This window comes from Methylobacterium sp. UNCCL125 (assembly GCF_900116795.1).
Lineage (GTDB): Bacteria > Pseudomonadota > Alphaproteobacteria > Rhizobiales > Beijerinckiaceae > Methylobacterium > Methylobacterium fujisawaense.
Map to the genome: position 1 here is coordinate 1 of NZ_FPBW01000029.1, position 57,270 is coordinate 57,270.

At 69.4% G+C, this 57,270-nt stretch carries 50 protein-coding genes and 2 tRNA genes (1 of these 52 only partly in view); 31 read left to right on the forward strand and 21 right to left on the reverse strand.

Annotated features, from left to right (window positions below):
* From BM396_RS25100 to greA, 16 genes are all read left to right on the forward strand, one after another.
* Window positions 1-438, forward strand: a 438-nt coding sequence (locus BM396_RS25100) for an EF-Tu C-terminal domain-related protein (protein WP_244538878.1), incomplete at its 5' end; no start/stop codon positions are given.
* Between the two features lie 203 nt (window positions 439-641).
* Window positions 642-1,532 carry a DUF1444 domain-containing protein gene (locus BM396_RS25105; protein ID WP_043385643.1) on the forward strand — a complete coding sequence of 297 codons (891 nt, stop codon included), beginning with the start codon at window positions 642-644 and terminating at the stop codon, window positions 1,530-1,532.
* A gap of 64 nt (window positions 1,533-1,596) precedes the next feature.
* Window positions 1,597-1,673, forward strand: a tRNA-Trp gene (locus tag BM396_RS25110).
* Window positions 1,674-1,855: 182 nt separating this feature from the next.
* A complete protein-coding gene (gene secE / locus BM396_RS25115; protein ID WP_043348282.1) occupies window positions 1,856-2,152 on the forward strand; it encodes a preprotein translocase subunit SecE in 297 nt (98 codons plus the stop codon).
* Between the two features lie 73 nt (window positions 2,153-2,225).
* Window positions 2,226-2,759, forward strand: coding sequence for a transcription termination/antitermination protein NusG (gene nusG, locus BM396_RS25120; RefSeq protein ID WP_012320778.1), 534 nt, complete (start codon window positions 2,226-2,228; stop codon window positions 2,757-2,759).
* Window positions 2,760-2,976: 217 nt separating this feature from the next.
* Window positions 2,977-3,426 (forward strand): 50S ribosomal protein L11, encoded by a 450-nt coding sequence (gene rplK, locus BM396_RS25125; RefSeq protein WP_043385646.1) that lies wholly within the window; start codon window positions 2,977-2,979, stop codon window positions 3,424-3,426.
* 11 nt (window positions 3,427-3,437) lie between these two features.
* A complete protein-coding gene (rplA, locus tag BM396_RS25130; protein ID WP_043348287.1) occupies window positions 3,438-4,136 on the forward strand; it encodes a 50S ribosomal protein L1 in 699 nt (232 codons plus the stop codon).
* 478 nt (window positions 4,137-4,614) lie between these two features.
* The gene (locus tag BM396_RS25135) at window positions 4,615-6,258 is read left to right on the forward strand and encodes a B12-binding domain-containing radical SAM protein (protein ID WP_043348289.1); all 1,644 of its coding nucleotides are present in this window, start codon (window positions 4,615-4,617) and stop codon (window positions 6,256-6,258) included.
* A 515-nt stretch (window positions 6,259-6,773) separates the two neighbouring features.
* Window positions 6,774-7,292, forward strand: coding sequence for a 50S ribosomal protein L10 (gene rplJ, locus BM396_RS25140; RefSeq protein WP_043348291.1), 519 nt, complete (start codon window positions 6,774-6,776; stop codon window positions 7,290-7,292).
* 48 nt (window positions 7,293-7,340) lie between these two features.
* Entirely contained in the window at window positions 7,341-7,718 is a 378-nt protein-coding gene (gene rplL / locus BM396_RS25145) for a 50S ribosomal protein L7/L12 (RefSeq protein WP_012320773.1), read from the forward strand.
* A 246-nt stretch (window positions 7,719-7,964) separates the two neighbouring features.
* The gene (rpoB, locus tag BM396_RS25150; protein WP_043385649.1) at window positions 7,965-12,089 is read left to right on the forward strand and encodes a DNA-directed RNA polymerase subunit beta; all 4,125 of its coding nucleotides are present in this window, start codon (window positions 7,965-7,967) and stop codon (window positions 12,087-12,089) included.
* Between the two features lie 176 nt (window positions 12,090-12,265).
* Window positions 12,266-16,474: a DNA-directed RNA polymerase subunit beta' gene (rpoC, locus tag BM396_RS25155; protein ID WP_043385733.1), complete on the forward strand. Its 4,209-nt coding sequence runs from the start codon at window positions 12,266-12,268 to the stop codon at window positions 16,472-16,474.
* 266 nt (window positions 16,475-16,740) lie between these two features.
* Window positions 16,741-17,838: a cell wall hydrolase gene (locus BM396_RS25160; RefSeq protein ID WP_043348328.1), complete on the forward strand. Its 1,098-nt coding sequence runs from the start codon at window positions 16,741-16,743 to the stop codon at window positions 17,836-17,838.
* A gap of 212 nt (window positions 17,839-18,050) precedes the next feature.
* Window positions 18,051-18,635, forward strand: a complete 585-nt coding sequence (locus tag BM396_RS25165) for a hypothetical protein (RefSeq protein ID WP_043348296.1) — start codon at window positions 18,051-18,053, stop codon at window positions 18,633-18,635.
* 66 nt (window positions 18,636-18,701) lie between these two features.
* A complete protein-coding gene (locus BM396_RS25170; protein WP_043348299.1) occupies window positions 18,702-19,706 on the forward strand; it encodes an acrylyl-CoA reductase (NADPH) in 1,005 nt (334 codons plus the stop codon).
* Window positions 19,707-19,804: 98 nt separating this feature from the next.
* Window positions 19,805-20,278, forward strand: coding sequence for a transcription elongation factor GreA (gene greA, locus BM396_RS25175; protein ID WP_043385652.1), 474 nt, complete (start codon window positions 19,805-19,807; stop codon window positions 20,276-20,278).
* 6 nt (window positions 20,279-20,284) lie between these two features.
* Here greA and BM396_RS25180 read toward each other — a convergent pair whose 3' ends face one another.
* Window positions 20,285-21,181: a LysR family transcriptional regulator gene (locus BM396_RS25180; protein WP_335632174.1), complete on the reverse strand. Its 897-nt coding sequence runs from the start codon at window positions 21,179-21,181 to the stop codon at window positions 20,285-20,287.
* A gap of 107 nt (window positions 21,182-21,288) precedes the next feature.
* Here BM396_RS25180 and wrbA point away from each other — a divergent pair, with 107 nt between their 5' ends.
* Complete coding sequence (gene wrbA, locus BM396_RS25185) at window positions 21,289-21,891, forward strand: NAD(P)H:quinone oxidoreductase (RefSeq protein WP_043348306.1); 603 nt, start codon at window positions 21,289-21,291, stop codon at window positions 21,889-21,891.
* A gap of 133 nt (window positions 21,892-22,024) precedes the next feature.
* On the opposite strand, the gene BM396_RS25190 is transcribed toward wrbA, so the two are convergent.
* Complete coding sequence (locus BM396_RS25190) at window positions 22,025-23,023, reverse strand: L-threonylcarbamoyladenylate synthase (RefSeq protein ID WP_043385736.1); 999 nt, start codon at window positions 23,021-23,023, stop codon at window positions 22,025-22,027.
* A gap of 137 nt (window positions 23,024-23,160) precedes the next feature.
* On the opposite strand from BM396_RS25190, the gene BM396_RS25195 reads away from it, so the two are divergent.
* The 5 genes from BM396_RS25195 to BM396_RS25215 all read left to right on the forward strand — a co-directional run bounded on the left by BM396_RS25195 (window position 23,161) and on the right by BM396_RS25215 (window position 29,059).
* The gene (locus tag BM396_RS25195) at window positions 23,161-24,900 is read left to right on the forward strand and encodes an acyl-CoA dehydrogenase family protein (protein WP_043385660.1); all 1,740 of its coding nucleotides are present in this window, start codon (window positions 23,161-23,163) and stop codon (window positions 24,898-24,900) included.
* A gap of 10 nt (window positions 24,901-24,910) precedes the next feature.
* Window positions 24,911-25,690 (forward strand): enoyl-CoA hydratase-related protein, encoded by a 780-nt coding sequence (locus BM396_RS25200; protein WP_043348311.1) that lies wholly within the window; start codon window positions 24,911-24,913, stop codon window positions 25,688-25,690.
* A 32-nt stretch (window positions 25,691-25,722) separates the two neighbouring features.
* Window positions 25,723-26,529, forward strand: coding sequence for an SDR family NAD(P)-dependent oxidoreductase (locus tag BM396_RS25205; RefSeq protein WP_043348313.1), 807 nt, complete (start codon window positions 25,723-25,725; stop codon window positions 26,527-26,529).
* Between the two features lie 243 nt (window positions 26,530-26,772).
* Complete coding sequence (locus BM396_RS25210; RefSeq protein ID WP_043348316.1) at window positions 26,773-28,458, forward strand: B12-binding domain-containing radical SAM protein; 1,686 nt, start codon at window positions 26,773-26,775, stop codon at window positions 28,456-28,458.
* Window positions 28,459-28,738: 280 nt separating this feature from the next.
* Complete coding sequence (locus BM396_RS25215) at window positions 28,739-29,059, forward strand: DMT family transporter (RefSeq protein WP_043385663.1); 321 nt, start codon at window positions 28,739-28,741, stop codon at window positions 29,057-29,059.
* 3 nt (window positions 29,060-29,062) lie between these two features.
* On the opposite strand, the gene BM396_RS25220 is transcribed toward BM396_RS25215, so the two are convergent.
* The 5 genes from BM396_RS25220 to BM396_RS25240 form a co-directional block, all read right to left on the reverse strand.
* A complete protein-coding gene (locus tag BM396_RS25220; protein WP_043385666.1) occupies window positions 29,063-30,748 on the reverse strand; it encodes a methyl-accepting chemotaxis protein in 1,686 nt (561 codons plus the stop codon).
* A 97-nt stretch (window positions 30,749-30,845) separates the two neighbouring features.
* Window positions 30,846-31,850 carry a magnesium transporter CorA family protein gene (locus BM396_RS25225; RefSeq protein ID WP_043348324.1) on the reverse strand — a complete coding sequence of 335 codons (1,005 nt, stop codon included), beginning with the start codon at window positions 31,848-31,850 and terminating at the stop codon, window positions 30,846-30,848.
* A 501-nt stretch (window positions 31,851-32,351) separates the two neighbouring features.
* Entirely contained in the window at window positions 32,352-32,624 is a 273-nt protein-coding gene (locus BM396_RS25230) for a hypothetical protein (RefSeq protein ID WP_043348336.1), read from the reverse strand.
* A 53-nt stretch (window positions 32,625-32,677) separates the two neighbouring features.
* Window positions 32,678-33,931 (reverse strand): class I SAM-dependent RNA methyltransferase, encoded by a 1,254-nt coding sequence (locus BM396_RS25235; protein ID WP_043385669.1) that lies wholly within the window; start codon window positions 33,929-33,931, stop codon window positions 32,678-32,680.
* On the reverse strand, window positions 33,928-34,707 hold the full coding sequence (locus tag BM396_RS25240) for a TlyA family RNA methyltransferase (RefSeq protein ID WP_051976174.1): 780 nt from the start codon (window positions 34,705-34,707) through the stop codon (window positions 33,928-33,930). Before BM396_RS25240 ends, BM396_RS25235 begins: the two co-directional genes overlap by 4 nt.
* Window positions 34,708-34,816: 109 nt before the next feature.
* Here BM396_RS25240 and BM396_RS25245 point away from each other — a divergent pair, with 109 nt between their 5' ends.
* Window positions 34,817-35,356 carry a superoxide dismutase family protein gene (locus BM396_RS25245; RefSeq protein ID WP_043385672.1) on the forward strand — a complete coding sequence of 180 codons (540 nt, stop codon included), beginning with the start codon at window positions 34,817-34,819 and terminating at the stop codon, window positions 35,354-35,356.
* On the opposite strand, the gene BM396_RS25250 is transcribed toward BM396_RS25245, so the two are convergent.
* The 4 genes from BM396_RS25250 to BM396_RS25260 all read right to left on the reverse strand — a co-directional run bounded on the left by BM396_RS25250 (window position 35,349) and on the right by BM396_RS25260 (window position 36,736).
* Window positions 35,349-35,801, reverse strand: coding sequence for an acyl-CoA thioesterase (locus BM396_RS25250; RefSeq protein WP_051976177.1), 453 nt, complete (start codon window positions 35,799-35,801; stop codon window positions 35,349-35,351). The genes BM396_RS25245 and BM396_RS25250 overlap by 8 nt on opposite strands.
* Window positions 35,802-35,827: 26 nt before the next feature.
* Window positions 35,828-35,965 (reverse strand): hypothetical protein, encoded by a 138-nt coding sequence (locus BM396_RS32935; RefSeq protein WP_164706365.1) that lies wholly within the window; start codon window positions 35,963-35,965, stop codon window positions 35,828-35,830.
* 149 nt (window positions 35,966-36,114) lie between these two features.
* Window positions 36,115-36,384 (reverse strand): hypothetical protein, encoded by a 270-nt coding sequence (locus tag BM396_RS25255; RefSeq protein WP_043385676.1) that lies wholly within the window; start codon window positions 36,382-36,384, stop codon window positions 36,115-36,117.
* A gap of 166 nt (window positions 36,385-36,550) precedes the next feature.
* The gene (locus BM396_RS25260; protein WP_043385745.1) at window positions 36,551-36,736 is read right to left on the reverse strand and encodes a YegP family protein; all 186 of its coding nucleotides are present in this window, start codon (window positions 36,734-36,736) and stop codon (window positions 36,551-36,553) included.
* Between the two features lie 303 nt (window positions 36,737-37,039).
* Between BM396_RS25260 and BM396_RS25265 the strand changes: the two genes are divergently transcribed.
* On the forward strand, window positions 37,040-38,938 hold the full coding sequence (locus tag BM396_RS25265; protein ID WP_051976175.1) for a tetratricopeptide repeat protein: 1,899 nt from the start codon (window positions 37,040-37,042) through the stop codon (window positions 38,936-38,938).
* A gap of 136 nt (window positions 38,939-39,074) precedes the next feature.
* Window positions 39,075-41,213, forward strand: coding sequence for a molybdopterin-containing oxidoreductase family protein (locus BM396_RS25270; protein ID WP_043350130.1), 2,139 nt, complete (start codon window positions 39,075-39,077; stop codon window positions 41,211-41,213).
* A gap of 319 nt (window positions 41,214-41,532) precedes the next feature.
* Here BM396_RS25270 and BM396_RS25275 read toward each other — a convergent pair whose 3' ends face one another.
* The 3 genes from BM396_RS25275 to BM396_RS25285 form a co-directional block, all read right to left on the reverse strand.
* Window positions 41,533-43,083, reverse strand: a complete 1,551-nt coding sequence (locus BM396_RS25275) for a DEAD/DEAH box helicase (RefSeq protein ID WP_043385679.1) — start codon at window positions 43,081-43,083, stop codon at window positions 41,533-41,535.
* Between the two features lie 513 nt (window positions 43,084-43,596).
* A tRNA-Leu gene (locus tag BM396_RS25280) sits at window positions 43,597-43,681 on the reverse strand.
* 121 nt (window positions 43,682-43,802) lie between these two features.
* A complete protein-coding gene (locus BM396_RS25285) occupies window positions 43,803-44,108 on the reverse strand; it encodes a FliM/FliN family flagellar motor switch protein (protein WP_043351350.1) in 306 nt (101 codons plus the stop codon).
* 88 nt (window positions 44,109-44,196) lie between these two features.
* Between BM396_RS25285 and lipB the strand changes: the two genes are divergently transcribed.
* Window positions 44,197-44,928, forward strand: coding sequence for a lipoyl(octanoyl) transferase LipB (gene lipB / locus BM396_RS25290; RefSeq protein WP_043351352.1), 732 nt, complete (start codon window positions 44,197-44,199; stop codon window positions 44,926-44,928).
* A gap of 34 nt (window positions 44,929-44,962) precedes the next feature.
* On the opposite strand, the gene BM396_RS25295 is transcribed toward lipB, so the two are convergent.
* The gene (locus BM396_RS25295; protein WP_043385682.1) at window positions 44,963-47,089 is read right to left on the reverse strand and encodes a carbohydrate porin; all 2,127 of its coding nucleotides are present in this window, start codon (window positions 47,087-47,089) and stop codon (window positions 44,963-44,965) included.
* A gap of 353 nt (window positions 47,090-47,442) precedes the next feature.
* On the opposite strand from BM396_RS25295, the gene BM396_RS25300 reads away from it, so the two are divergent.
* Genes BM396_RS25300 through BM396_RS25315 form a run of 4 tightly spaced genes read left to right on the forward strand, consistent with a single transcriptional unit; the run spans window position 47,443 to window position 50,667 of the window.
* Entirely contained in the window at window positions 47,443-48,006 is a 564-nt protein-coding gene (locus BM396_RS25300; protein ID WP_199807256.1) for an iron transporter, read from the forward strand.
* A gap of 17 nt (window positions 48,007-48,023) precedes the next feature.
* Window positions 48,024-48,359 carry a cupredoxin domain-containing protein gene (locus BM396_RS25305; RefSeq protein WP_043351359.1) on the forward strand — a complete coding sequence of 112 codons (336 nt, stop codon included), beginning with the start codon at window positions 48,024-48,026 and terminating at the stop codon, window positions 48,357-48,359.
* Window positions 48,356-49,789, forward strand: coding sequence for a 4Fe-4S binding protein (locus BM396_RS25310; protein WP_043385688.1), 1,434 nt, complete (start codon window positions 48,356-48,358; stop codon window positions 49,787-49,789). Before BM396_RS25305 ends, BM396_RS25310 begins: the two co-directional genes overlap by 4 nt.
* Window positions 49,790-49,842: 53 nt before the next feature.
* Window positions 49,843-50,667, forward strand: a complete 825-nt coding sequence (locus BM396_RS25315; RefSeq protein WP_043351362.1) for an FTR1 family iron permease — start codon at window positions 49,843-49,845, stop codon at window positions 50,665-50,667.
* A gap of 208 nt (window positions 50,668-50,875) precedes the next feature.
* Here the strand turns inward: BM396_RS25315 and BM396_RS25320 are convergent, their stop codons facing one another.
* Window positions 50,876-51,352, reverse strand: a complete 477-nt coding sequence (locus BM396_RS25320; RefSeq protein WP_043385691.1) for a hypothetical protein — start codon at window positions 51,350-51,352, stop codon at window positions 50,876-50,878.
* Between the two features lie 145 nt (window positions 51,353-51,497).
* The gene (gene sseA / locus BM396_RS25325; protein ID WP_043385694.1) at window positions 51,498-52,343 is read right to left on the reverse strand and encodes a 3-mercaptopyruvate sulfurtransferase; all 846 of its coding nucleotides are present in this window, start codon (window positions 52,341-52,343) and stop codon (window positions 51,498-51,500) included.
* A gap of 403 nt (window positions 52,344-52,746) precedes the next feature.
* Between sseA and BM396_RS25330 the strand changes: the two genes are divergently transcribed.
* A complete protein-coding gene (locus BM396_RS25330; protein ID WP_020095642.1) occupies window positions 52,747-52,980 on the forward strand; it encodes a GcrA family cell cycle regulator in 234 nt (77 codons plus the stop codon).
* A 25-nt stretch (window positions 52,981-53,005) separates the two neighbouring features.
* Here BM396_RS25330 and BM396_RS25335 read toward each other — a convergent pair whose 3' ends face one another.
* The 4 genes in view from BM396_RS25335 to BM396_RS25350 are tightly spaced (at most 57 nt apart) and all read right to left on the reverse strand, a layout consistent with a single transcriptional unit that may run on beyond the window.
* Window positions 53,006-53,983, reverse strand: coding sequence for a type II secretion system F family protein (locus tag BM396_RS25335; protein ID WP_043385697.1), 978 nt, complete (start codon window positions 53,981-53,983; stop codon window positions 53,006-53,008).
* 31 nt (window positions 53,984-54,014) lie between these two features.
* Window positions 54,015-55,013, reverse strand: a complete 999-nt coding sequence (locus tag BM396_RS25340; protein ID WP_043385699.1) for a type II secretion system F family protein — start codon at window positions 55,011-55,013, stop codon at window positions 54,015-54,017.
* Between the two features lie 4 nt (window positions 55,014-55,017).
* Window positions 55,018-56,460, reverse strand: a complete 1,443-nt coding sequence (locus tag BM396_RS25345; RefSeq protein WP_043385702.1) for a TadA family conjugal transfer-associated ATPase — start codon at window positions 56,458-56,460, stop codon at window positions 55,018-55,020.
* A 57-nt stretch (window positions 56,461-56,517) separates the two neighbouring features.
* Window positions 56,518-57,270: the 3' portion of a CpaE/TadZ family protein gene (locus BM396_RS25350; protein WP_043349286.1), read on the reverse strand. It continues 492 nt past the right edge of the window; the window shows 753 of its 1,245 coding nt (coding positions 493-1,245); the start codon falls outside the window, past its right edge — the gene reads right to left on this strand; the stop codon is at window positions 56,518-56,520.

Below are 57,270 nucleotides of genomic sequence, written 5' to 3' on the forward strand. Positions count from 1 at the left end.
GACACGCAGACCACGACGGTCACGGGCGTGGAGATGTTCCGCAAGCTGCTCGACCAGGGCCAGGCGGGCGACAACGTCGGCGTGCTGCTGCGCGGCACGAAGCGCGAGGACGTGGAGCGCGGCCAGGTCGTGTGCAAGCCGGGTTCGGTGAAGCCGCACGCCAAGTTCAAGGCCGAGGCCTACATCCTGACCAAGGAAGAGGGCGGCCGCCACACGCCGTTCTTCACCAACTACCGGCCGCAGTTCTACTTCCGGACCACCGACGTGACCGGGATCGTGACGCTGCCCGAGGGCACCGAGATGGTGATGCCGGGCGACAACGTGACCATGGACGTGGCGCTGATCGTGCCGGTGGCCATGGAGGAGAAGCTGCGCTTCGCCATCCGCGAGGGCGGCCGCACCGTCGGTGCCGGCGTCGTCGCCGCCATCAACGATTGAGCTCGAGCAGGGCCGGCGCGTCGCGACAGACGATGCGCCGGTCCCGCGCCGTCAGCCGGCGGATGGTCCGTGGTCATCTCTAGACCACGGGGGTGCGTCAGGGCTCTGGCCATCGACTTCGATGTGACTCGCGCCGGCCTCCGTCTTGACGGGGTGCCGGCGTTGTTTTGTCTTGTCTCCGCCTTGTCTTGGGGGAGACTCGGATGTTCGGAGATTCCGCGCGGTGGGCCGCGCGATTGCTGGCCCTGATCTGTGCCGGCTCCGTGTTCCTGCCGGTCGGCGCGCGGGCAGACGACCTGAGCGACGGCCGCTTTCGCGACGCGGTGATCAAGCAGATCCGGATCCGTCGACCGGACGTGGCGATCGACCTCAATGCCGATCCGGCGCAGCTCGGCATCGGCACCCAGACGCTCGATCTCACCAATCTCCACCAGCATGTCCGCGGTCTCACCGAGGCCGAGCGCCGGCGGGAGGTCGACGAATTCCTCGGCCTCGCCTTCGCCAAGGCCGGCCCTGCGCCGGAGCCGGCGGATTTCGCGGCGATCAAGGGCCGCCTGCGCGTGCAGCTGGTGCCGGATGAGATCCTTCAGCAGAACCCGCAGCTCGCGCATCGCCGGTTCTCCGAGACGCTGAACGTCGTCTACCTGCTCGACGAGCCCAGGCGCTGCCAGTACGTCACCCGCGAGATGATCGCCGGCTGGCATGTCGATCCTGCCGTGGTGGAAGCCACGGCGGTGCGGAACCTCGCGGGGGCCTCCAAGGATGTGCCGTTCCAGCTCGTCGTCGCGGACCGCACGCCCGTCGCCGCCCTCGCCAGGGAGGACGGCAATTACGCCCTCGCGCGTTTGCTCGTGCCGGACTGGCTCGAGGAGATCCGCAAGGCGCTGAAGGCCGACGGCATCACGCTGACCGGGCCGACCCGCAATCTGCTCATGGCGTGGCCCGCCGACAGCCCTGCGCGGCGCGAGCTGGCCGCAGAGGCCACCACGCAGATGCGCGCCGGACCCTACGGCCGCAGCGACGAGCTGTTCCACTTCGGCCGGGGCGGGCTACGGCCCCTGACCGCCGCCGAGCGGGCGGATCACGGCCGGTGATGCGCGGCGATCGGCGGCGAACCTCTTGCAAGCCGCGCCGCGATGAGGCATTGGGCGGTGCGCTAGGAGTGTAGCTCAACTGGTCAGAGCGCCGGTCTCCAAAACCGGAGGTTGCGGGTTCGAGTCCCTCCACTCCTGCCAGACATTCAGCCCGATCCCGCGCGGTGGCCCGGTCGACAAGCCGGGGGAGTTGCGCTAGAGCGGGCGCAATCCGAGATCTGAAGCGACCGTCGGTGCGGGCCCATCCGGGTCCTCGGCGCCGACATTCGCATTCCCGGATGCGGTCTCTGCCTCGGGGCCGAACACGCACAGATACTGGCGCCATGGCATCGAACGAAGCGACCAAGAAGGTGGACCTGGTGCGCGGCGCAGCCCGCGGTCCCGCGAATCCGCCGCCGGCCCGGCCGGCGACGCCGAACCGGGCGCCGCAGAAGCGTGCCACGCCGGGCGAGTTCATCGCGCAGGTTCGCGACGAGGCCCGCAAGGTCACGTGGCCGACCCGCCGGGAGACCACGATCACGACGATCATGGTCTTCGTGATGGTCGTGGCCGCGAGCCTGTTCTTCACGGTCGTGGATCAGGCCCTGCGCTTCCTGGTCGGCCTGATTTTGGGCGTCTGAGTCGGAGGCGTACGAGGGCGGCTCGCCGCCGATCGGGGGAGACCCCGCGGACTTGTCGGAGTTGAACGGAACCGTGTCGAAGCGCTGGTACATCGTCCACGCCTACTCGAACTTCGAGAACAAGGTCGCCCAGTCCATCAAGGATCAGGCGGCTCAGCGCGGGCTGACCGAGCTGTTCGACGAGGTGATGGTCCCGACCGAGAAGGTCGTGGAGGTCCGCCGCGGCCGGAAGGTCGATGCCGAGCGTAAGTTCTTCCCCGGCTACGTGCTGGTGAAGTGCGACCTCACCGACGAGGTCTACCACCTCATCAAGAACACCCCGAAGGTCACGGGCTTCCTCGGCGCCGATAAGTCGAAGCCGGTTCCGATCCCCGACGCCGAGGCCGAGCGGATCAAGGGCCAGGTCGCCGAGGGTGTCGACCGGCCGAAGCCCTCGATCTCTTTCGAGATCGGCGAGACCGTCCGGGTCGCCGACGGTCCGTTCGCCAGCTTCAACGGCACCGTCGAGGAGATCGACGACGCCCGCTCCCGCCTCAAGGTGGCCGTGTCGATCTTCGGCCGCGCGACGCCGGTGGAGCTCGAATACGCCCAGGTCGAGAAGGCCTGAGCCTCCTGATTTCGGCGGCCCTGAGGCCGCCGCGTCCTTCCGGCCGTCGCTGTGCGGCGGCCGCGAACTTGCCCCATCCTCCTGAGGCTGGGGCATCATCCGCGGGAGATCCGCCCGGCCTCGCCTCCGGGATCCACGGCTCGCACCGCGACCTGCAACCGTCCGACCCGCCGCGCTTCAGGCCGCGTGGGGGCGGATTCTCATTGGGAGCAGTCCCATGGCGAAGAAGATCACGGGCTACGTGAAGCTTCAGGTCCCGGCCGGCGCCGCCAACCCGTCGCCGCCGATCGGTCCCGCGCTCGGTCAGCGCGGCCTCAACATCATGGAATTCTGCAAGGCCTTCAATGCGAAGACCGCGCAGATGGAGAAGGGCACCCCGATTCCGGTGATCATCACCGCGTATCAGGATCGCTCCTTCACCTTCGAGATGAAGCAGCCCCCGGTCACCTTCTTCCTGAAGAAGGCCGTCGGCCTGAAGATCGGCAAGAAGCCGGCCTCCGGCTCGAAGACTCCGGGCAAGGGCCCGACCGTCGGCAAGATCTCCGAGGCGCAGCTGCGCGAGATCGCCGAGAAGAAGATGCCCGACCTCAACTGCGACTCGATCGAGTCGGCCGTTGCCATGATCCGCGGCTCCGCCCGGGCCATGGGCCTCGAAGTGACGGCCTGAGGGAGGATAGCATGGCTAAGGAAGGCAAGCGCATCCGCGCCGCCCGCGAGGGCATCGAGGTCACCAAGCTCTATCCCCTCGACGAGGCGATCAAGCTGGTGAAGGAGCGGGCGACCGCGAAGTTCGACGAGACCGTCGAGGTCTCCATGAACCTCGGCGTCGATCCCCGCCACGCCGACCAGATGGTCCGCGGCGTCTGCAACCTGCCGAACGGCTCCGGCCGGACGGTGCGCGTGGCGGTCTTCGCTCGCGGCGCCAAGGCGGACGACGCCAAGGCCGCCGGTGCCGACATCGTCGGCGCCGAGGACCTGCTGGAGATCGTGCAGAGCGGCAAGATCGAGTTCGATCGCTGCATCGCGACCCCGGACATGATGCCGCTGGTCGGCCGTCTCGGTAAGGTGCTGGGCCCGCGCGGCCTGATGCCGAACCCGAAGGTCGGCACCGTCACCATGGACGTGAAGGGCGCCGTCGCCGGCGCCAAGGGCGGCTCGGTGGAGTTCCGCGTCGAGAAGGCCGGCATCGTCCATGCCGGCGTCGGCAAGGTCTCGTTCGATGCCGACAAGCTCGTCGAGAACATCAAGGCCTTCGCGGACGCCGTCGCCAAGGCGAAGCCCGCGGGCGCCAAGGGCACCTACGTCCAGCGCATCGCCGTCACCTCGACGATGGGCCCGGGCGTGAAGGTCGAGCCGAACACGGTTCTGACCGCCTGAGGCAAGGCATAGCGTCTACGCTGAAGAGCGCCCGGCCGGAAACGGCCGGGCGTTTTCCGTTGCCGGCATGCGGACGGAGCCGCCGTCCCGCCGCGACAGTCGGGCGAGCCGCCGGAACGGCACGCTCGACGCGGGCTCGGCGACCGATCTGGCGCATCGCGTGGGTACCTTGCCGGGAAACGCCCCGGATTACGGCGTGACCATGCTAGTCCCGTCCGAGGCCCGTCGGCGGATCTGATCGGCGGGGCCGAATCGCGGCGATTCTCGTGCTGGATCCCGGGTCGCATATCGCTGACGCGCCCTGTGCCCGGGAAGGGCCGGTGAGAAATAAACCCGTACCCCTTTTCCGGACGGGTGAAGCGGATCCTGATCCGGGACCCGGCACGCGACAGGCCGCGACAGCGGCGCCGTTCTCCTTCACGCCATTCTTAACGGCAGAGGGGGCGCCAACGCGCGCGGCTGTGCTAGATAGGCCGACATGCGATGCACCCTGACGGTCACCTCCAAGCGACGCATCCTGTGCGTCTTTCCCGCCTACACGCCGTCCTTCGGGACGTTCTCCCACGCCTACCCGCTGATGGGCGGGGTGAAGGCGTTCATGCCGCCGCAGGGGCTGCTGCTGATCGCGGCCTACATGCCGGAGGCGTGGGAATGCAGATTCATCGATGAGAATATCCGCCGCGCGAGCCCGGCCGAGTTCGCCTGGGCCGACGCGGTGTTCGTTTCCGGCATGCACATCCAGGAACCGCAGATCCACGACATCCGCGACCGTGCCAGGGCCGCCGGCAAGGTCACGGTTCTGGGCGGTCCCTCGGTCTCCGGCGCGCCGGAGAAATACGGCGACTTCGACTATCTCCATGTCGGCGAGATCGGCGACGCCACCGACCAGCTCGTCGCACGCCTCGACGCCGATGTCGCGCCCCCGCCCGCCCAGGTGGTGCTGGAGACGAAGGACCGGCTCGCGCTCGCCGACTTCCCGGCCCCGGCCTACGACCACGCACCGCTCAAGCGCTATCTGATCGGCTCGCTGCAATTCTCCTCGGGCTGCCCCTATCGCTGCGAGTTCTGCGACATCCCGCAGCTCTATGGCCGCCAGCCGCGGCTCAAGAGCCCCGAGCAGATGTGCGCCGAGCTCGACGCCATCATCAGCCAGCCCGGCCATCCGGCCGTCGTGTACTTCGTCGACGACAATTTCATCGCCAACCGCAAGGCGACCCGCGAGATGCTGCCGCACCTCGTGGCGTGGCAGAAGAAGAACAACTACCCGCTTCAGTTCGCCTGCGAGGCGACGCTGAACATGGCCAAGCAGCCCGAGATCCTCGAGCTGATGCGGCAGGCGAACTTCATGACGGTGTTCGTCGGCATCGAGACCCCGGAGGCCGAGGCCCTCAAGGGCATCGACAAGACCCACAACGCCGCCGTCCCGATGTACGAGGCGATCGAGACCCTCAATTCCTACGGGCTGGAGGTGACCTCGGGCATTATCCTGGGCCTCGATTCCGACACCGACAAATCCGAGCAGAACCTGATCGACTTCATCGACCGCTCGGCCATTCCCGTGCTGACCATCAACCTGCTTCAGGCCCTGCCCAAGACCCCACTCTGGGACCGGCTGGAACGCGAGGGCCGGCTCGTCCATGATGCGGCATTGGAATCGAACGTGCTGTTCAAGCGCCCGCACGACACCGTGGTGGGCAGCTGGCGCCGGGCCATCGCGCACGCCTATACGCCGGAGAAGATCTTCGAGCGCTTCAAGCACCAATGCGCGGTGACCTACCCGAACCGCATCACCACGCCGACCGCCGGCAAGCTGACCTTCACCAATCTCCGCCGGGGCCTGATCCTGGGGTTCAACATCATCACCCGGGTCGGGATCTTTTCCGATTACCGCAAGCCGTTCTGGAGTGCGGCCGGCTACGCGCTGAAGCGCGGGCAGATCGAGGCGGTGTTCAACATGGGCTTCGTGGCCCACCACCTGATCCGCTTCACCCGCGAGGCCCTGCGCGGCGAGCACAACGCCTCCTTCTACGCCGCCAAGGCCGCGGAGGCGAAGGCGGCCCGCGACCGGAGCTGGTGGGAATCGGCCCGGCGCAGGCTGGCGCCGGAACGCGAGGCCGCGTGAGGCGGGTTGCCGGCCAGGCCCGGACATTCCGCAGCAAGTCCTTGCCTGCGGCGGAAAAGTCGCGCTTCAGCCCTTGGCAGGCGGCTTGCTAGGCTCTATACACCGCGCCTCACGCATTTCATCCTCACGGAAGGAGACGGCCGATCGGCCGGTTTCCGCTCGAAATGTCGCCCGGGCAACCGGGTGGCAAAGGCCGGACGGATCCCAGGGGCGACGAGCCCCGCGGAGCCTTGTCCGGCCATGTCCTGTCCGAGACTGCAGGTGCCGGCTCGCCGGCTTAATCCCCAAGCCTGCACAGACGGGGAAGACCGAATTCGAAAAGCCTCGCCCAGGCCTCGGCCGCGGAGGGGTGTCGGTTTGAACCAACTCGCCCGAGGCGGCCTCCAGGGGCACGCGCGGGGACAGGGCCGCGAAGCGTCGTTCGGACGTTCCCGGTTTCTTGGCCGAGATGACGTCCGGGCGGCATGTGCAACCGGCGGACCCGAGATCGGGTTCCGCCAACCGGAGAGAGCCCAGTGGACCGGACAGCTAAAGCTGATCTCGTCTCGACGCTCAACGGCGTGTTCAGTGAGAGCGCCGTTGTCGTCGTGGCCCACTACAAGGGCCTCACGGTCGCCGACATGCAGAAGCTGCGTTCGCAGATGAAGCAGGCTGGCGCCACCGTGAAGGTCGCCAAGAACAGCCTCGCCGGCATCGCACTCGATGGCACGGACGTCGCCTCCATCAAGCCGCTCCTGAAGGGCCCGACCCTGCTCGCCTATTCCGGCGACCCGGTCGCAGCCGCGAAGGTCGCGGTCGATTTCGCCAAGGCCAACGACAAGCTCGTGATCCTCGGCGGCGCGATGGGGAAGACCGCCCTGAACCCGGACGGCGTGAAGGCCCTCGCCTCGCTCCCGTCCCTCGACGAACTGCGCGCCAAGATCGTGGGCCTCGTGCAGGCTCCCGCGACGAAGATCGCTCAGGTCGTCAACGCGCCGGCGGCCAAGCTCGCCCGCGTGTTCGGGGCCTATGCCAAGAAGGACGAGGCCGCCTGAGGCCCTTCAAAAACCATCCGTTCGAACCGATATTGAGAGGAATTCAAAATGGCTGATCTCGCCAAGCTCGTCGACGACCTGTCCTCGCTGACCGTGCTCGAGGCCGCTGACCTGGCCAAGATGCTCGAAGAGAAGTGGGGCGTCTCGGCCGCCGCTGCCGTCGCCGTTGCCGCCGGCCCGGCTGCCGGTGGCGCCGCCGCCGCCGTCGAGGAGCAGACCGAGTTCACGGTTGTCCTGGCCTCGGCCGGCGACAAGAAGATCGAGGTCATCAAGGAGGTCCGCGCGATCACCGGCCTCGGCCTCAAGGAAGCCAAGGACCTCGTCGAGGGCGCGCCGAAGCCGGTCAAGGAAGGCGTTGCCAAGGACGAGGCCGAGAAGCTCAAGGCCCAGCTCGAGAAGGCCGGCGCCAAGATCGAGCTCAAGTAAGTCGACGATGGGCCGGTCCCGGCCCATCACCCCACGGAGGTCCGCTTCGGGCCTGTCGTGACCGGAGCCCGCGGGTGCAACACCCGCGGGCTTTAGGCCGCTTCGGCGGATGGTCCCGGAAGGGACCGGCGAGAAGTTTCGGTTCGGTGGCGCTGCCCGGCGGGGCGCGCGTCGCGGCCCGGTGCGGGAGGTCCCTTTCGGGAACGCTTCCCCGGGCGAGAGGTACGCGGGTAGGAGCGAGGTCACATGGCCAACACGCTGGTCGGTCGCAAGCGCATTCGGAAGTTCTTCGGCAAGATCAAGGAAGTTGCCGAGATGCCGAACCTCATCGAGGTTCAGAAGGCGTCCTACGACCAGTTCCTGATGGTCGACGAGCCCGAGGGTGGGCGCGCCGACGAGGGGCTGCAGAGCGTGTTCAAGTCGGTGTTCCCGATTTCCGACTTCGCTTCCACGGCCCTGCTCGAGTTCGTGCGCTACACCTTCGAGGCGCCCAAGTACGATGTCGACGAGTGCCGCCAGCGCGGCATCACCTTCGCGGCCCCGCTGAAGGTCACGCTGCGCCTCATCGTGTTCGATGTCGATCCCGACACGCAGGCGAAGTCGGTCAAGGACATCAAGGAGCAGGACGTCTACATGGGCGACATGCCCCTGATGACGGAGAACGGCACCTTCATCGTCAACGGCACCGAGCGCGTGATCGTCTCGCAGATGCACCGCTCGCCGGGCGTGTTCTTCGACCACGACAAGGGCAAGACCCATTCCTCGGGCAAGCTCCTGTTCGCCGCCCGCATCATCCCGTACCGGGGCTCCTGGCTCGACGTCGAGTTCGACGCCAAGGACATCGTCCACGTCCGCATCGACCGGAAGCGCAAGCTGCCGGCGACGTCGCTGCTCTACGCCCTCGGCCTCGACGGCGAGGAGATCCTGTCGACCTTCTACAACAAGGTCGTCTATGACCGCGACGGCGCCGACTGGCGCGTGCCGTTCGACGCCGAGCGCATGAAGGGCATGAAGGCCACCGTCGACCTGATCGACGCCGATTCCGGCGAGGTCGTGCTCGAGGCCGGCAAGAAGCTCAACGCCCGCAACGCCCGTCAGATCACCGACAAGGGCACCAAGTTTCTCAAGGCCACCGACGAGGATCTCGTCGGCCAGTACGTGGCCGAGGATCTCGTCAACGCGCAGACCGGCGAGATCTGGGCCGAGGCCGGCGAGGAGATCACCGACAAGCTCCTGAAGAGCCTGGATGATGTCGGCATCACCGAGCTCCCGGTGCTTGACATCGACCACGTCAATGTCGGCCCCTACATCCGCAACACGCTGGCGGTGGACAAGAACTCCAACCGCGAAGGCGCGCTGTTCGACATCTACCGGGTCATGCGCCCGGGCGAGCCGCCGACCCTCGAGACCGCCGAGGCGATGTTCCACTCGCTGTTCTTCGACTCCGAGCGGTACGACCTCTCGGCCGTCGGCCGCGTGAAGATGAACATGCGCCTCGACCTCGACGCCGCCGACACCGTGCGCACCCTCCGCAAGGAGGACATGCTCGCGGTGGTGAAGGCGCTCGTGGAGCTGCGCGACGGCAAGGGCGAGGTCGACGACATCGACCACCTCGGCAACCGCCGCGTCCGCTCGGTGGGCGAGCTCATGGAGAACCAGTACCGCCTGGGCCTCCTGCGCATGGAGCGCGCGATCCGCGAGCGCATGAGCCAGGTCGATATCGACACGGTCATGCCGCAGGATCTCATCAACGCGAAGCCCGCCGCCGCGGCCGTGCGCGAGTTCTTCGGCTCGTCGCAGCTCTCGCAGTTCATGGACCAGACCAACCCGCTCTCCGAGGTGACGCACAAGCGCCGCCTGTCGGCGCTCGGCCCGGGCGGTCTGACCCGCGAGCGCGCCGGCTTCGAGGTGCGCGACGTGCACCCGACCCATTACGGCCGCATCTGCCCGATCGAGACGCCGGAAGGCCCGAACATCGGCCTGATCAACTCGCTCGCCACCTTCGCGCGGGTGAACAAGTACGGCTTCATCGAGACCCCGTTCCGCCGCGTCCGCGACGGCGTGGTCACCGATGAGGTCGCCTACCTCTCGGCCATGGAGGAGGCGAAGTACTACGTCGCTCAGGCCAACGCCCAGATGGACGAGGCCCGCAAGCTCACGGAGGATCTCGTGGTCTGCCGTCGGGCCGGCGAGGTGATCGTCGTGGGGCCCGAGCGCGTCGATCTCATGGACGTGTCGCCGAAGCAGCTCGTCTCGGTCGCCGCTGCGCTGATCCCGTTCCTTGAGAACGACGACGCCAACCGCGCCCTCATGGGCTCGAACATGCAGCGCCAGGCGGTGCCGCTCGTCCGCGCCGACGCCCCGTTCGTGGGCACCGGCATGGAGGCGGTGGTCGCCCGGGATTCCGGCGCCGCCATCGCGGCCCGCCGGGCCGGCATCATCGATCAGGTGGACGCCACCCGTATCGTCATCCGCGCCACCGAGGAGGCCGACGCCAACAAGCCCGGCGTCGACATCTACCGCCTGCAGAAGTTCCAGCGCTCCAACCAGTCGACCTGCATCACGCAGAAGCCGCTGGTCCGCGTCGGCGAGTTCGTGAAGAAGGGCGAGATCATCGCCGACGGTCCCTCGACCGAGTTCGGCGAGCTGGCGCTCGGCCGGAACGTGCTCGTCGCCTTCATGCCGTGGAACGGCTACAACTTCGAGGACTCGATCCTGCTTTCCGAGCGGATCGTGAAGGATGACGTGTTCACCTCGATCCACATCGAGGAGTTCGAGGTGATGGCCCGCGACACCAAGCTCGGGCCGGAGGAGATCACCCGCGACATCCCGAACGTCTCCGAGGAGGCGCTCAAGAACCTCGACGAGGCCGGCATCGTCTATATCGGCGCCGAGGTGAATGCGGGCGACATCCTCGTCGGCAAGATCACCCCGAAGGGCGAGAGCCCGATGACGCCGGAGGAGAAGCTCCTCCGCGCCATCTTCGGCGAGAAGGCCTCGGACGTGCGCGACACCTCGCTGCGGGTGCCGCCGGGCGTCACCGGCACGATCGTCGAGGTGCGGGTGTTCAACCGCCACGGCGTCGACAAGGACGAGCGCGCCCAGGCGATCGAGCGCGAGGAGATCGAGCGGCTCGCCAAGGACCGCGACGACGAGCAGGCGATCCTCGACCGCAACACCTACGCGCGCCTCGCGGACGTGCTGATCGGTCAGGCGCCGGTGGCCGGCCCGAAGGGCTTCCGGAAGGACACCACGCTCACCCGCGAGCTGATCAACGACTACCCGCGCTCGCAATGGTGGCAGTTCGCCGTCATCGAAGACCGTCTCATGACCGAGATGGAGGCGATGCAGAAGCAGTACGACGAGTCGAAGAAGCGCCTCGAGCAGCGCTTCCTCGACAAGGTCGAGAAGCTGCAGCGCGGCGACGAGCTGCCCCCCGGCGTCATGAAGATGGTCAAGGTCTTCGTGGCGGTGAAGCGCAAGATCCAGCCGGGCGACAAGATGGCCGGCCGTCACGGCAACAAGGGTGTCGTGTCGCGGATCGTGCCGATCGAGGACATGCCGTTCCTGGAGGACGGGACGCATGCCGACATCGTGCTCAACCCGCTGGGCGTGCCCTCGCGCATGAACGTCGGCCAGATCCTGGAGACGCACCTGGGCTGGGCGGCTGCGGGCCTGGGTCGCAAGGTGTCGAAGGCGGTGGATGCCTATCTGAAGTCGCAGGACATCGCGCCGCTGCGGGAGGAGATGAAGGCGATCTACTCCCCGGGCGAGCTCGACGGGCTGACGGACGAGGAGCTGGCCGAGGCCGGCAACAACGTCCGCCGTGGCGTGCCGATGGCCACGCCGGTGTTCAACGGCGCCAAGGAAGCCGACATCGAGCAGATGCTGGAGATGGCCGGGCTGGACCGCTCGGCGCAGTCGACGCTCTACGACGGGCGGACCGGCGAGCCCTTCGACCGCAAGGTCACGATGGGCTACATCTACATGCTGAAGCTCCACCACCTCGTGGACGACAAGATCCACGCGCGCTCGATCGGCCCGTACTCGCTCGTCACCCAGCAGCCGCTGGGCGGCAAGGCGCAGTTCGGCGGCCAGCGCTTCGGTGAGATGGAGGTCTGGGCGCTGGAGGCCTACGGCGCGGCCTACACGCTGCAGGAGATGCTCACGGTGAAGTCGGACGACGTGGCCGGCCGCACCAAGGTCTACGAGGCGATCGTCCGCGGCGACGACACCTTCGAGGCCGGCATCCCCGAGAGCTTCAACGTGCTCGTCAAGGAGATGCGCTCGCTCGGCCTCAACGTCGAGCTGACGTCTTCGAAGAAGGCCGCGAACGATCAGCTGGAGCCGCCGGCCGACGCGGCCGAGTAGAGCCAGTCACAAACACCTCCCGTGGCGGCGGATCCCGCCGCCACGGTCGAGCGGGGAGGGGAGGGGCCTTCCGGGTTCGACGACGGTGAGCAGCGCCCGTGCGGGGTGCGGCGCCGGATCTTTTTCAGGACGCGGTGGCCCGGCGCGGGGCTGCCGGCGTCAACAAGGAGCGGATCATGAACCAAGAGGTCATGAACCTTTTCAACCAGCAGGCCACGCCGGTCAGCTTCGATCAGATCAAGATCTCGATCTCGTCCCCGGAGAAGATCCTCTCCTGGTCGTACGGCGAGATCAAGAAGCCCGAGACCATCAACTACCGGACCTTCAAGCCCGAGCGCGACGGCCTGTTCTGCGCGCGCATCTTCGGGCCGATCAAGGACTACGAGTGCTTGTGCGGCAAGTACAAGCGCATGAAGTACAAGGGCGTCATCTGTGAGAAGTGCGGCGTCGAGGTCACCCTCGCGCGCGTCCGGCGCGACCGCATGGGCCATATCGAGCTGGCCGCCCCCGTCGCGCATATCTGGTTCCTGAAGTCGCTGCCCTCGCGCATCGGCTTGCTGCTCGACATGGCGCTCAAGGACCTCGAGCGGATCCTGTACTTCGAGTCCTACTGCGTCATCGAGCCGGGCCTCACCCCCCTGAAGGAGCGTCAGCTCCTGTCGGAGGAGGAGTACCTGCGCGCCCAGGAGGAGTACGGCGAGGACTCGTTCACCGCCATGATCGGCGCCGAGGCCATCCGGCGCATCCTGCAGGAACTCGACCTCGACAAGATCGCCAACGATCTGCGCGAGGAGATCGCGGTCACGACGTCGGAGCTGAAGCCCAAGAAGCTCCTGAAGCGGCTCAAGATCATCGAGGCCTTCCAGATGTCCGGCAACAAGCCGGAATGGATGATCCTCACGGTCGTCCCGGTGATCCCGCCGGACCTGCGCCCGCTGGTCCCGCTGGACGGCGGCCGCTTCGCGACCTCCGACCTCAACGACCTGTACCGCCGCGTCATCAACCGCAACAACCGCCTGAAGCGGCTGATCGAGCTGCGCGCGCCCGACATCATCATCCGCAACGAGAAGCGGATGCTGCAGGAGGCGGTCGACGCCCTGTTCGACAACGGCCGCCGCGGCCGCGTCATCACGGGCGCCAACAAGCGTCCGCTGAAGTCGCTCGCCGACATGCTGAAGGGCAAGCAGGGCCGGTTCCGCCAGAACCTGCTCGGCAAGCGCGTCGATTATTCGGGCCGCTCGGTCATCGTGGTCGGCCCGGAGCTGAAGCTGCACCAGTGCGGCCTGCCCAAGAAGATGGCGCTGGAGCTGTTCAAGCCGTTCATCTACGCGCGCCTCGACGCCAAGGGCTTTTCGGCCACCGTCAAGCAGGCCAAGAAGCTGGTCGAAAAGGAGAAGCCGGAGGTCTGGGACATCCTCGATGAGGTGATCCGCGAGCACCCGGTGATGCTGAACCGCGCGCCGACGCTGCACCGCCTCGGCATCCAGGCCTTCGAGCCGAAGCTGATCGAGGGCAAGGCGATCCAGCTGCACCCGCTGGTCTGCGCCGCGTTCAACGCCGACTTCGACGGCGACCAGATGGCCGTGCACGTCCCGCTGTCGCTCGAGGCGCAGCTGGAAGCGCGCGTCCTCATGATGTCGACCAACAACATCCTGCACCCGGCCAACGGTCAGCCGATCATCGTGCCGTCGCAGGACATCGTGCTCGGCCTCTACTACCTGTCGATCGTGGCCGAGGGCATGCCGGGCGAGTTCAAGGCGGACAACGCCAAGAACCCGATGCAGGGCGTCTACGGCGACATGGGCGAGCTGGAGCACGCCCTGGCCGCCAAGGCCGTGTCGCTGCACACCAAGATCAAGTGGCGCTGGACCGGCATCGGCCCGGATAATCAGCCACTGACCAAGACCTACGAGACCACGCCCGGCCGGGTGATCCTGTCCGGTGCCCTGCCGAAGCACGCCAAGGTGCCCTTCGAGGTCGTCAACAAGTTGATGACCAAGAAGGAGATCTCGGCGATGATCGACACCGTCTACCGCCACTGCGGTCAGAAGGAGTCGGTGATCTTCTGTGACCGGATCATGGCGCTCGGCTTCAACCACGCGTTCAAGGCCGGCATCTCCTTCGGCAAGGACGACATGGTCGTGCCGGAGAACAAGTGGTCGATCGTCGACACGACCCGCGCGCTCGTGAAGGATTACGAGCAGCAGTACAACGACGGCCTGATCACGCAGGGCGAGAAGTACAACAAGGTGGTGGATGCCTGGGCCAAGTGCTCGGACAAGCTGGCCGCCGAGATGATGGGCCGCATCTCCGCGGTCCAGAAGGACGAGCACGGCGCCGACAAGCAGATCAACTCGATCTACATGATGAGCCACTCCGGCGCCCGTGGTTCGCCCGCCCAGATGAAGCAGCTCGCGGCGATGCGCGGCCTCATGGCCAAGCCGTCGGGCGAGATCATCGAGACCCCGATCATCTCGAACTTCAAGGAAGGCCTGGACGTTCTGGAGTACTTCAACTCCACGCACGGTGCCCGTAAGGGCCTGGCCGACACCGCCCTGAAGACCGCCAACTCCGGCTACCTGACCCGCCGTCTCGTCGACGTGGCCCAGGACGCCGTCATCCGCGAGGTGGATTGCGGCACGACCAACGGCATCAAGATGCGCGCCATCGTGGATGCTGGCCAGGTCGTGGCGACGCTCGCCACCCGCATCCTGGGCCGCGCCACGGCCGAGGATCTCGTGGCCGCGGACGGCACGGTGATCGTCAAGACCGGCGAGACCATCGAGGAGCGGCACCTGCCGGCGATCAACGCCGCCGGCATCCAGGAGGTGAAGATCCGCTCGGTGCTGGTCTGCGCCACCAAGAGCGGCGTCTGCGCCACCTGCTACGGGCGCGACCTCGCCCGCGGCACGCCCGTCAACATGGGCGAGGCCGTCGGCGTCATCGCGGCGCAGTCGATCGGCGAGCCGGGCACGCAGCTCACGATGCGCACCTTCCACATCGGTGGTGCGGCCCAGATCGCCGACTCGTCCTTCATCGAGTCGAGCTTCGAAGGCACGATCAAGATCCGCAACCGCGCCGTCGCCAAGAACACGGACGGGGACCTGATCGCCACCGGCCGCAACGTGGCGGTCGTGATCGTGGGGTCGGACGGCGTCGAGCGGGCGGTCCACCGCCTGCAATACGGCGCCAAGCTCCGGGTCGACGAGGGTGACAAGATCAAGCGCGGGCAGCGGATCGCCGAGTGGGATCCCTACACCCGTCCGATCCTCACCGAAGTCGACGGCCTCGTGGCCTACGAGGATCTGGTCGACGGCCAGTCCATGACCGAGACCACCGACGAGTCGACCGGCATCGCCAAGCGCGTCGTCGTCGACTGGCGCGGCTCGGCCCGGACCTCGGACCTGAAGCCCGCGATGGTCGTGGTCGATCGGGAGGGCAAGGCGCTCAAGCTGCCGCGCGGCTCGGACGCCCGCTACTTCCTGCCGGTCGACGCCATCATCGGCTTCGATCCGGGCGCGACGGTCAAGGCCGGCGACATCCTGGCCCGCGTCTCGACCGACTCGGCCAAGACCCGCGACATCACCGGCGGTCTGCCGCGGGTGGCGGAGCTGTTCGAGGCACGGCGCCCGAAGGACGCGGCGATCATCGCCGAGAAGTCGGGCACCATCGCGTTCGGCCGCGACTACAAGAACAAGCGTCGGCTCACGCTGACGCCGCATGACGGCTCGGAGGCGGTCGAGTACCTGATCCCGAAGGGCAAGCACATCCACCTGCAGGACGGGGACGTGGTGGAGCTCGGCGACTACATCGTCGACGGAAACCCGGCTCCGCACGACATCCTGGCGATCAAGGGCGTCGAGGAACTCGCCGCCTACCTCGTCAACGAGATCCAGGAGGTCTACCGGCTGCAGGGCGTGTCGATCAACGACAAGCACATCGAGGTGATCGTCCGTCAGATGCTGCAGAAGGTCGAGGTGACCGATGGCGGCGACTCGGACATCCTCTCGGGCGACCAGATTGACCGGACGGAGCTGACCGAGTTCAACGAGAAGCTGCTTGCCGAGGGCAAGAAGCCGATCCAGGGCGTTCCGGTCCTGCTCGGCATCACCAAGGCGTCGCTGCAGACGAAGTCGTTCATCTCGGCGGCCTCGTTCCAGGAGACCACCCGCGTCCTCACCGAGGCGGCGGTCAACGGCAAGGTCGACACCCTGGAAGGCCTGAAGGAGAACGTGATCGTCGGATCGCTGATCCCGGCCGGCACCGGGTCGATGGTGGCGGACATCCGCTCCATCGCCCGCCGCCGCGACGCGATGATCCTGCAGCAGAAGCAGACCGAGAGCGGCGCGATGCCGGTCGAGGAGCTTCCGCCCGCCGCCGAATAAGGCGACAGGCAGGATTGAGAATGAAGAGGGCGGCCTTCGGGCCGCCCTTTTTCGTGGTTGCTCTCCAAACCGGGACGCCTGCACGGCGGCCGACTTAACCGAGGCTCAACCATGCCGCGCGATAAATCCTGAGCGGCCCCAGAAACACCCTGGAAACGGGGAGGATCGGGCCGGTGCGGGTGCGTGAGTGCGGGTCTGGCGTCGTGGGCACGAGACGAGGACGGGAATCGAGCCTGCGCTGGCTCTCGGCGGCGATGACGCCCTGGATGGTCGGGCTCGGCCTGCTGGTGTCGTTCACGGCCGATGCCGGCACGGAGAACGCCATCGGGGCGAGCCGGCTCGGGGTGATCGATGCCGAGACCGTTCCGCCCCTGCCGCCCGGCACCCTGCTGATCGGATCCGCCCTGCGCCGTCTCGGTGACGAGCCGCCCCAGACAGTGTTCAAGACCGGTGCGCACGTCTTCCCGGTGGTGCAGCGGGGCGGCAAGGGCAACCCCACCCGGCCGCCGGCCGAGAGCTTCGCCCGCCGGGCCGCCAACCTCCGGGAGCCCGGCGGCGCCCTGGTGTTCGGCGACGTCACCGGCAGCGTCACCGGCGTGCTGACGCAGGGGGCTGCGGTTTGGGATCCGGATTCCGAGCCGGAGGCCGGTTTCGTCCCCGTGCCCGATCTCGGCCTGACCACCGGCGCCGGCACGGCCGCCTCCACGGGCGAAGGCACGGCCGACCTCACCGCGGATGGCGGGCCCGAGCGCTTCGACGGCTCGACCCCGCCGGTGCCCCGCGCCATCGCCCTCTCGTCCACGACTCCGGCGCCCGCGGACGCGATCCCCGTGGAGATCGCCGCGGCGAGTCTCGCGCTCCCCGATTTCGCGATCCGCACGGAGCGCCCGGACAGCGCCCAGCCGGTGCCCGAGGATGCGCGCCGGCGCTACGCCGACCTGATCGACCCGAACGCCCTCGACAAGGAGCAGCGCTGCCTCTCCGAGGCGGTCTATTTCGAGGCCCGGAGCGAGCCGGAGGCCGGCCAGGCCGCCGTCGCCCAGGTGGTGCTCAACCGCGTGAAGAGCGGCCTCTACCCGGCGAGCGTCTGCGGCGTCGTCTACCAGAACCGGCACCACTACATGGGCTGCCAGTTCTCCTTCGCCTGCGAGGGCAAGTCCCTGCGCATCACCGATGCGGGCGCCTGGGAATCGGCGACCCGCATCGCCCGCTCGGTGATCGAGGGCCGGACCTACCTCGCCGAGGTCGGTGCCGCGACCCACTACCACGCCGACTACGTCCGTCCGGGCTGGGCGCGCCGTCTGCGCAAGATGGACGTGATCGGCCGGCACATCTTCTACCAGCTCCGGGCGGGTCAGACCTGAGGCGGCTCTGGCCTGACTTCGTAAGAGAGACTGTGGAAAATTCGAACAATGCTACCTAGGTAGGCGACGACTAAGCAGTCGAAACCAAGGGTTAATTTTACCTTCGTTCCCGATAATGCTTGCGCGCCGGGCAACGAGTCTGGCCTCTGGTACGTCGAGACGAGCGCCGCTTGCGCGCCGCTTCTCGTTGTAATGCGTATCAGAGGACTTCCATGACCGCGCCGGTCGCTCGCACCGCTCTCCTGGCCGCCGCCCTCGGCGGCGTTCTCCTTGCCGCACCCGCCCAGGCCGGCGGCTGTTACGGCTCCGAATGCTACCGCCACGTCGTCACGCCGCCGGTCTACGACACCGTGCAGGAGAACGTGCTGGTCCGTCCGCCCCGCACCGTCTACCGGACCACCCCGCCAGTCTACGATACGGTGTCCGAGCGCGTGATGGTCTCGCCGGGTGGCCGCTACTGGCAGACGAGCCGCGGTCCCGGCGGTGAGCTGATCGGCTGCTGGGTCACCACGCCGCCGCGCTTCGCCGTGCGCACGCGGACCGTGCTGGTCCGTCCGGCGCAATCGATCCCCGAGACGATCCCGCCGGAATACGCCAGCGTCAGCCGCCGGGTTCTCGTGGCGCCCGCTCGGGCCGGCTGGGTGCCGGTCGGCGGCGGCTACGGTTACCGGCCGGCCTCTTACGGTGGCCCGCTGGTCGGCTCGATCCCGGACGCCGTCGGCATTACCGGGGCCAGTTCTTCGGATATCGGCGTCGGGCTCGGCTTCTACACGGGCAGCCGGTACGAGGGGTACTGATCCGGCCGCGAAGGCTTGATTCCGGACGTCCCGGCGACACCTCACCGCGCAACACGGGAGGTGACGATGGGGACGTTCAAGGCCTGGGTGGTCGAGAAGAACGAGGCCGGCCAGAGCCTCGCCTTCAAGGACTTCGACGACGCCGACCTGATGGACGGCGACGTCACCGTGCGGGTGACGCACTCGACCCTGAACTACAAGGATGGCCTCGCCCTCACCGGCACGTCGCCGGTGGTGCGCCGCTTCCCGATGATCCCCGGCATCGATTTCTCGGGGATCGTCGAGACGTCGGACCATCCCGAATACAAGCCGGGTGACGCGGTGGTGCTCACCGGCTGGGGCGTCGGCGAGACGCATCTCGGCGCCTACGCCCAGCGCGCCCGGGTGAAGGGCGACTGGCTGGTGCCGCTACCCCAGGGGCTCACGCCCGAGCAGGCCATGGCGGTGGGCACCGCCGGCTACACGGCGATGCTGTGCTGCATGGCTCTCGAGGCCCACGGCGTGACGCCGGAGCACGGCCCGGTCATCGTCACCGGCGCCTCCGGGGGCGTCGGTTCGGTCGCCGTGGCCCTCCTCGCGCGGGCGGGCTGGCACGTCATCGCCTCCACGGGCCGGGACGGCGAATCCGACTACCTGAAGGGCCTCGGCGCTGCGGAGATCCTCGACCGGGCCGAGTTGTCGAAGCCCGGCAAGCCGCTCGGCAAGGAGCGCTGGGCCGCGGGGGTCGATGCGGTCGGCTCCACGACGCTCGCCAACGTGCTGGCCATGACCAAGGCGGACGGCGCCGTCGCCGCCTGCGGGTTGGCGCAGGGCATGGATCTGCCGACCTCGGTGGCGCCGTTCATCCTCCGCGGCGTCTCGCTGCTCGGCATCAACAGCGTCACCACCCCACAGCCGAAGCGTCGCGAGGCCTGGGCGCGGCTCGCCCGGGATCTGGATCTGGGCAAGCTCGCCGCCATGACGAGCCGTGTCCCCCTGGAGGAAGTCGGCCGGCTCGGCGCTGAGATCCTGGCCGGGAAGGTGCGCGGGCGGATCGTGGTGGAGGTGGATCGGGCGGGCGGTCCTCGCTGATCCTCAGGGGTTTCGGCCAACCCGTCCCGGCACCGGGCTGGACCGGAATTTCGCCGCGGCCCCGGAACCTTTGCCGTGCATCGCGTGTTGATGTTTTCATGAGCGTTGCATTCGTCAAAGAGCCCGAGGGTGGAGAAGCGTTCGAGAATTTGCCGGATCGGCCGATCTCGCCGCACACGAATTTCGTGACGCCGGAAGGCCTCGCGCAGATCGAGGCCGAAGTCGCCCGCCTGGAGAAGGAAGTCGCCTCGCTGGACCCTGCCGACAAGGCGGAGGATTCCCGCATCGGGCGCGACCTGCGCTACTGGGCGGCCCGGAAGAACACCGCGCAGCTCGTCGAGCCCAAGGCCGGCGACACGGTTCAGTTCGGCTCCACCGTCACGGTGGTCCGGGAGGACGAGTCCGGCAAGGAGACCCGCCAGACCTTCCGGATCGTCGGCGAGGACGAAGCCGATCCGCACAAGGGTTCGATCTCCTACGTGGCGCCGCTCGCCCGGGCGATCACCGGCAAGACGATCGATGACGTGGTCGAGGTGAACGGCAACGAGGTCGAGGTGGCGGAGATCCGCTGAGCCGGTTCAGCGGCCTTCGAAGCGCGGTCGCAGGGGCAACAGCGCCTCGGCAATATGTTCCATGAAGACCCGGACCCGTGCCGCGTGGCGCAGGTCCGGATGCGTCAGGATCCAGAGATCCGCCCCCAACTCCGGATGCGGCCCGGACAGGCGTTGCAGTGCCGGATTGACGTCGGCCGTGAAGCAGGGGAGCGGGCCGATCCCCAGGCCGGCCTGCACGGCCGCCTCCAGGCCGATCACCGCGTTGAGCCGGAGGCGGATGTGGTCGGGCGGCACCCGCGCCTCCACGAAGCGCATGAACGAGCCCCCTGCCACCAGCGGTCCCGGACTGATCCACGCCTCTCGGGCGAGGTCGCCATAGGCGCGGTCGGCCCGGCCGTAGACCCCCCACGCCGTGACTGCGAGACGCCGCCCGACCAGAGTCTCGCTCGGCTCGCGGCTGATCCGGATCGCGACGTCGGCATCCCGGCGCGACAGGTTGAGCGTCGCCTCGGCGAGGATCAGCTCGATCCGGATGTCGGGGTACCGCTCCGTGAAGCTCGCGAGCATCGGCATCAGCAGCTCTGCGGCGAAGCCGGCCGGCGCGGTCACCCGCAATTCGCCGGACGGGGTTTCGCCCTGGCCGGCGACCACGCGGGTGAACCGCGCCACGTCCGCCTCGATCCGCCCGGCCGCCGCGATCATCGCCTGTCCGGCGGGGGTCGGCACGTAGCCCGTGCGCAGCCGCTCGAACAGGCGCGTATCGAGCTTCGCCTCCAGGGCCGCGAGGCGTCGGAACGCCGTCGAGTGGTTGATGCCGAGATCCGCCGCCGCCGCGGTCAGGCCGCCGCGGTCGGCCACGGCCTTTGCGAACCGAAACTCGTCCCAGTCGAGCGCCACACCCGGGTCCTTGCGTCTGCGCAAGATCACTCTTGCATGGTGGGGCATTCTTGCAAGGCGCCAAATGCGCGATGGAGGGGCACGACGCTGGCCGACGATTCGGCCGCCCGACACACAGGAGAGACCCGTCCATGGCCAAGGTTCTGGTGCTGTACTACTCGACCTACGGTCACGTCGAGCAGATGGCCTACGCGGTCGCCGAGGGGGCCCGCGAGACCGGGGCCGAGGTCGTCGTGAAGCGCGTGCCGGAGCTGGTCCCGGAGGAGGTCGCCCGGCAGAGCCATTTCAAGCTCGATCAGGCGGCCCCGATCGCCACCGTGGACGAACTGGCGCAGTACGACGCCATCATCTTCGGCACGCCGACCCGCTACGGCAACATGGCGTCGCAGATGAAGCAGTTCATCGACCAGACCGGCGGTCTCTGGATGAAGGGCGCGCTGGTCGGCAAGGTCGGCTCCGTCTTCACATCGACGGCCTCGCAGCATGGCGGCCAGGAGACGACGCTGACGAGCTTCCACACGGTGCTGTTCCACCACGGCATGGTGGTGGTCGGCCTGCCCTACAGCTTCCAGGGCCAGGGCGGTGTCGAGGCGGTCAAGGGCGGAACACCCTACGGAGCCAGCACGATCGCGGATGGTGACGGATCCCGCCAGCCGAGCGCCGTGGAACTGGAGGGGGCCCGCTTCCAGGGTCGCCATGTGGCCGGCATTGCCGCCAAGCTGGCCCGAGACTGAGAAGGCAAGAAAAAAGGCTCGGATTGCTCCGAGCCTGAAAGGAAAAAGGCCATTGGGGGCTGAGAAGGCCTTCGTGATCAATAAACGGATCAGGCCGACATCTGTTCCGCTGCCGGCAAAAATTTCTGCGCCGTCAGCGGGGCGCGGCGGCCCGGGCGAGGCGGTCGCGGATTGCCTCGCCGAGGCCGTCTTCCGGAATCGGCACCACCGCGATGGTGCCGGCCCCTGAGGCATCGAGGTCGCGCAGGGCGCCGAACAGGCGGGCCGCGGCCTCCGTGGGATCGCCCGACAGGCTCAGGTTGAGGCTGGCCCGCGCGGTTTCGTGACCGGCCGGGCGCCCGGCGCCGAACAGCAGCACCGCCTCGCCGGGCTCGATCCGCACCGCATCCAGGCGGACCCGCGCCCGGGGCGCGTAATGCGAGGCGAGCATGCCGGGGCCCGCCGGCCGGTCGGCGTCGGCCGCCTCCGGAGATGCCGGATCGAGGCCGAGCACGTCCCGGAGCGCCGCCCGCGTGATGCCGCCCGGCCGCAGAAGCCGCGGCGCGCCGCCGAGGCAGGCCACCACCGTCGACTCGACGCCCACCATCGTGTCGCCACCGTCGAGCACCGCGGCGATCCGGCCAGCGAGATCGTCGAGGACATGGGCGGCCCGGGTCGGGCTCACGCGCCCGGAGCGGTTGGCCGAGGGCGCCGCCACCGGACGGCCGACTTCCGCGAGGAGCGCCTGGGCGAGCGGGTGCGCCGGCACCCGCAGGGCGAGGCTCGGCAGGCCGGCGCGGGCGAGGTCGCAGACCCGCGTGCTCGGATGAGCCGGGACGACCAGGGTCAGGGGACCCGGCCAGAAGGACGCGGCGAGGCGGCGGGCCTGCGCGTCGAAGACCCCCTCCGCCAGGGCCGCGTCCGCATCAGCCAGATGCGAGATCAGCGGGTTGAAGCGCGGCCGATCCTTGGCGGCGAAAATGCCCGCCACCGCGGCGGCATCGGTGGCGTCCGCCCCGAGCCCGTAGACCGTCTCGGTGGGGAAGGCGACGAGGCGCCCCGCCCGCAGGAGCGCGGCGGCCTCCGCGATGCCGGCCGCGTCGGGGGGAAGCCGGCGGGTCGCGGTCGGACCCGTTGACCCGGGATCATTCATGCGGGAAGCCGTCTCCGAGGTCATGGCGATGCGAGCCCCGCGCGCCTATCCTCGCCCCGCCCTAGCGCCGGTGCGCGGGCGCGGTCAAACCCGCCCCGGATCGAACGAGCGGGCGGGCCGCAACACGGGAGGATCGTATGAGTTACCGCGCCCCGGTCCCCGAGATGCTCTTCACCCTCCGGCACGTGGCCGGGCTCGATTCCATCGATCCGGACGACGCCGAGGCGATCCTGAGCGAGGCCGGGCGGATCGCCGCCGGCGTAATCGCGCCGCTCAACCGGGTCGGCGACCGGCACGGCACCCCCTTCGCGGAGGGGCGGGTCACCACGCCGCCCGGCTGGCGCGAGGCCTACCGCACCTTCACGGAGGGCGGCTGGAACGGGCTCTCGGCCGAGGCCGACCATGGCGGCCAGGGCCTGCCGAAGCTGATCGAGGCCGCCTGCACCGAGATGTGGAACGGCGCCAACCTCGCCTTCGGCCTCTGCCCGCTCCTGACCCAGGGCGGCATCGAGGCGCTCGCGGCCCACGGCTCGGACGACCTGAAGGCGCGCTACCTCGAGAAGCTGGTCTCGGGCGAATGGCCCGCCACGATGAACCTGACCGAGCCGCAGGCGGGCTCCGACCTCGCTCTGCTGCGCACCCGGGCCGAACCTGCGGGCGACGGCACCTACCGAATCACCGGGTCCAAGATCTACATCACCTACGGCGAGCACGATCTCGCCGACAACATCGTCCACCTCGTCCTGGCCCGGCTGCTCGACGCGCCCGCCGGCACGCGGGGCATCTCCCTGTTCCTGGTGCCGAAGGTGCTGCCGGACGGGACCCGCAACGACCTGCGCTGCTCCGGCATCGAGCACAAGCTCGGCATCCACGCCTCGCCGACCTGCTCCATGGCCTTCGGCGACGATGGCGGCGCCACCGGCTGGCTGATCGGCCAGGAGAACAAGGGCCTCGCCTGCATGTTCACGATGATGAACGCGGCGCGGCTCAACGTCGGCCTGCAGGGCGTCGGCGTGGCCGAGGCCGCGACCCAGCGGGCACTCGCCTACGCGCAAGAGCGGCGCCAGGGTAAGGCCATCGGGGCCGACGAGGCGACGAGCCCGATCGTGGCGCATCCGGACGTGCAGCGGATGCTGCTGACCATGAAGGCGTACACGGCCGCGGCACGCGCCATCTGCTACCTCACCGCCGCCGCCCTCGACGCGTCGAAGGGCCCCGAGGGGCAACCCGCCCTGGACCGCGCCTCGCTTCTGACGCCGGTGGCGAAGGCCTTCGCGACGGACCTCGCCAACGAGGTGACCTCGCTCGGCGTGCAGGTCCATGGCGGCATGGGCTTCGTCGAGGAGACCGGGGCGGCGCAGCTCATGCGCGACGCCCGCATCCTCGGCATCTACGAGGGTACCAACGGCATCCAGGCGATCGACCTCACCGCCCGCAAGCTCCCGCTGAACGGCGGCGCCACGGCCCGGTCGCAGATCGCCTGGATGCGCCGGGCGGCCGAGGGCCTGCTCAAGGCCGGCGATCCCGCCTTCGGCCACATGGCGGCACGGCTGCGCGACGGGATCGGCAGCCTCGACCGGGCCACGAGCCACCAGCTCGCCGCGCTGAGCTCCAACCGCCCCGAGGCGGCGCTGGCGGGCGCGACGCCGTATCTGCGCCTGTTCGGCCTGACGCTCGGGGGCGCCTGCCTCGCCCGCAGCGCGCTCGCCGCCAGCGCCGCCCTGAAGGCCGGCGAGACCGATCCGGCGCAGGCCGCCCGCATCGCGCTCGCCCGGTTCTACGCCGAGAACCTGCTCACCGCGGCCGGCGGCCTGGAGCAAACCGTCGTGGCGGGCGGCGCCTTCACGGACGACGCCCCCCTGGCGCTGGCGGTTTGAGGAGCGGATTATGGCCGAACCCGTCGCGATCGACGACCTCTCGGGCGGCGTCCGCCTGATCACCCTGAACCGCCCGGAGAAGAAGAACGCGCTCACCGGCGCCATGTACGACGCGATGCGTGCAGCTCTGGTCGAGGCCGACGCCTCGGACCGGATCGGCGCCGTGGTCTTCGCCGGGCAGCCCGGCATGTTCAGCGCCGGCAACGACCTCGCCGACTTCATGGGCCAGTCCTCCGGGGATCGTGCCGGGGACGGGTTCAGCGCCTCGCCGGCGCTGGCCTTCATCCGCCAGCTCGCCCGCACCCGAACCCCGATGGTGGCGGCGGTCGACGGGATCGCGGTGGGCATCGGCGCGACGCTCTGCCTGCATTGCGACCTCGTCTACGCGAGCCCGGCGGCGCGGCTGCGCATGCCCTTCGTCGAACTCGGCCTCGTGCCGGAGGCGGCCTCGAGCTACCTGCTGCCCCTGCGGGTCGGGCGCCTCCGGGCGACCGAGCTGCTGCTCCTGTCCCGGCCGCTCGAGGCCGACGAGGCGCAGGCGCTCGGCCTCGTCAACGCGGTGCTGCCGGCCGACATGCTGGTGGAGCAGGCGGTCGCGCAGGCGGCGCGCCTCGCCGCCCTGCCCCGCGGGGCGCTGGCGGCAACCCGGGCGCTGATCCGGGGTGATCAGGCGCAGGTCGAGGCCGCCCTCGAAGCGGAGGCCAAGGCCTTCGACGCGCAGCTGCGCTCGCCCGAATCCCAGGAGCGGCTCGCCGCCTTCCTCAACCGCACCAAGCCCGTCTCGGCGTGACCCCGCCCGACCTCTCCAAGAAGATCTGCCTCGTGGCGGGCGCGTCGCGGGGCGTCGGCCGGGGGCTCGCCCGCGCGCTGGGAGAGGCCGGGGCCACGGTGATCGTCACGGCGCGCTCCAGCGAGACCGGCCCGCGCACCGAGATGCGCCCGGAGGCGATCGAGGACACCGCCCGCATGGTCGACGCGGCCGGAGGGCGGGGTCACCATTACCTCTGCGACCACCGCTCCGAGCGCGCCACCGACGCGCTGGTCCACTGGACCCTGCGCCGGTTCGGTCGGATCGACGTCGTGGCCTGCAGCGTGTGGAGCGGCAACGAGGGCTATGACGGCGAGCGCTACCCGGACGGGGCCGGATGGGGCACGCCGTTCTGGCGCCGCTCGGCCGAGCCGTATCTCGGACTGCTCGAAGCCGGGCCGCTGCCGGCCCTGCTGCTCGCCCGCGCGGTCGCCCCCGCCCTGGTGGCGGCGCGGACCGGGCTTCTGGCGCTCGTCTCCTTCGGGACCGAGGATTACCTCGGTGACGTGTTCTACGATTCCGCCAAGGCCGCCACCAACCGGCTGACCCTGGCCTTCGCCCGCGAACTCGCGCCCCACGGCGTCACCGCCCTCGGCCTCTCACCGGGCTTCGTCGCCACCGAGCGGGCGCGCGATCTCGGCCAGGAGGTGCACGCCACCGAGAGCCCGCTCTATGCTGGCCGAGCGCTGGCGGCGCTGGCGGCAGATCCGGATATCGCCGCCCGGGCCGGTGCGGTGCTGCATGCCGGCGACCTCGCCCGGATCTACGGCTTCACGGACGCCGACGGGACGCAGCCGGAGCGGTTCCGGGTCGGGCCGTGACGGGGCCTTGTCGGGCGTGTCGTGGAACCGGCGCACGCTCCCGACGGACGGGCCAAACGAGCCTCAACGCTCCCCGGCGGGGCGATTTTCGGCGTTCGGTCCGGCGTCCTGTCGGGATTGGCGGTGCCGATTGCTGCGGGAGCGAAAAACGGCCTTAATTGACCCGCAGGTCAGAGGGCGATCCTGCACCCGGTTCCGTCTGGAGCCGGCGGGGCCGGGTATGTGTGGACGAGGGAAACTGGCATGTCGGAAGCGAACACGGCCCCGCGCGTGCTGATGGTGTTCCCGAAGTTCTACGAAAACTCCATGTGGAACTTCAAAGAGGCCATGGAGCTGCAGGGCGCCCGCGCGCCCGCGCCGCCGCTCGGCCTCATCACGCTGGCCGCGATGCTGCCGCCGGCCTGGCAGGTGTCGCTCGTCAACCGCAATTGCGAGGAGCTGACCGACGAGCAGATCCGCGCCGCCGACCTCGTGATGACCGGCGGCATGCTCCCCCAGGAGCCGGATTGCCTCGTGGTCATCGACCGCTGCGTGGCGCTCGGCACCCCGGTCTGCGTGGGCGGCCCCGCGCCGACCTCGACGCCCGAGGTCTACGACAAGGCCGACTTCCTGGTGCTGGGCGAGGCCGAGGGCATCCTCGACAAGTTCGTGGCCGCCTGGGAGGCCGGCGAGCGCCGCGGCCGGCTCACGGCCGAGAAGTTCAAGGCCGACGTCACCACGAGCCCGATCCCGCGCTTCGACCTGCTGACCTTCAGCCACTACCTCTACATCGGCGTCCAGTTCTCCCGCGGCTGCCCGTTCACCTGCGAGTTCTGCGACATCATCGAGCTCTACGGCCGCGCCCCGCGGACCAAGACCACGCCGCAGATGCTGGCGGAGCTCGACCGGCTCTACGGCCTCGGCTACCGCGGCCATGTCGATTTCGTCGACGACAACCTGATCGGCAACAAGAAGGCCATCAAGCTGTTCCTGCCGCACCTGATCAAGTGGCAGGAGGATCACGGCTACCCGTTCAAGTTCTCCACCGAGGCCTCGCTGAACCTCGCGGACGACGACGAGCTGCTCGGGATGATGCGGGACGCGAACTTCTTCGCCCTGTTCACCGGGATCGAGACGCCCGACGAGGCGACGCTGATCCAGACGCAGAAGAAGCAGAACACCAAGCGTTCGATCGCCGACAGCGTGCACAAGCTCTACGAGCACGGCATGTTCGTCACGGCCGGCTTCATCGTCGGCTTCGACACCGAGAAGGACAGCATCAGCAAGGCGATGTCGCTGTGCATCAGCCAGACCGGCATCCCGATCGCCATGGTCGGCCTGCTCTTCGCGCTGCCGAACACGCAGCTCTCGCGCCGCCTGCGCAAGGAGGGCCGCCTCTACGAGAACTACGCGGCGACCACGGCCGACCAGGGCGACCAGTGCACGCAGGGCATCAACTTCGTGACCCTGCGCCCGCAGCGCGACGTGCTGGCCGATTACCGCGACGTCCTCCAGGAGATCTACGACCCGCCGAACTTCTTCGACCGGGTCCGGGTGGTCGCGCGGCAGGTGAAGCGGCCGAAATTCGCCGCTCAGAAGCTGAACTGGCGCCACATCGCCCACGATCTCTATTCGCTGCTGCGCGTGTGCTGGCGGATGACCGTGCGCCGTCCCGAGCTCGCCAAGCACTTCTGGAGCGTGTTCCTGGAGACCGCCCGGCGCAATCCGGCCGCCCTGGAGGCGGTGGTCACCAACATGGTGATCTACCTGCACGTCTACCCGTTCTCGCGCTACGTCATCCGCGAGATCAACAGCCGGATCGCGGACCTCGACGCCGGCCGCTGGGTGCAGCCGCCGGTCCTGGCCCCCGAGGCTGAGACCTGCAAGGCGCCGCCCGTGGGTAAGGTTGTGGCGCGGGCCGAGGTGAAGCACCTGGCTGCGGTGGCGTGACGGGGCGTCGGTTCGGGTCATCCGACCCGCGCCCTCGTCCCGAGGTGCCGGAGCGCAGCTTTGGTCTCGAACGAGACCGCCACCGGGCGGCGCGCTTCCGGGAGGCCGCCTTCCAGGCCCGCTGCGCGGTCACCTCAGGATAAGGTCCGTGGATCGGGCCCGTGCGGCGCCCTTGCCGCCGTCCCCCGTAAACCTTAGCTGATCCCGCGCGAGGCCACGTCCTCCCTCCGGTTAACGGGGCACAAGTCCGGGACGGCCCGGCCCTTTCAGGAGGGCCGCCATGGCCTGGATCTCTCTCGTCATCGCGGGCGTTCTCGAGGTCGTCTGGGCCTACGCGATGAAGCAGTCGGACGGCTTCACGCGCTTCTGGCCGACCGCGATCATGGCCGTGTCGATGGCCGGCAGTGTCGGCTTCCTGGCGCTGGCGATGCGCACGTTGCCCCTGGGAACCGCCTACACGATCTGGACCGGCATCGGCGCGGTCGGCGCCTTCCTGGTCGGCATCGCCGTGCTCGGCGAGCAGGCGAGCGCCAGCCGGATCCTCGCGGCCGGCCTGATCGGATCCGGGCTCGTCCTGATGAAGCTGTCGAGCCCCGGCTGAGCGTCAGGCCGCGCGCACGGTGTGCAGGAAGCCGTCGATCTCCCGCCGCAGCTCGGCGGTCTCTTCCGAGAGGCTTGTCGCCGAGGCGAGCATCCGTGTGGCGGCCGAGCCCGTGTCGTCGGCCGCCCGCGCCACTGCGTCGATCGTCCCGGTGACCGCGCTGGTTCCGGATGCGGCCTCGGCGACGTTCCGGGCGATCTCCCGGGTCGCCGCGCCCTGCTGCTCGACGGCGGCCGCGATCGAGGTCGCCACGCCGTCGATCTCGCGGATGCGGGATGCGATGCCGTCGATGGCGTCCACGGTCTGTCCGGTGGCGCCCTGGATCCGGCCGACCTGACCGGCAATCTCCTCGGTGGCCTTGGCGGTCTGGGCGGCGAGCTGCTTCACCTCGCTGGCGACCACCGCGAAGCCGCGTCCCGCATCGCCGGCGCGGGCCGCCTCGATCGTGGCGTTGAGCGCCAGCAGGTTCGTCTGGCCTGCAATGTCGGTGATGAGGCGCACGACATCGCCGATCCGGCCCGCCGCCGTGCTCAAGTCCTGCACGAGGCTGGCGGTGGCGCCGGCCTGGACCACCGCGCTCCGGGCGAGTTCGGCAGACCCGTCCACCTGGCGGCCGATCTCCTGCACCGAGGCGCCGAGTTCCTCCGCGGCCGCCGCGACGGTGCCGACATGCTGGGCGGCCTCCTGCGCGGCCCCCGCCACCGTGGCCGAGCGCTCGGCCGTGTGCGTGGCCGTGCTGGTCATCGCCTCGGCTTCGGCCCGCAGGCCGAGGGCGGCGTCCGCCACCCGCGTCAGCACGCCGCCGACCGCGGCCTCGAAGGACTCGGCCATGGCGTGAACGGCCCGCCGGCGCTGCGCCTCGGCGCCCTCCCGGGCCTGGGCCGTCTCCCGCTCCAGGGCGCGGGTGTGGATCAGGTTGTCCTTGAAGACCTGTACGGCCGCCGCCATCGCGCCGATCTCGTCGCGGCGCCCGGTGTGCGGGACCGGCACGCTCTCGTCGCCCTGGGCGAGGCGGCCCATCGCCCCGGTCATGCGCTCGATCGGGCGCGCGATCCCGAACAGGGCGAACAGCATCGCGGCGGCGGCGACCACGAGGCCCACCACGGTGGCGGCCATCGCGATCAGCTTGGCGCGCGTCGCCGCCTGCACGGTCACGGCGACATTGGCCGCGGTCTGTGCCCGGGCAGAGGCGATGGACTCGGTCAGGCTCGCCACCGCGGCATCGTTCTGCGCACCCGTCGCGGGGTCCAGCACCAGCGCGAGCGCGCCCGGCTGATCGCCTGCGATCATCAGCTCGACCACTTGCAGCTGGACGTTCTGGTAGGCGTTCCAGGCATTGGTGAAGCGCTCGTAGATCTCCCGGTCCTGGGGACCCGTCAGGCGCTCCTGGTAAGCCTGACGGAGGCCGGAAAGCTCGCCGAGGGTGTCGGTGAGCGCGGTCTGGTTCTTGTCCAGGGCTGCCGCGTCGGGCGAGGCCACCACCAGCCGGTAGAGCCGCAGGCGGGCGTCCCGCACGGCCGTCCCGATGGCCTCGGCCTGGTTCTGCGTGGGCAGGGCCTGCTGGGAGATCGCCGCGGCGTTGCGCTCGATCTCCGACAGGCTCACGACACTGGCGATTCCCTGGCCGACGGCGGCGAGGGCAAGCAGGCCGATCGCACCGGCGAGAACCGTCTTGAGGGAGAAACGCATGGGAGGTTCCGTCATCGCGGCCATGCCGCGCCTGCAGGTCTCACCATGCTCCCGCAGAGACCTTAATATTTTTCCAGTTCTGAAGCAGACTTTGCCGTTAAAGCCACTTCTTCCAGCGAAAGAAAAAGTAAGGGAATACCGCTGCGACGACCATCATGACCAGCGCCATCGGGTATCCGAATGAGAAATCTAGTTCGGGTATGGCTTTAAAATTCATGCCATAGATCGACGCGATCAGCGTCGGCGGCATGAAGACGACCGCCATGACCGAAAACAGCTTGATGATGTTGTTCTGTTCAAGATTGACAAGACCGAGTGTTGCGTCGAGCAAAAATTGAATTTTCGTGGACAGGAAGGTGGCGTGCTCCTCGAGGGATTGCAGATCCCGCAGGGTGGAACGGACATCCTCGCGCAGATCGCGCGGGGCCTTGTTGGTCCGGTAGGTGGCCGACAGCGAGAGCAGAATACGCTCCATGGAGACGAGGCTCTCCCGCTGCTTGGAGATGAGATCGCCGTGCCGGCCGAGGGCGCGTAACGTGTCCTGGAGGGCGGTGTTGCGGGCGGACGGATCCTCCTGCACTTCGAAGATCTTGCCCGACAGGCGGTCGATGCGTTCGCCCTGGAGCTGGAGCACGTCGGCGGCCCGGTCGATCACCGCCTCGATCAGCCCGGCCAGGATGGTCTCGCCCGAGGTGGCCGACGCGCTGCCGTTGCCCATCGAGCGCCCGGCGCGCTGCGTGTACATGCGGAAGGCCTGCGGCTCCTCGTGGCGCACGGTAACGAGCCGGTTGCCGCGCAGGATGAAGGTGATGCCGGCGAGCCCCGGCTCCTCGGCATCGCTGACCTTCGAGAGCACGCGCCCGGTCATGTAGCGGGCGCCGTCTTCCACGTAGAGCAGCTCCGAGGGCTCGATGTCCTTCATCTCCTCGCGGGTCGGCACCTCGATGCCGGCGAAGGCCTCGACCTTCAGCTCCTCCTCGCGGCTCGGGCGGATCAGGTCGAGCCAGACGGTGTCTTCGGGGATCGTGTCCTGGAGATCGATGACGCGGCGTTCAAGCAGCGTGGCTCCGGCGCCGATGGCGGGCTGGTGGATGAAGATCACGAGCAGGTCTCGGATACGGATCGGTCACGGGACAGCGCAGGGCCGCAGCCCGCATCCGGCACCGCGACGATCGATGCAAGCTGTGCCGGGGATGTGGCGCTGTTTTCTGACGCTTCCGTGACATCGCGGCCCAATCCCTCGGAACAGCTCGGGGTCGGTCGCTGCGGGGCCGGTCGCCGCCTCGCCGAGAGCCTTGGCGTCGAAAGGGCGGTGAATAGGGGTGACGGAGCGGTCGCGCGCCCTCTCATGGACCGTCTCATGGACCGCCGCGGGCGCAACCGGTTCGTCCGGCCTGGGCGCCGTCAGCCGACCGTCGTCTGGGCGATCCCGCCGAATTCGGCCATCGCCGCCCGGAGAGGCGCCTGCTCGGTCCGGGTGGCATCGTCCCCGCGTCCGGCGAGCCGGGCTCACCCTGGCGGCCGTGGTCGCCTGCCGCCCGGCCCAGGACGACCCTGCAGCGGCAAGGTCCGCCGACCGCGAGCGAGTGCCCCAGACCCAGGCTCAGTTGCAGCCGTCGCAGATGCTGCGTTCGATCCGATCGGTCAGGGCGCGCTCACGCCGCTCCTCCGTGCGGGACGGCACTTCGGCGGCCCCGAGCGACGTGCCTGGCGGCTTGGTGACGCCGAGGCTGTTGGTGTTCGGCGCCGTGATCGTGGAGGCCGGGCCGCCGCCGGTGCCCGTCTGATCGGGCGCGACCGTCTGTGCCGCGAGGGGAGCCGAGAGGGTGAGACTCAGCGCGGCCAGACCTGCGAGACGAAAATATCCTCGGCTCATGGAACCTCTCCAGTCTTCGAGAGAACGCCGAACTTCACTGCGGGTTGCCTGCCTCATCGGCGCCGCGCCGGCTCGCGTCGGAACACGCCAACCATCTCAACATGGCCCGAATGGCGGAACTGGTCCACCGGCGTGACGGCCTCCAGCCGGTAGCCTCCGGCAACCAGCGTCGCCGCATCCCGGGCGAAGGTGCCGGCGTCGCAGGCGACGCCGATCACGAGGGGCACGCGCGCGGCGGCGAGCTGGCGGGCCTGGGCCTCCGCGCCGGCCCGGGGCGGGTCGAACACCACCGCATCGAAGGCCTCGAGTTCGAGGGGGAGCAGGGGCCGCCGGAACAGGTCGCGGCGCTCGGTGGTGATCCTGCGCAGGCCCGAGGCCATGCGCGCGGAACGTTCGAGCCCGGCCAGGGCGGCGGCGTCGGACTCGACGGCGTGAACGGCGGCCGTCCGGGCGATCGCCAGGCTCAACGGCCCGCAGCCCGCGAACAGGTCGGCGACACGTCGGACACGGGGGCCGAGGGCCGTCAGGGTGAGATCGCAGAGCGTCGCCTGTCCGGCGGCGGTCGCCTGCAGGAATCCGCCGGGCGCCGGGTAGAGGCGGATCGCGTCGGCGGTGACCGAGACCGGCTCGGCCTCCATGAGCCGCTCGCCGTGGAGGGAGAGGCGGGCGAGGCCGAGTTCGCCGGCGATCCGCACCAGCGCGGTGCCCACGCCGGCGCTCACCGGGCCGTGGCCGCGCAGATCGACGTCCAGGCCCTGGTCGGTGGCGGTGACGGCCACGTCGAGGGGCTTGCGCCCATGGCCCAGGGGGGCGGCGAGGCGGCGCGCCACCGCGGGCGCCGCGTGCAGCGCCGGCACGGTGATCGGGCAATGGTCGATCGGGACCAGCGCGTGGCTGCGCGCCGCCATCAGCCCGGCCTCGGCCCGGCCATCGATCTCCCGCACGTGCAGGGTGAGGCGGCGACGCCCGGTCCCGTGCGCGTCGATGATCGGGGCAGGGGCCACGTTGAGGCGGGCCTGGGACAGGGCCTGCGCGACGAGGCCGCGCTTCCAGGCGAGTTCCGCGGGCCGCGCGAGGTGCTGGGTGCGGCAGCCGCCGCAGCGCATGTAGTACGGGCAGAACGGCGCGACCCGGTCGGGGGAGGCCTGCGTGACGGCGATGAGGTCGCCGCGCCGCGCCTCCCGGCGGATTTCCGCGCGTTCCCCGGGCAAGGTGTAGGGCACGAGGATCCCATCCTCGGCGATCCCGTCGCCGCGGGCGCCGAGGTCGCGGATCGTGACTGTCTCGATGTCGGCTGTCTCGCTCACGGCAACCTCGCACCGATCAGGAACTCGGCATTGCCGTCGCCGCCCGGCACCGGCGAGTCGATGAGGCCCAGGATTTCGGCGCCGAGCGCCTCCAGGGTTTTGCGGATGGCCGCGCAGACTTCTGCGTGGACCGCCGGATCGCGCACGAGGCCGCCGCGGCCGACCCGCCCGCGCCCGGCCTCGAATTGCGGCTTGATCAGCGCGACGACCTCCGCTCCCGGGGCGAGCAGCGGCGGCAGGACCGGCAGGACGAGGCGCAGACCGATGAAGCTCACGTCCACGCTGGCGAGATCGGGGCGCGGGACGAGGGCGTCCGGGTCGAGGACGCGGATGTCGGTCCCCTCCCGGTTGGTCACCCGCGGATCCCCGGCGAGGCGCGGATGCAATTGCCCCCGGCCCACATCCAGCGCGTGGACGTGGCGGGCGCCGCGGGCCAGCAGCACGTCGGTAAAGCCGCCCGTCGAGGCGCCGACGTCGAGGCCGGTACGGCCGGCCGGGTCGAGGCCGAACGCATCCAGGGCGGCGGCGAGCTTCATGCCGCCGCGGGAGGCGTAGGGATGCTCGGATTCCGCCTCGACCCGTGCCCCCGGGGCGATCGTGTCCGAGGGGCGGGCGAGCGGGCGCCCGTCGACCCGCACGAGCCCGGCGCGGATCGCAGCCTGGGCCCGGGCCCGGCTCTCGAAATGGCCGTGCGCCACGAGGAACAGGTCGGCGCGACGCGGGGACGGATCGTCCGTGGGCGGCGCGCGGTCCTGGATAGGCCGGTCTCGGGTCATCAGGGCTTCGTGCGGTCCCGGCAGATCTGCGGCGGAGGTTTCGGGCCGCCGCCCTGTCGAAGGCCGGCGCGCTCCCTAACTAGACCGGGCCGGAGAGGAGAGCCACCGTATGACCCGCACCCTGCCGCTGCTCGCGTTGCTCGGGACCGTCGCCGCCGGCGCCGCCCTGGCGCAGGAGCCTCCGAAGGAGACCGCCAAACCGGCAGAGACCTACACGGCGCCGATCAAGAACGCCAAGGGCGACGCGATCGGCGCCTTGTCGATCCGCGACGGGGCGAATGCCCTGGTCCTGCGCGTGACGATCCAGCCCGGTGGTCTGCCGCCCGGCTGGCACGGGATGCATTTCCATGCCGTGGGCGACTGCTCGGATCCGAAGTTCATGAACTCGAAGGCCCACGTGAACCACGACCAGAGCAAGCACGGGCTGCTCAACGCCGAGGGGCCCGACGAGGGCGACCTGCCGAACCTCTACGCCGCGCAGGACGGCTCGGCCAATGCCGAGGTCTCGAGCGAGACGCCGCTGAACGGCGAGGGCGGCCTCAAGGATGGTGACGGCGCGGCACTGATCATTCACGCCAACGAGGACGACCACACCAGCCAGCCGATCGGCGGCGCCGGCGACCGGATCGCCTGCGGGGTGATCAAGTAGTCGCGGAGGGCGAGGGCACCGCCGGCGGGATCGGCCGCGGGCGGCCGGCCTCGTCGATGGCCACGAAGGTGAACGTGGCCTGCGTGACCCGCTCGCGAACCTGGGTGCAGAAGCGCCGCGCCCAGGCCTCGACTTCGATCTTCATCGAGGTCCGGCCGACATGCGCCACCCGGGTATAGACGCACAGCACGTCGCCGACCCGGACCGGCCGGATGAAGGTCATGGATTCGAGCGCCACGGTGACCACGCGGCCCTGCGCCCGGTCCACCCCCGCGATGCCACCGGCTTGGTCCATCTGCGAGAGCACCCAGCCGCCGAAGATGTCGCCGTTGGCATTGGTGTCGGCCGGCATGGCGATGGTGCGCACCGTGAGGTCGCCCTTGGGCAGATCGACCTCCACGGGCGGTGTCGCGCTTCCGGCCGGTGAGAGTGTGACGTGCTGCATGCCGTCCATCCGCCCCGTCTGCGCCGTCAGGACATCAGGCCGGCGAGCTTGAGACCCGCCGCCAGCAGCACGGCGACCGCACTCAGGATGCATTCGAGCGGGATGGATTGCCAGAGGTCCGGCGTCGCCGCCGCAGGCTCGGCGCGTTGCGCAATATCGTTCATCGGGCTTCCTCTCGGGCGCACCGATCTGCCGTCGGCGGTCCCGTTCCCGGCACGATAAAGCAAGGGCCGCCCGCGCGCACCCCGAATCGGCGCATGAAAAAGCCCGGCGGCTCGAGGGAGCCGCCGGGCCGGTCAGGTCGGAGAACCGCTCAGTAGTAGAACCGGCGGCCGTAATAGGGACGGCGGTAGAACGGCCGCGGGCCGTAGTAGAACCGGCGACGGTAATAGGGGCGGCGCCAGTAGGGCCGCGGGCCGTAGAAGCGGCGGCGGTAGTAGTACTGGGCCTTCTCGGCTACTGCCGGCGCGGCTTCGGCGGGCAGGGCCAGCCCCGGACCGATGGGCGCGGCGGACGCGCCCTCCGGCGCCGCAGCCGCGAAGCCCAGCACCAGCAGGGCCGCGAGCAGGAATTTCCTCAGCACGGTCTCGACTCCCTTCGTGTGGTTACGTCCTGGTCGACGAACCGCACGGGAAGCGAGGGCCCTCCGCCCGGTCCGAAACGCTGCAACGCGTAGGCGAGCGGAAGCGTTGCAGCATAACCGCTGCGACGTTTCGGACAGGGTTGATCGCGGGTTGAGACCCGACGGGTCAGGCGATCTTCGTCGTCATGTCCTCGATGCGGGCCTCGGCGCTTTGGCGCACGAGGGCGATGCCGTGCTCGCAATCCTCGCGGCGGCTATAGCCTTCGCCGGATTCGGCGATCACCTCGCCGTTGCGCGCCCGGAGGCGCCAGCGCCATTCACCCTTGGCGTCCCGATAGAGTTCGAACCGCATGATGCAGGCCCCCATTCGTCCGTCGGCAGAAATGGGGGCACGGCGCGGCCAATAAAAGGATCTGCCCGCGCCGGAGCGGCCGTCCGGTCGGGCGACGGTCGCGGAAGGACCATCCGCTGCGGGGGGCTCGAGAAGTCCCGGCGACGGACTCGGATCCGGCTCGATTCTTTGTTTTGCGCGAACGAATGCCTGTGTTCGCTCGACATCATTGGATCAAAGCAGTATTCGGCTGCATCGCTGCGGGTGGCGAATCACGCGGCCACGGTCGGGCTTGCCGGGTCGCCGTGGCGTGAACGGATCGCGATGAGCGAGAACAGGGCACTGTCCAGCGCATCGGAATGGTCGGTTCCGGAACGCCGGCTGGCCGCGATCTTCGCCGCCGACATCGCCGGCTATTCGAAGGCGATGCATGCCGACGAGAGCGGCGCCATGCGCGCCCTCCAGGCCACGCGGCGGATCGTCGACCGGATGATCGCGGCCCGTCACGGACGGATCGCCAACACGGCCGGGGACAGCGTGCTGGCCGAGTTCGCCTCGGTCATGGATGCCGTCTGCTGTGCGGTGGCGATCCAGCGAGCCCTCGCCGAGGCCGAGGGGGAGGCCGCGCAGTTCCGTCTCCGCATCGGGATCCATCTCGGCGACATCATGGTGCATGACGGCGATCTCTTCGGCGACGGCGTCAACATCGCCGCGCGTCTGCAGAGCGCCGCCGAGCCCGGTGCCCTGAGGCTTTCGGAAGCCGCCTACCTGCAGGTTCGTGGTCTCTCGGAAATCCCGTTCATCGATCTCGGCCCGCAGCGCCTCAAGAACATCGCACGCCCCGTGCGCGTCTACGCCGTGCCGCCCCCGGACCAGCGGACGTCGCGCGCCATCCGGGCGGGCCGCGCCCGCGCCGCCCTCCGGCCGACGCTCGGCGCCGTCGCGGTCCTCGCCGCCGCGGGGCTGGCTCTGACCTGGCCCCGTCTCGTCGGATCCGAGCGCACGGATGGGCCGGGCGAGCCTCTGCGCCCGAGACTGTCCCTGGTGGTCCTGCCCCTGGCGAACCAGAGCGGCGAAGCAGACCAGGATTATCTCGCCGAGCAGCTCGCCGAGGATCTCTCCGCCGATCTCGCCCGCGCCCCGGGAACCTTCGTCATCGCGCACGGTACGGCACAGGCCTACAGGGGGCGGCCTCTCGAGCCGCGCGCCGTCGGCCGCGAACTCGGCGTCCGCTACGTCGTGCAGGGAAGCCTTCGGCAGAGCGGCGAGCAGGTGCGCTTCGCCGTGCAACTGACGGATGCCGAGACCGGCGCCGCCCTCTGGGCCGACCGCTACGACGGACCGCGGACCGCCGTCGGCGCCGCGCAGGACGTCCTCGTCGCCCAGGTCGGCCGCGCTCTCGGCGTGCGTCTTCTCGAGGCCGCCACGCAGGCCCGGTCGGGCCAGCCGGCGGATGCGGTGGACTTGGTCATGCGCGGACAGGCGCTGCTCAACCGGCCCTTCGCCCGCGACAACCACGCCCAGGCCCGTCCGCTGTTCGAGCGCGCGCTCGGCCTCGATCCGGCCAATGTCGATGCGCGCCTGGGGCTCGCCGAGGTGCTCGTCGACGGGGTGCTGAACGGCTGGACGACCGAGCGGACGGCGGATCTCGACACGGCCGAGCAGGCGATCGCATCGGTCCTCCAGGGCGACCCGACACATCCCTTCGCGCATTACCTGCGCGGGGAGACCCTGCGCGCCCGATCGCGCTACGCGGAGGCCCTCGCGGCGTTCGACCGGGTGCTCACCCTGAATCCCAGCTTCGCCCGGGCCTACGCCTATCGCGGCCTCATCCAGATCTTCCTCGGACGGGCCGAGGAGACGGAGCGCGACATCGCCGCCGCCATCCGCCTCAGCCCCAAGGATCCCCTGCTCGGGGCGTGGCTCGCCCGGGACGGCTTGGCCAAGCTCCATCTCGGGCAGGATCAGGAGGCGATCGAGCCGCTGCGCCGCGCGGCGGCGGTGAACCCGCTCTTCGACTTCCCCCACCTCTATCTCGCCTGCGCCTTCGCGCGGCTCGGCCGGGATGTGGAGGCGCGGGCCTCCCTCGCCGAGTTCCTCAGGCTGCGCCCCGGCTACACCCTCGCCCGCTACCGAAGCCTGACCTCCACCGATCCGACCTTCCTGGCCCAGCGGGCACGCATCTACGAGGGCCTGCGCCGCGCTGGACTGCCGGAGGGCTGACCCCGCGCGTCCGCCCGGCACGGATCGGGCACCGCGCTCGAATTAGAATTTTTCTTCTTCCCGATATAGGCTGGACCCGACCCGCGCCGAGAAACACGCATAATAACGAGACGCCTGCGGAGTCAGGGAGGAAACGATGAACGAGATCGTCCAGGCCGAGGCCGTCTCAGAGGTCTTCTACGGCGCCTGTCCGCATGATTGTCCCGACACCTGCTCCATGCTGTTCGAGGTGAAGGGCGGCGAGCTTCTGAGCGTGCGCGGCAACCCGGACCACCCGATGACCCGGGGCGGCCTCTGCGTGAAGCTGAAGGATTATGAGAAGCGCCACTATCATCCGGACCGGGTGCTCTACCCGATGAAGCGCGTCGGCCCGAAGGGCTCCAAGCAATTCGCGCGCATCACCTGGGACGAGGCGCTCGACGAGATCGTCAGCCGCTGGACGGCGATCATCGACCAGTACGGGCCGCAGGCCATCGCCCCCTACAGCTATCTCGGCAACCAGGGCCTCGTGCACGGGCTGAACGGCGGCGACGCCTTCTTCAACCGCCTGGGCGCCACCGTGACCGAGCGGACCTTCTGCGGCGAGGGCTCGTGCACGGCCTGGCTCCTCACCGTCGGGCCGACCGCCGGCCTCGATCCGGAGAGCTACATCCACTCCAAGTACATCGTCATCTGGGCCTGCAACTCCGTCAGCACGAACCTCCACCACTGGGCGATCGTGAAGGACGCGCAGAAGAAGGGCGCCAAGGTCGTCGTCATCGACGCCTACGCGTCGCGCACCGCCAAGGCCGCCGACTGGCACATCGCCCCGAAGCCCGGCACCGACGGCGCCCTCGCCATGGCGCTGATCAACTCGATCATCGCGCAGGGCCTCGTCGACCAGGACTACGTCGACAACCACACGATCGGCTTCGCCGATCTGAAGGAGCGGGCCGCCCCGCGCACGCCGGAATGGGCGGAATCCATCACGGGCGTCCCGGCGGCCGACATCCGCAGGCTCGCCCACGAGATGGCGACGGCCCAGCCGGTGGGCATCCGCATGGGCGTGGCGCTGGAGCGGCATTTCGGCGGCGGCCAGACCATCCGGGCGGTCACCTGCATCCCGGCGCTCACCGGTGCGTGGCGCCATGTCGGCGGCGGCGTCACGCAGTTCCCGGTCTGGGAGCATCCCTACAAGTTCGACGTCATGTGCCGGCCCGACCTGATCCCGGAGGGCACCCGGGTCGTCTCGAACCTGCAGATCGGCCGCGCGCTCACCGGGGAGCTGAAGCTCGACCCGCCGATCATGTCGATGATGTGCTGGAACTCGAACCCGGTGACGCAGGCCCCCGAGACCGACAAGATCGTCGCGGGCCTGATGCGGGAGGACCTGTTCATGGTCTCGGCCGAGCACTTCATCTCGGACACGGCCGCCTACGCCGACATCCTGCTTCCGGCCGCGATGGGCGCCGAGATGGAGGACATGATCCTCTCCTGGGGCCACCTCTACCTCACCTACAACACCAAGTGCGCGGAGGCGCCCGGCGAGGCGATCCCCAACAACGAGATCTTCCGCAGGCTCGCCGCCCGGTTCGGCTTCGAGGAAGAGAACTTCAAATGGTCGGACGCGGAGTGCCTGGAGCACTACGTCGACTGGGCCTCGCCCGCCTGCGCGGGGATCGACCTCGCCTACATGCGCGCGCATGGCTTCGCCCGCCTGAAGGTGGGCACGCCGGACGACCGCGCCCCGCACCGGGAGGGCAACTTCCCGACCGATACCGGCAAGTGCATGCTCAAGATCGAGGGCGCCACGAACTTCGTCGCGCCGCCGTTCCGGCAGATGTACGAGGGCTTCCAGCCCGGCGAACCCCTCGACCCGCTGCCCGACTATGTCGGTGCGCGGGAATCGCACGCGAACGATCCGGAGCTGGCCAAGCGCTACCCGCTCAACATCGTCTCGCCCAAGAGCCACTACTTCCTGAATTCCTGCTACGCCAACATGGCGGACAAGCAGAAGGGCCAGGGCGAGCAGTTCGTGATGATCAGCCCGGCCGATGCCGAGTCCCGGGGCATCGTCGACGGCGACCGCGTCCAGGTCGCCAATGCCCGGGGCGCCTTCAAGGGCGTCGCGCGCGTCACCGACGACGTCACGCACGGAATCGTGGTGGCGACCCTCGGCTACTGGCGCCAGCTCAACGAGGGGACGGTCAACAGCATCTCGTCGGCGGCCTTCACCGATATGGGCCACGCCCCCTCGTTCTCCGACAACCTCGTCGAGGTCTCGCGGGCGAACTGACCGAGTCCCATGATGGGAACCGCGCGCAGCGACGGGAGCCGGGGCAGCGTCACAGCCGGGGATGTGGTGCCGGCTTGCGTGCGTCGCTGCGCGCGCGGGGACAGCGGAGCCCTCATGGGGAGACGGGGTCGCGGGGCGTCCCCGCCCGCCATCCGGCCGGCGGCGCCCTCGCCGCGTGCGGGGCCGCAAGGGCCCGAGGCATGGTCACGGGCGTCAGGGGGAAACTGATCGCCGCGCGGCGCGGCTTCGCGGCCGCGGCCTGCGCTGAAATGGAAAGCCGCCCGGGACGGATCCGTCCCGGGCGGCTCGAATGTGACGCTCAGGAGCGGGGCGCCCGCTCCAGCCAGCCGATGCTGCGACCCTCGCCGCCGCCCCCGCCGCTGCGCGGCCGGGCATCGGCCCGCTGGGGCCGGGCGTCGCGGTTCGGACGGCCCTGGTTGGGGCGCTCGCCCTGCGGTCGTGCCGGCCGGTCGGCGCGGACGTCGCGACCCTGCGGGGCATGACCCCGCCCGTCGCCGCGGGCGTCGGCCCGGCCTTCCTGGGGCCGGCCCTGCCGGGGCGCACCCTGGCCGGAACCGCCGAAGCCGCGGCCACCCTCCGGCCGACCCTGCTGGGGACGGCCCTGCGACTGCCGGGGCCGCTGACCCTGGCGGCCGCCGCCGGGACGCTGCTGCTGCCGTTCGGGCCGGCGCTCCTCCTCGCGGGCGATCTCGGCCGCCTCCTGGCGGGACGGCGGGGTGAAGCCCTCGGGGAAGCCCGCCACCGGCACCTTCTGCCGGGTCACCCGCTCGATGTCGCGCAGGTAAGCCTTCTCCTCGTCGTTGCAGAACGAGATGGCGAGCCCGTCCGCGCCGGCCCGGGCGGTGCGGCCGATCCGGTGGACGTAGCTCTCCGGCACGTTCGGCAGGTCGAAATTGACCACGTGGCTCACGCCCTCGACGTCGATGCCGCGGGCCGCGATGTCGGTGGCGACCAGAACCCGGCAGGAGCCGTCCTTGAAGGACGCCAGCGCCCGCTCGCGCTGCGGCTGGCTCTTGTTGCCGTGGATGGCCGCCGCCGCGATGCCGACCTTGTCGAGCCCGCGGACGACGCGGTCGGCGCCGTGCTTGGTGCGGGTGAAGACCAGGACGCGTTCGATCGCCGGATCGCGCAGGATGTGGCCGAGCAGCGCCTGCTTGGCGCCGGTGTGGACGAAGATCACCTGCTGGTCGACCCGCTCCGCCGTGGTGGCGACGGGCGTCACCGCGACCTGGACCGGATCGGTGAGATACTGCGCCGCGAGGCCGGCGATATTCTTCGGCATGGTCGCCGAGAAGAACAGGCTCTGGCGCTTCTCGGGCAGCATCTTCACGATGCGCTTGAGGGCGTGGATGAAGCCGAGGTCGAGCATCTGATCGGCTTCGTCGAGGACGAGGATCTCCACGCCGTCGAGGATCAGTGAGCGACGCTCGATCAGGTCGATCAGCCGGCCGGGGGTGGCGACGAGGATGTCGACGCCCGGCGCCAGGGCGCGCTCCTGTCGGCTGATGGTGACGCCGCCGAACACCACCGTGTTTGTGAAGGACAGGTGACGGCCGTAATCCGAGAAGGATTCGGCGATCTGGTTGGCGAGCTCGCGGGTGGGCGAGAGCACCAGCACCCGGCAGCCGCGGCGCGGCGCGCGACGGTCCGAGAGCGAGAGGCGGTGCAGGATCGGCAGCGCGAAGGCCGCGGTCTTGCCGGTGCCGGTCTGGGCGATGCCGCAGAGGTCGCGGCCTTCCATGGCGGGCGGGATCGCCTGGGCCTGGATCGGGGTCGGCGCGACGTAGCCGGCCTCGCTGAGCGCCCGCAGCACAGGCTGGGCGAGGCCGAAATCGGTGAATTGGGTCAAGGATGTATCCGATGCAGCAGGGCCGGCCGGGCGCCTCGCGTCGCACGCGATCGATGCCGTGTTGGGGCCGGTCCGTTGGCAGGGGGCAGCCCGCGTGATGGAGCGGCCCGGGTGCATGCACGTTATGAAGAGGGGGGCCGGATCACGCCGGGAAGGCGCCCGATCCGTCACGCAGCCCCCTCAAGCGGGCCATGACGGCCGCTGACGCTGCAGCGCCGATATGCGGCTGTGCGACTGCGAAGTCAATGCAGGGCCGGGTTGCGGCGCGATCAGGCCGAGGGCCACGCGGACCGGTACCAGTGCCCCGTCGAGCCCGCGAACACGGCCGGCGTTCCGGGCATGGCTCTCCGCCTCCCGCAGCGCCAGGGCGCCCGAGCTTTCGGTCGATCGGGACCGGGCCGCGGTTCCGCAGAGCGGATCGGCTTACTCTGATGTTGTGTCGCAATCGGCGGCGCACCGCCCTGTCTTGCACCACATACGGGCTGCCGCAGATCCGGGGCAACCGAAACAATGTGGTGCGGCCAAGAGGACTCGAACCTCCACCCCTCTCGGGACTAGCACCTCAAGCTAGCGCGTCTACCAATTCCGCCATGGCCGCATCGGACGCGAAGATCGGTCCGTTTGCCCGACCGTCGCGCGCCGCGGGAGAACCCGGGGCCGCTTTCGTGTCGCGCGGCGCAGCGGATAACAGATCGTTCCGCCGCCGACAAGCGCCTCGCTCACGGGGAATCGTAGCCGCCCTCCAGGAAAGGCGCCGCGCCGTCGCCGATGCTGATGCCGGGCTCCACGATCGAGGCCGCCTTGCGGATCAGCTCGGTCACCTCGACGGAGATGCGGTCGCCGGTCACCACGATCTGCCCGCGGGCGATCGGGTGGTCGTTGGCCAGGATCTCGACCATGTCGCTGTCGCTGGCTTCCAGCTCGATCACGGCGCCGCGGCCCATGCGCAGCAGCATGTGCAGCGGCATGCGGGCGCGGCCCAGCACCACTGTCAGATCGACCTTCAGGGTCTCGAAGATCGCCACCAGCCGCCATCCTGTCTCACGGCCGGTCCTTGCCAGCGCCGGCCGCGAATGTTGAAGGCTGCGACCATCGACGCAGGATGATGAACTCTTGGTAAACGCGCCCCGCCTCACGGTCCGCCCGCACGCCTTCCCGAAGCGGCCTGGCGCAGATCCGGTCGCCGGCCCGGTGGGCTGGCGCGTGAGCGACGCGCCCGTGGGCTACGCGGCCGCCCTCGCCTGGATGGAGGCGCGTGTGGAGGCGATCGCCCGCGGCGCGGCGCCCGAATGCGTCTGGCTGCTGGAGCACCCGCCGCTCTACACGGCCGGGACTTCGGCCCGACCGGAGGATCTGGTGGCACCGGACCGCTTCCCGGTCCACGCCACGGGCCGGGGCGGGCAATACACCTATCACGGCCCCGGCCAGCGGGTCGCCTACGTGATGCTCGACCTCGACCGGCGCAGCCGCGACCTGCGCGCCTATGTGGCGAGCCTGGAGGCGTGGCTGATCGAGACGCTCGCCGCCTTCAATGTCCGCGCCGAGCGCCGGGAGGATCGGGTCGGCGTCTGGGTACGCCGGCCCGAGAAGGGACCTCGCGTCGAGGACAAGATCGCGGCGATCGGGATCCGGGTGCGCCGCTGGGTCAGCTTCCACGGCATCAGCCTGAACGTCGAGCCCGATCTCGCGCATTTCGACGGGATCGTGCCGTGCGGCGTCCGGGAGCACGGGGTGACGAGCCTCGTCGATCTCGGCCTGCCCGTGAGCCTGCCGGAGGTCGACATGCAGCTCCGCGCCGCCTTCGAGGCGCTCTTCGGGGCCACCGTGACCGAGGCTGCGGACTGATCGGGCATGCCGCCGATGCCTCCGGCCGCGCCGATCAGAAATCCGCGTGCAACCGCGAGGCGAAGAAATGCGCGGGGCCGCGGTCGCGATTGTATCCGGGATTGTCGATGAACTGGTAGTCGAAGGTCAGGGTGACGAATTTCGTGAGGTTCAGGGCGTAGTAGGTCTCCAGCGCGCGCTCGGTGCCGTAATTCAGCCGCCCGTCGCCGATCAGCAGGCCGAGGTAGCCGGCCGCGAAGGCGGCGCGGTGTGAGGGCGAGAGCCCGTTCATCGCGGCACCGATGCCGATCGTGTCGTCGGGCCGGTCCCAGGCCTTGCCCTTCAGCGACAGGCCTCCGGAGAAGCTTCGGTCGATGTCGGTGAAGGAGATGTTCTCGGTGCGCCCGTCGTTCAGGCTCGCCCGGGCGAACAGCCCGAGTTCCGGCGTCAGCCCCTGCTCCAGGTTGATGTAGCCGCCGGTCTTGCGGCGGGGGCGCCTTGTCGCCGCGACGGCGTCGTTGATGTCGTCGAACAGGCCGAGCTGCGTCAGGGTGACCACGTCGCGGTTGTTGGCCGAGACACCGACATTCGAGAACAGCCCGATCCGGATCTTGCCGGGCTGCTCCAGCCACGGGAGGACGTGGCGCTCCTCGAACTCGACGTTCAGCCCCGCACGCCGGAACACCCGCGGGTCGAGCACGTCGCTCGACGGCTCCTTGGGCACCTGCGTGTAGGCTGCGCGGATGGCGAATTCCGGCCGGTTGTACTCGGCGTAGACACCCTGCGTGAAGCCCGGGAGGTTCGCCGGGAAGTCCCAGGCCGAGGCGCCCCAGAGCGACCAGTTGAAGAAGTCCACGCGCGGGTCGTGCGCGTAGATGTTGCCGTCGAAGAAGTCGCCCAGCGCGAACTTGCCGGCGATCAGCGTGATCCGCTCGGCATCGTAGCGGGTGGCGACCTGGTTCGGACCGTCCGGCACATCCACGGTCTCGCCGCCCAGCCCGAAGGTCTGCTTCACGTAGTAGCGGTTCGAGCGCAGCTTCGGGAACGGGGCGCCCGCCTTCTGCGCCTCGCCGTTGACGAAGCCGGCGACGCCCAGCGTCCGCGACAGGCCGAAGCCCTGGCTGAATTCGGGGTTGTAGTAGATCTCGGTGCTGTCGGTGAGCTTGAGGCCGAGGAAGATCGTCGCCGTGGTGGTCTGCCGGGCCTGATGGGGGATCAGGCTCTGCGCGCCCTCGTAGGGCGAGCGGAAGCCGGGCACGGCCTGCGCGATCAGGGTCGTCTGCCCGTGCAGCGAGAAGCGGCCGGTATCGCCGTTGTCGGGGTCGTGCGGAGCGGTCTCGTCCGGGTCCGGCGGCACCTTCAAGCCGCCCGGAAACCACATCAGCCGTGCGAACAGCTGGTTGGAGGTGAAGCTCGCCCGGGTCGTGACCGGTCCACCCGTGTCGCCGGGCACCACGCCCAGCGGGAAGCGCCGGCTGCCGCCGAGATCGATGTAGCGGTAGTCGATGCCCAGGGCGAGGCTGTCGGTGATGGCGTATTGCACGCCCGCGCCCAGGGTGAAGCCGACATAGCCCAACTCCCGCTGCGCGGTGGTCTGGCCGCCCGTGTCGAGATCCGGATAGCTGGCGAGAAACCGGGCGTTCGCACCGGTGAGCCCGAAGGTGCCGTAGATCAGATAGCGATCGAAGCTGTAGCCGAGTCGGGCACGCAGGGCGCCGTAGAGATTCGTCTTGGCGCGCACGACGTTGAAGGCCGGATCCGCATCCGCGTAGCCGAACCCCGCGACGGTCGCGGGGACCGGACGCTTCAGATTCGCCAGATCGAGATTCGCTTCGATGCCGTAGACCCACGGCCCGGCCTGCCAGGTCCAGCCGCCGAACACGCCGCCCACGGCCGTGGTGGCGTTGCGCCCCTGGTCACTGCGGCCCGTGGAATCGCCGCTCTTGAAGGCCGGGATCGGCCGGCCGCCGATCGTCGTCGGACCGAAATTGTAGGCCCCGTAGGATCCGCCGGCGCTGCCCTCAAGGCCGACATAGCCGCCCGACCAGTCGGTGTAGGTCGGCCGGGTGGCGTCGGGGCGCGGCGCGGCGAAGTCGGCCGCCCGCGCGGCGACCGGGACGAGAAGGGGCGTCGTCAGAATGAGGGCTGCGGTGCGGACCAGGGGCACGGAACGGGTTCTCATCCGACTCACAAAAAAGTATAGCACTTGCTAAAACGGTCTTTGGCATCGCGCAAGCCAGGGTGCGCCTTCTCGCCACAGGCCGCCTCGCAAGTCATCTCCGTTCCGCCCGCCATCCTCGACGCTCGGCATGGCAGTGGAATGACAATCCCGGTCCCGCCGTCTCGGTCAAGATGCAGAGGGTCATCGTAGAGCGAACATCTCCGTGAGCTTTTGCAATGACCGCGTCTTGGTGCCGGAAAGACATGCGAATACGATCATGGCTCCCCAAGGTGGTCTCAGATTAGAATTGTTATTATTTGAGATCGATGCGATTCCAGTTTGAACTTCGAGCGGGGTGGATTATGTGCGACCGCATGCATGCGTCGCACATCACTCCGCTTCTCCGCGGCCTCGCCGCGGCCTCGTTCCTCGCCTTTGCGGGCGCCGCGACGGCCAAGGAAGTGCCGATCGGTCCGCATGTGACGCAGAATGGCCTGGAAGTCGCCGCCGTCTATCTCCAGCCGATCGAGATGGATCCTCCCGGCATGATGCGCGAGGCCGCCAAGTCGGACATCCACCTCGAAACCGATATCCGCGCCGCCAAGGACAACCGCAACGGCTTCGCCGAGGGGGACTGGGTGCCGGCCCTCGACGTCCGGTTCGAGGCGGTGAAGCTCGATGGCGATAAGCCCACCGACCAGACGGTGTCGGGGGTGCTGATGCCGATGGTCGCCAATGACGGGCCGCATTACGGCGATAACGTCAAGCTGTTCGGCCCCGGCCGCTATCGCCTCAAAGTAATGGTCGCGCCCCCGGGCAAGGACAGCCATTTCGGTCGCCACGTGGACAAGGAGACAGGGGTCGGTCCGTGGTTCGAGCCCTTCGCGGTCACCCAGGATTTCACCTTCGCCGGTGTCGGCAAGAAGGGCGCCTACTGAATTTGCCGGAGCTGTCCGTGTCCCGCCTGTCGCGCTTCCTCGCCCCTGCCGCCGTGCTGCTGGTCGCCGTCGCGTCCGCGCGGGCCGACGACATGCCGGTCATCAAGGTCGAGATGCGCGATGGGGTGATCCTTCCGGCGGTGATCGAGGTGCCGGCCAACACCCGGTTCAAGCTGGAGATCTCGAATACCGGCCAGAGCCCGGTTGAGTTCGAGAGCACGGAACTCAAGCGCGAGAAGGCGCTGGCCGCGGGCTCGACCTCGGCGATCGTGTTCCGCACCCTCGATGCCGGCACCTACCAGGTGTTCGACGACTTCCACCCGGAGGCGAAGGCGACTTTGGTGGCCAAATGAGCGCGTCGACGACAGCGCCAGCCTCCCTTGCCCTGAGCCGTGTTCCGCCGCGTCGATCCGTCATCGACGGTGCGCTGGCCCGGTTCGGCGACGGGCTGCGCCGGTACGGTTGGATCATCCGGGCCGTGCAATGGCTGATCGTTGCCGTCTACGCGGTTCTGGTGATCGTCCCGGCGCTGCTGCCGCTCCCCGACAACGCCGCCCATATCTGGACCAACCTGACGCTCGCCGCTCAGTTCGCGTTCTGGGGGATCTGGTGGCCGTTCGTGCTGGTGAGCATGGTCCTGGTCGGCCGTGCGTGGTGCGGCGTGCTCTGCCCCGAGGGCGCGCTCAGCGAATTCGCAAGCCGCTGGAGCCGCGGCTATGCCGTGCCGCGCTGGATCACCTGGCAGGGCTGGCCCTTCGTGGCCTTTGCCGGCACCACCGTCTACGGGCAGATGACCAGCGTCTACGGCTATCCCAAGCCGGTCCTCGCGGTCCTGGGGGGCTCGACGCTGGCGGCGATCGTGGTCGGCCTGCTCTACGGGCGCAACAAGCGCGTCTGGTGCCGCTACCTCTGCCCGGTCAACGGCGTCTTCGCGGTGCTGTCGAAGCTGGCGCCGGTCAGCTTCCAGGTCGATAGCGCCGCCTGGGCGGTCTCGCCCAAGCCCGTCGGGGGCACCGAGAGCTTCAACTGCGCGCCCCTCGTGCCGGTAAAGACCATGCGCGGCGCGGGCGCCTGCCATATGTGCGGGCGCTGCAGCGGCCATCGCGGCGCCGTGCGCCTCGCCCTGCGCTCCCCCAATCACGAGATCGTCCGCGTTGCGGGCGAGGAGCCCAGCCTCGACCAGACCATGCTGATCCTGTTCGGCATGCTGGCGCTGGCGGTCGGCGCCTTCCAGTGGTCGTCGAGTCCCTGGTACGTCGACGCCAAGCAATGGGCCGCCACGTGGCTTATCGAACGCGGGACCACGTGGCCCCTGGAGCATTCGGCGCCCTGGTTCGTGCTGACGAACTACCCCGACCGCAACGACGTCATGACCCTCCTCGACGGCGGGTTGCTGCTGGCCTACATCGGCGCCGCGACGATCGTCCTCGGGCTTGCCCTGTCGGGGATCGTGGCGCTCGCGACCCTGTCCCTCGGGGGCTGGTCCCTGCGCCGCTTCCACCACCTGACCCAGACGCTGATCCCCGTGGCGGGCTGCGGCGTCTTCCTGGGCCTGTCGGCGCTGACCGTCACGTTCCTCCGCGGCGACGGCATCGTGATCCCCTACGTGGCGGAGATCCGCACGGCCCTGCTCGCCGGCGCGAGCCTGTGGAGCGTGTGGCTCGCCTGGCAGGTGGCGGGGCTTGCCGTCGGTGGGGTCCGCCGGGTGGCGGCCGCAGCCTGCATCGCCGGGGCGGCCGCCCTGTCGGTGGCCAATTGGGTGCTCCTGTTCTGGATCTGGTAGCGCGCGGTCCGCGCGCGGTGCTTCACGCTCTCGCATAACCCCTGGAGACCGCCATGATCGGCGCCTTCGTCATCGCCTTCCGCGAAGTCATCGAGGCAGGCCTCATCATCTCCATCGTGCTGGCGGCCACCCGGGGCATCCCGGGCCGGATGCGCTGGGTCCTGCTCGGCGTTGCCGGCGGCCTCGCGGGTGCCGCCCTGGTGGCGCTGTTCGCCGAGAAGATCTCCGATGCCTTCGAGGGCAGCGGGCAGGATATCCTGAACGCCGCGGTCCTGATCGTCGCCGTGCTGCTGCTCGTCTGGCACAACACCTGGATGAGCAAGCACGGCAAGGAACTGGCGGGCGAGCTGCGCGCCGCCGGCGCGGCGGTGCGATCGGGGGAGCGGGAGGCGGCGGCCCTCTCGATCGTGATCGGTGCCGCGATCCTGCGCGAGGGCGCCGAGCTGGTGCTGTTCCTGTATGGCCTCGTGGCCTCGGGCACCTCGGGGGCCGACATCCAGTTCGGCGCCGTCGCCGGCATCGGTGCGGGCGTGCTCCTCTCGGCGGTCACCTATCTCGGCCTCGCCTCGATTCCGAGCCGCTACGTCTTCTCGGTGACGAGCGTGCTGATCATCTTCCTCGCAGCCGGGTTGGCTGCGCAGGCCGCGCAGTTTCTGAGCAATGCCGGCGTGGTGGACGTCCTCGGCCACACCCTGTGGAACAGCTCCGGTTTGATCGCCGAGAATTCCTGGCCCGGCCGCGTCCTGCACGCCCTGGTCGGCTACACGGACCGCCCGACCGCCCTGCAGGGTCTGGTCTACATCGCCACCATCGCGGTGATGATCGGCCTGATGCAATGGAGCGCCGCCGACCAGCGCCGCGCGGTGCGGGCGGCGTAGAACACCGTCTGACCGCAGGGCCGCCGGACCGTCGGACAGCGTGATGTGCGGAGACTGTGCGCTGGCTGGCTGACCCGGTCGGGGCAGATCCGGCGCGGGGTGCGGGCGTCCCGGGCCAAGGATCGCCCGGCTGTGTGTCCTCGACGCGAGGCGACCGGCTCCGCCGCACCGATCGGCGATGCGGCGGAGTGGGATCGGGCCGCGGCCCTCAGGCCGGGGCAGCCCATTTCGCGCGATCGGCCGGCTTCTCCCTGTAGATCGTGCCGCCGAAATCGATGTGCAGTTCCGTGTCGGCCCCCTCGCGCCGGCGCGCCAGCACCTCGAAATGCTTCGGCTTGCGGCGCGGCGCGTCTACGACCATCCAACCCGCCGAGGCCGCCGCCGCGAGGGCATGCGCGGGATCGGCGGGGCCATCCGCCCGCTTGGAGCCGGGGGCGTGGTGGGGCTTCTTGTGATGGATCTCCACCGGATCCCGGCCCGCGGCCGAAATCCGTGTGACCTTGATCTCCGAGGGACGGCGCTCGCCCTCCAGGGTCACGTGCAGCCCGCTCTTGATCGGAAACGCGTCCACGCCCTTCGGGCCGAGATCGGCCAGATGTGTCTCGCCGCCCGCCTCGAGGGTGAAACGATGGGCGAAGACGTGCCGGATGGTGCCCGAGAGGGCGGTCGTGTCGTGAAGCGGCATGATTTTCTCCGTGGAGCGCCCAACCGCAGGCGCATTCGATATATCGAAATCTGCCACGAAGGTTTCAAGGACACGATCAGATCGGTCCGGACACGGCGGCAGCCCGCCATGTCCGAGGGCAGGTTTCTGGCGGCCCGCCGGCTTCTCAGGCGCCCGTCGCGACCGCGCGGGCCGGATCGGCGCCCCATTCCGACCAGGAGCCGTCGTAGAGGCTTCGCGCCGGGCGGCCCATGGTCTCGAGAGCGAGCGCGATGATCGCCGCGGTCACGCCGGAGCCGCAGGTGGTCACGATCGGCCGGTCCGGATCGACGCTGTTCTCGGCGAAGACCGACTTCAATTCCTCCGGGGTCTTCATCCGGCCGTCACGCTGGAGTGCCGCGTAATGCAGATTGCAGGCGCCCGGCATATGCCCCGGTCGGACGCCGGGCCGGGGTTCGGGCTCCTCGCCGCGGAAGCGTGTCGCCGAACGGGCATCGACCACCTGAGCCGACCCGGTTTCCAGCGCCCGCGCCACGTCGTCCGCATCCGCCACCGCGCCGTGATCGAGGCGGGCCGAGAAGTGGCGACGCTCGTGTGGGTGCGGCTCGCCTTCCTCGGTGGGGTAGCCTGCCGCGATCCAGGCCGGCAGGCCGCCGTCCAGCACCAGGGCGTCCCGCACGCCGAAGGCCTTGAGCATCCACCAGACGCGCGGAGCCGAGAACAGGCCCTGACCGTCATAGACCACGATCTGCATGCCGTCGCCGACGCCGAGGGCGCGCATCCGTGCGGCGAACACCTCGGGCCGCGGCAGCATGTGCGGCAGGCTCGACTCGGTGTCGCTCATGGCGTCGAGATCGAAGCGGCGGGCGCCGGGAATGTGGGCCGCGCGGTATTCGGCCTCGGGGTCCCGGCCTGCGGCCGGCAGGTACCAGGAGGCGTCCAGGACCACGATGTCGGGAGCTTGTAGGCGGTCGTGCAGCCATTCGGGTGACACGAGGGGCGCGTGGGCCATGGTCAGCGGATCCGGCTCTGTTCGCGTTGCAGGCTCACAGAACCACAGGTCGCACCGCGTTGCACGCCCGGGACAGGCTCGGAGGCGAGCGTCCGGCGGATTCGTCAGGCCCGGCCAATGCCAATCGAAGCGATGCGCGAATGCGCCGAGCTACGCATCCCGCACCGTGGTCCGATGCACCCGACGCAGGCTGGTCTTGTTTTAAAGAGCCGTAACCCCAGTTACGACAACATAATGACGCCAATCGCGTCGGTCGTCCGGCCGGCATCGTGTTGGCCGACCCGGGCGCCCCGCTTGCGGATGCGCGCCGGGTCCGTCGCCTGAACGAGACGCGTTCAAACTTCCCTTGTCTGCCGGGGTGCATGATCCACCGAGCAGGATACTTATTGAGCCGATCAACGCCATGAATCAACTCGTCCGTATGTCCCAGATTGGCGACGCCGAGACCGTCGAGGAGCCGTCGGCCGACCTGCGCGTGCCCTTCGCGCAGTCCGGAGCCTTCGTGTGCAAGTACATTATCGGTGAGCCGAACGACCGAGCCGTCTGTTGCGGGGCACCCGTGTCCGACGGCAAGAGCTGGTGCGCCTATCACCGCCGCATCGTGTTCGAGCCGACCCGGCCCGGCCGCATCCGCTGAGCGAAGCGTCTCTTCGTCCCGGCCGTCACTGTGTCCGCATGACCTGGATGACGGCGGGGGTGATGATGACCACGAACAGCACGGGCAGGAAGAACAAGATCATCGGCACGGTGAGTTTGGGCGGCAAGGCGGCCGCCTTTTTCTCGGCCTCGTTCATGCGCAGATCGCGGCTCTCCTGGCTCAGCACGCGCAGCGCCTGTCCCACCGGCGTGCCGTAGCGCTCCGCCTGGATCAGCGCGGTGGCGACGGATTTCACCGGCTCGAGGCCGGTGCGCAGCACCAGATTCTCGTAGGCCTGCCGCCGGTCGGGCAGAAACGACATCTCGGCGGTCATCAGGGCGAGTTCCTCGGCCAGCACGACCGAGGAGGTGGCGATCTCGGTGCTGACCTTCCGGAAGGCGTTCTCGATCGCCATGCCGGATTCCACGCAGATCAGCGTGAGATCGAGGGCGTCCGGCCACGCCTTTCGGATCTCGGTCTGGCGCTTCTTGGCGGCGTTGACCAGGAACAGCTCCGGCGCCTTGATGCCGGCATAGGCCGCGCCGACCACCAGCCCGAACCGCACGAGGTAGGATGAATCCAGAACCTCGAGCACGAACAGGTAGAACAGGGCCGCGATCACCGAGGCGAGCGGCACGACGAACCGGAAGAACAGGAACGCCGTCTCCGACCCCGGGCCGCGATAGCCTGCCTGCATCAGCATGCGCTTGGCCGTGTCGGTGCCGAGCCAGCGGCGCAGCTGGTACCGCTCGACGATGGACTTCATGTAGGCCTTCGGCTCCACGCGCAGCGTGGCCCGGGTCGCCGGCCCGTCCGCCTTCACCCGCTCGCGCCGCCGGATCTGCTCGCGCTCGTCGCTGACGAGCTTCATCCGCTTGCTGAGCTTGTCGGTTTCCAGGAAGGGCTGCGCCACCGCGTAGGCGGTCGCCGCCGCCGCGACCGCGGTCAGGAGCGTGCCCATGAAGCGGGGATCGAACAGCTTCTCGGCAATGTCTTCGATCATCGGGCGGAATCCGGCAGAGGGCGCACCGCGCCTAGAACTCGAACGCGATCATCTTCTTGATCGTGAAGATGCCGATGGACATCCAGATCGCCGCGCCGACCAGGGCGACCTTTCCGGTATCGGTCGTCCAGAGCAGCGAGATGTAGTCGGGGCTCGTCAGGGCGGTGATGCCCGCCACCGCGAAGGGCAGGCAGGCGATGATCGAGGCGGAGGCCTTGGCCTCCATGCTCATCGCCTGGACCTTGCCGCGCATCTTGGCGCGGTCGCGCAGCACCGTGGACAGGTTGTTCAGCGCCTCCGACAGGTTGCCGCCCGACTGCTGCTGGATGTTGATCACGATGGCGAAGAAGTTCACCTCGGCGGTGGGCACCCGCTCGAACAGCCGCGTGCACGCCTCGCCGAGCGACAGGCCCATGGCCTGTGTCTCCACGACGGTCCGGAACTCGCTGCGCACCGGCTCCTCGGCCTCGCGCGAGACCATGCGGAAGCAGTCGCCCACCGGGATGCCGGTTCGGATGCCGCGGACCACCACGTCCACGGCGTTGGGCAGCTCCTTGTTGAACTTCGCGATGCGCTTGAGCCGCAGGTGGCGCAGCAGCCACGCCGGCAGGCCGAAGCCCCCCGCGAAAGCGGCCCCGAGCGCCGCGAGGGCATTGTCGGTGATCACGAAGATCAGCAGCCCGAGGACGCCGCCGCTGGCGGCTGAGATCGTATAGAAGGTCCGCTTCGTCCATCCGAGGCCGGCGCGGGCGAGCTTCAGCTCCACGCTGGCCTTCGAGGCGCCCTTGGCCTTCGCCTCGATCTCGCTCAGCGTCTTGGCGACCTGCTCGCGCCGGTTGACCGCGACGCCCCGGGTCGCCGCGCCGGAGGCGGAGACGCTGATCGACTTCAGACGCTTGTTCGCCCGGCGCTCGCCGCCGAGCAGGGGCAGGACAGCCACGTAGGCGACCGCCGCGACCGCGATGCCGATGAGGCCCGCGGCGAGCGGCAGGTTGGAGGCGCCGGCGGCCGCGGCGGGCAGGTCCGGCATGCGCTCAGCTCCGGTCGATGATCTCGGCGGCGTCGAGCGCCTCGCCGAGCCGCTGTTCCAGGCCGTAGTAGCGGGCCCGCTCCCAGAATTTCGGCCGGCCGACGCCGGTGGAGCGGTGGCGCCCGATCAGCTTGCCGTTCGCGTCCTCCCCGACGATGTCGTAGAGGAAGACGTCCTGCGTTGTGATGACGTCGCCCTCCATCCCGAGCACCTCGGTGATGTGGGTGATGCGCCGCGAGCCGTCGCGCAGGCGCATGGCCTGGATCACCACGTCGATCGAGCCGCAGATCATCTCGCGCAGGGTCCGGGACGGCAGGGTGAACCCGCCCATCGAGATCATCGACTCGATACGCGACAGGCATTCGCGCGGGCTGTTGGCGTGGAGCGTGCCCATCGAGCCGTCGTGACCGGTGTTCATCGCCTGGAGCAGGTCGAAGGCTTCCGGTCCGCGCACCTCGCCGACGATGATCCGCTCCGGCCGCATGCGCAGGCAGTTCTTGACGAGATCGCGCATGGTGACCTGGCCCTGGCCCTCCATGTTGGGCGGCCGCGTCTCCAGGCGGACCACATGGGGCTGCTGGAGCTGCAGCTCGGCCGCGTCCTCGCAGGTGATCACCCGCTCGTCGTGCTCGATGAAGGCGGTCAGGCAGTTCAGCAGCGTGGTCTTGCCCGAGCCCGTGCCGCCCGAGATGACCACGTTGCAGCGCGACTGGCCGATGATCTTGAGAACCTCGGCGCCCTCGGGCGAGATCGCCCCGAAGCGGACGAGCTGCTCCAGGGTCAGCTTGTCCTTCTTGAACTTGCGGATGGTGAGTGCCGGGCCGTCGATGGCCAGCGGCGGCGCGATGACGTTGACGCGGGACCCGTCCGGCAGGCGCGCGTCGCAGATCGGCGAGGCGTCGTCGACGCGCCGGCCCACCTGGCTGACGATCCGCTGGCAGATGTTCATCAACTGCTGGTTGTCGCGGAACCGGACGCTGGTCAGCTGGATCTTGCCGCCGACCTCGATGAAGGTCCGGTGGGCGCCGTTGACCATGATGTCGGCGATGTCGTCGCGGGCGAGCAGCGGTTCCAGCGGGCCGTAGCCGAGGACGTCGTTGCAGATGTCGTCGAGCAGCTCCTCCTGCTCGGAGATCGACAGGACGATGTTCTTGAGCCCGATGATCTCCGTGACGATGTCGCGGATCTCCTCGCGCGCCGTCTCGGCATCGAGGCGCGAGAGCTGCGTCAGGTCGATCGCCTCGATCAGGGCGCCGAAGATCAGACTCTTCGTGCGGTAATAATCCTCGGACCGCGCGGTCTCGACGACGACCGGCGCCGCCGGTGCCGGACGCGCGACCGGAGCCGCCGCATCGCGCAGGACCGGCGTGGCCGGCGCCGGGGTCCGGGCCTGCGGTATCGGCGGGGGGGCCACCGATGTGCCGCCGGCGTGTCGCCTACCGAACATGGGTCAGCCCTCCGACGCTGACCTGCGGAGCCCGTGGGACGAAGGATCGTATCCGCATCAGGATGCCTTGCGGCCGGCGAGCTTGGCGAGCAGCGGCTCGAGCAGGCTCGGACGTCCCCGCCGGCTCTCCGGACGCCCGAGGGTCATGGCGGCCAGATCGTTGAACAGCTCCGCCACCTTCGATCCGGCCTGGATCTCGGCGATCATCTGGCCGTTATTGGCGGCGGTGCCGAACAGCGTCGGCTCGAACGGGATCGACAGGGCGACCGGGGTCTCCAGGGCCTTGGCGAACTCGGCTGTGCCGATCTCGGGCCGCTTCGGTACTCCGACGCCGTTCAGCAGGACGCGGGGGGGCTGGTCGTTCGGGCGCCCGTGCTTCAGCGCGCCGAGAAGGTTCTTGGCGTTGCGCAGGCAGGCGAGATCGGGACCGGCCACGATCAGGATCTCGTCGGCCGCGGTCAGGATGCGCTTCGACCACGCGTTCCACTGATGCGGGATGTCCAGGACCACGCAGGGTACGCTCGCCCGCATGTGCTCGATCAGCGCGTCGAAGGCCGGCTCGGACAGGTCGATGGTCCGGTCGAGGCTCGCCGGCGCCGAGAGCAGGCTCAGGTTGTCGCTGCACTTGGACAGCAGCCGCTCCACCAGGGCGGAATCCAGCCGCTCGGGGGCGAAGACCGCTTCGGCGATGCCCTGCGGCGGATCTTGGTTGAAGTTCAGCGAGGCGGTGCCGAAGGCGATGTCGAGATCGGCGATCACCGTCTGGACGCCTTGGTTCCGGGCAACCGACCACGCGAAATTGTGCGCCAC

Excerpts from the sequence above, each read along its gene's own strand:
- BM396_RS25105 (WP_043385643.1), top strand. The coding sequence starts at position 642 with ATGTTCGGAGATTCCGCGCGGTGGGCCGCGCGATTGCTGGCCCTGATC.
- secE (WP_043348282.1), top strand. The coding sequence starts at position 1,856 with ATGGCATCGAACGAAGCGACCAAGAAGGTGGACCTGGTGCGCGGCGCA.
- rplK (WP_043385646.1), top strand. The coding sequence starts at position 2,977 with ATGGCGAAGAAGATCACGGGCTACGTGAAGCTTCAGGTCCCGGCCGGC.
- rplA (WP_043348287.1), top strand. The coding sequence starts at position 3,438 with ATGGCTAAGGAAGGCAAGCGCATCCGCGCCGCCCGCGAGGGCATCGAG.
- BM396_RS25135 (WP_043348289.1), top strand. The coding sequence starts at position 4,615 with ATGCGATGCACCCTGACGGTCACCTCCAAGCGACGCATCCTGTGCGTC.
- rplL (WP_012320773.1), top strand. The coding sequence starts at position 7,341 with ATGGCTGATCTCGCCAAGCTCGTCGACGACCTGTCCTCGCTGACCGTG.
- rpoB (WP_043385649.1), top strand. The coding sequence starts at position 7,965 with ATGGCCAACACGCTGGTCGGTCGCAAGCGCATTCGGAAGTTCTTCGGC.
- rpoC (WP_043385733.1), top strand. The coding sequence starts at position 12,266 with ATGAACCAAGAGGTCATGAACCTTTTCAACCAGCAGGCCACGCCGGTC.
- BM396_RS25160 (WP_043348328.1), top strand. The coding sequence starts at position 16,741 with ATGGTCGGGCTCGGCCTGCTGGTGTCGTTCACGGCCGATGCCGGCACG.
- BM396_RS25165 (WP_043348296.1), top strand. The coding sequence starts at position 18,051 with ATGACCGCGCCGGTCGCTCGCACCGCTCTCCTGGCCGCCGCCCTCGGC.
- BM396_RS25170 (WP_043348299.1), top strand. The coding sequence starts at position 18,702 with ATGGGGACGTTCAAGGCCTGGGTGGTCGAGAAGAACGAGGCCGGCCAG.
- greA (WP_043385652.1), top strand. The coding sequence starts at position 19,805 with ATGAGCGTTGCATTCGTCAAAGAGCCCGAGGGTGGAGAAGCGTTCGAG.
- wrbA (WP_043348306.1), top strand. The coding sequence starts at position 21,289 with ATGGCCAAGGTTCTGGTGCTGTACTACTCGACCTACGGTCACGTCGAG.
- BM396_RS25190 (WP_043385736.1), bottom strand. The coding sequence starts at position 23,023 with ATGAATGATCCCGGGTCAACGGGTCCGACCGCGACCCGCCGGCTTCCC.
- BM396_RS25195 (WP_043385660.1), top strand. The coding sequence starts at position 23,161 with ATGAGTTACCGCGCCCCGGTCCCCGAGATGCTCTTCACCCTCCGGCAC.
- BM396_RS25200 (WP_043348311.1), top strand. The coding sequence starts at position 24,911 with ATGGCCGAACCCGTCGCGATCGACGACCTCTCGGGCGGCGTCCGCCTG.
- BM396_RS25210 (WP_043348316.1), top strand. The coding sequence starts at position 26,773 with ATGTCGGAAGCGAACACGGCCCCGCGCGTGCTGATGGTGTTCCCGAAG.
- BM396_RS25215 (WP_043385663.1), top strand. The coding sequence starts at position 28,739 with ATGGCCTGGATCTCTCTCGTCATCGCGGGCGTTCTCGAGGTCGTCTGG.
- BM396_RS25220 (WP_043385666.1), bottom strand. The coding sequence starts at position 30,748 with ATGCGTTTCTCCCTCAAGACGGTTCTCGCCGGTGCGATCGGCCTGCTT.
- BM396_RS25230 (WP_043348336.1), bottom strand. The coding sequence starts at position 32,624 with ATGAGCCGAGGATATTTTCGTCTCGCAGGTCTGGCCGCGCTGAGTCTC.
- BM396_RS25240 (WP_051976174.1), bottom strand. The coding sequence starts at position 34,707 with ATGACCCGAGACCGGCCTATCCAGGACCGCGCGCCGCCCACGGACGAT.
- BM396_RS25245 (WP_043385672.1), top strand. The coding sequence starts at position 34,817 with ATGACCCGCACCCTGCCGCTGCTCGCGTTGCTCGGGACCGTCGCCGCC.
- BM396_RS25250 (WP_051976177.1), bottom strand. The coding sequence starts at position 35,801 with ATGCAGCACGTCACACTCTCACCGGCCGGAAGCGCGACACCGCCCGTG.
- BM396_RS32935 (WP_164706365.1), bottom strand. The coding sequence starts at position 35,965 with ATGAACGATATTGCGCAACGCGCCGAGCCTGCGGCGGCGACGCCGGAC.
- BM396_RS25260 (WP_043385745.1), bottom strand. The coding sequence starts at position 36,736 with ATGCGGTTCGAACTCTATCGGGACGCCAAGGGTGAATGGCGCTGGCGC.
- BM396_RS25265 (WP_051976175.1), top strand. The coding sequence starts at position 37,040 with ATGAGCGAGAACAGGGCACTGTCCAGCGCATCGGAATGGTCGGTTCCG.
- BM396_RS25270 (WP_043350130.1), top strand. The coding sequence starts at position 39,075 with ATGAACGAGATCGTCCAGGCCGAGGCCGTCTCAGAGGTCTTCTACGGC.
- BM396_RS25295 (WP_043385682.1), bottom strand. The coding sequence starts at position 47,089 with ATGAGAACCCGTTCCGTGCCCCTGGTCCGCACCGCAGCCCTCATTCTG.
- BM396_RS25300 (WP_199807256.1), top strand. The coding sequence starts at position 47,443 with ATGCATGCGTCGCACATCACTCCGCTTCTCCGCGGCCTCGCCGCGGCC.
- BM396_RS25310 (WP_043385688.1), top strand. The coding sequence starts at position 48,356 with ATGAGCGCGTCGACGACAGCGCCAGCCTCCCTTGCCCTGAGCCGTGTT.
- BM396_RS25315 (WP_043351362.1), top strand. The coding sequence starts at position 49,843 with ATGATCGGCGCCTTCGTCATCGCCTTCCGCGAAGTCATCGAGGCAGGC.
- BM396_RS25320 (WP_043385691.1), bottom strand. The coding sequence starts at position 51,352 with ATGCCGCTTCACGACACGACCGCCCTCTCGGGCACCATCCGGCACGTC.
- sseA (WP_043385694.1), bottom strand. The coding sequence starts at position 52,343 with ATGGCCCACGCGCCCCTCGTGTCACCCGAATGGCTGCACGACCGCCTA.
- BM396_RS25330 (WP_020095642.1), top strand. The coding sequence starts at position 52,747 with ATGAATCAACTCGTCCGTATGTCCCAGATTGGCGACGCCGAGACCGTC.
- BM396_RS25335 (WP_043385697.1), bottom strand. The coding sequence starts at position 53,983 with ATGATCGAAGACATTGCCGAGAAGCTGTTCGATCCCCGCTTCATGGGC.
- BM396_RS25340 (WP_043385699.1), bottom strand. The coding sequence starts at position 55,013 with ATGCCGGACCTGCCCGCCGCGGCCGCCGGCGCCTCCAACCTGCCGCTC.
- BM396_RS25345 (WP_043385702.1), bottom strand. The coding sequence starts at position 56,460 with ATGTTCGGTAGGCGACACGCCGGCGGCACATCGGTGGCCCCCCCGCCG.